Consider the following 41,822-nt stretch of genomic DNA (forward strand, 5'->3'; position numbering starts at 1 on the left):
TGAGGTACCTAGGGAGGTGGGGACGGTCACGGGGTCTCGACGACGGCTCGCTGGCGCTCGCCTGCTCGACCAGCGGTACGCCGGGTGCTGCGGGTCGAGCAGGGAGGCGCGCCAGCGCCGACCGCTTCAGGAGGCGGTGAAGCGCGGGGCGCGCTTCTCGGCGAAGGCGCGCGGGCCCTCCTTGGCGTCGTTCGAGGCGAAGACGGCGGCACCCACGCGGGCGTCGTCCTTCCAGGCCTCGTCCTCGTGCTTGCCCTCGGACTCGCGCATCGTGCGGAGGATGGCCTGGACGGCGACCGGGCCGTTGGCGGCGATGAGGTCGGCGATCTCGTGGGCCTTGGCGAGGGCCTGGCCGTCGGGGACGACGTGCCCGATCAGGCCGATCTCCTTCGCCTCGGCCGCCTTCACGTGGCGGCCCGTCAGCAGCAGGTCGGCCGCGACGGTGTAGGGGATCTGGCGGACCAGGCGGACGGCCGAGCCGCCCATCGGGTAGAGGCTCCAGCGCGCCTCGGAGATGCCGAACTTCGCGGACTCGCCGGCCACCCGGATGTCGGTGCCCTGCAGGATCTCGGTGCCGCCGGCGATGGCGGGGCCCTCGACCGCGGCGATGAGCGGCTTGGTCAGCCGGAAGCCCTTGAGCAGGCCCTTGATGACGGTCGGGTCGTACTCGCCGGACTCGAAGGACTCCGACGGGGGCCGCTTCGACATCGACTTCAGGTCGGCCCCGGCGCAGAAGTAGCCGCCCGCGCCGGTGAGGATGCAGACCCGGATCTCGGGGTCGGAATTCACCCGGTCCCAGGCCTCCTCCATGATCGCGAGCATCTCGCCGGAGAGCGCGTTGCGCGACTCCGGCCGGTTCATCGTGACGACCAGCTTGTGGCCCTCCTGCTCGACGAGGCAGTGCGGCTCGGAGGGCGCGTCGGAGGGGCTGTTGGAGGGGGCCTGGGAGGCGTCCGTGCTGGTCATGCGGGGATGCTAGCCAAGAACGAGAACGTGTTCTAGTGTCGCGGCGTGGCTCACAACATCGCTGACCTCTTCGAGCACGCGGTCGACGCCGCGCCCGACAACCTCGCCGTCAAGGTGGGTGATCGGGTCGCCACCTACGCCGACCTCGAGGCCGAGTCGAACAAGCTCGCGCACTACCTGCAGGCGCAGGGAGTGGGCCCCGGCGACCACGTCGGGATCTACGCCAAGAACAGCATCGAGCACGTCGTGGCGGTGCTGGCGGTGACCAAGATCCGCGCGGTCAACATCAACGTCAACTACCGGTACGTCGAGGGAGAGCTGAACTACCTCTTCGACAACGCCGACGTGGTCGCGCTGGTCCACGAGCGGCCCTACGCGGACCTCGTCGCCGCGTGCTTCCCCCGCCACGAGAAGCTCCGGGTGGCCGTGGTGATGCCGGACGCCATCGAGCCCGACGACACCAGCGACGTGTCGTCGTACGGCGGCGTCCTGTGGGACGACGCGCTGGCCGGCCAGTCCGCCGAGCGCGACTTCGGCGAGCGCAGCGCCGATGACCTGCACATCATCTACACCGGCGGCACGACCGGCTTCCCGAAGGGCGTCATGTGGCGCCACGAGGACTTCTGGCGGGTCCTCGGCGGCGGGATCGACTTCTACACCGGTGACCGGCTCGACGAGCGCGACCAGTCCAAGCAGGCCACCGACCCGCGGATGGTCACCTTCCCACTGAGCCCGCTCATGCACGGCGGCGCCCAGGCCGGTCTCCTCATGCACCTCTTCGCCGGGCGCCTCACGATCCTCGAGCCGAAGTTCGACCCCGTCCGGACCTGGGAGATCATCGACCGCGAGAAGGTCCAGCTGATCTTCATGACCGGCGACGCGATGGCGCGCCCGCTGATCGAGGCCTACGAGGCCGGGGACTTCGACGGGTCCAGCCTGTTCGCGATCTCCAGCAGCGCGGCGATCTTCAGCCCGCCGGTGAAGAAGCGGTGGATGGACGCCTTCCCGAACGCCGTCTTCACCGATTCCATCGGGGCCTCCGAGACCGGCTTCCAGGGCATGGGCATGCAGGAGAAGGACAACATCAGCGCCGACGGCCCCGTCGTCGCGCTCGGACCGGCCAGCGTCGTCATCGACGAGGACAACCGCCTGCTCGACGTGGCCACCGACGTCGGCCGGGTCGGCCGGCTCGGCCGCGGCGGCCACGTGCCGGTGGGCTACTACAAGGACGAGGTCAAGTCGGCCGCGACCTTCCTGACCATCGACGGCGAGCGCTACTCGGTCCCAGGGGACAACGCCCGGATCGAGGAGGGCGGCAAGGTCACGCTGCTCGGGCGCGGCTCGAACTGCGTCAACACGGGTGGCGAGAAGGTCTACCCCGAGGAGGTCGAGATGGCCATCAAAGGCCACCCCGCGGTGTACGACGTGCTCGTGGTCGGCGTGCCCGACGAGAAGTTCGGCCAGGCGGTCGCCGCCGTGGTCGAGCTGCGCGAGGGCCACACCCTCGAGCTCGAGGACCTGCGCAGCTACCTGCGCGCCCACCTCTCGGGCTACAAGCTGCCCCGCGCCCTCACCCTCGTCGACCGCGTGCCCCGCAACGCCACGGGCAAGGCGCAGTACCCCAAGGCCAAGGAGATGGCGCTGGCCGTCACCGGCCGGCCCGCCGACCAGTCCACCGCACCCACGGGAGCCTGAGCACCAGATGCGTACCCCCCTCTGCGACGCCTTCGGCATCGAGTACCCGATCTTCGCCTTCACCCCCTCCGAGCACGTCGCGGCCGCGGTGTCGCGCGCCGGCGGGCTGGGCGTCCTCGGCTGCGTGCGGTTCAACGAGACCGAGGAGCTCGAGGAGACGCTCAGCTGGCTCGACGACAACACCGACGGCAAGCCGTACGGCGTGGACATCGTCATGCCGATGAAGATCCCGACCGAGGGCACCTCAATCGACCTCAAGGCGATGATCCCCGAGGAGCACATCTCCTTCGTCGACCGCACGCTGCAGAGGCTCGGCGTGCCGCCGCTCCCCGAGGGCGAGGGCCGCGACGGCGTCCTCGGCTGGTTGCACTCGGTGGCGCGCAGCCACCTCGACGTGGCGCTCCAGCACCGTCCGGTGCTCATCGCCAACGCCCTCGGCTCGCCGCCGAAGGACGTCATCGACACCTGCCACGAGCACGGCGTCAAGGTGGCGGCGCTGGCCGGTGCGGCCAAGCACGCGCTCAGCCACGTCGCCAACGGCGTCGACATCATCATCGCGCAGGGCTATGAGGCCGGTGGCCACACCGGCGAGGTGGCCAGCATGGTGCTGACCCCCGACATCGTCGACGCGGTCGGCCCGGACGTCCCGGTGCTGGGCGCCGGCGGCATCGGGTCCGGTCGGCAGGTCGCGGCCTCGCTGGCGCTCGGTGCGCAGGGCGTCTGGACGGGCTCGATCTGGCTCGGCACCGAGGAGTACCGCAACCTCTCCGCCAACCACTCCGCCTGGGAGACCGCGTTCACCCGCGCGACCTCGAGCGACACCGTCCGCACCCGGGTCTACACCGGCAAGCCCGCGCGCCTGCTGAAGACCAAGTGGGTCGAGGCGTGGGCCGAGGAGGAAGCGCCCCAGCCGCTGCCGATGCCGCTGCAGAACCTGCTGGTCTCCGAGGCGCACAACCGGATCGTGGCGTCCAACGACCCCGACGTGATCTCCATGCCGGTCGGCCAGATCGTCGGCCGGATGAACGAGGTCCGCCCGGTCGCCGACGTGGTCGCGGACCTGGTCGCGGAGTTCGACGAGACGGTCAAGCGGCTCGACGGCCTCAGCGTCTAGCGGTACGGCGTGGTCCGGGCGACCGCGAGCGCCCGCCGCAGGTCGAACGGCTTGGCCTGGCGGTCCAGCCAGGGCCGCCCGGCCCACAGGTAGCCGTCGACGTGCGCGGCCGCCAGGCGACGCACGTCGTCGGGCAGGCCCCAGCGCTCGTCGGCGACCTGCCAGGTCGGCGGGATGCCGAGCGTGACGCAGCGCCGCTGCTTGCGGCTGGTGCAGGTCGGGGCGTTGTCGAACCGGCCGCCGTGGTGCCGGCGGTTGTACTCGAAGGTGAAGCCGCGCCCGTTCTGCGCGGTGTCGACGGTGAAGTGCTTGCCGGCGATGCCGCGGGCGGCCAGCGCCTCGACCACCCGCGCGCCGAAGCGGACCTGGCGCGCGGTCGTCTCGTAGTGGGTCGTGTTCAGGTGGAAGCCGCGCACGTGGCGGACACCGGCGCGCACCAGCTGGGTCACCGCCAGCTGCGGGTCGAGGTGGTTCCACCCGGCCGAGCCGACCTCGATGTAGACCGAGGTGCGGGGGAGCGCCGCCAGCGCCCGCGTGGCGTAGGCCACCAGCCGGGAGAGCTGGGTCGACCCCCGCGGCGCGCAGAGCGCGAACGGCCCGTCGGGCTGCAGGACCACCGCGGCCCGCGTGTCGCCGAGCGCGCCGGCGAAGCTGCGGACCCATCGCTTGTACGACGCCTTCTCGGCCTTCGTGGGCAGCCGGGTGCACGCCTCGTGCTCCCAGGGCACCATCCGGAAGACCGTCAGCTGGACGAGCGCGTCCGGGTCGCCGCCCTGGGCGTTGGCGACGTACTCCCGGACCCGCGCGGCGATGTCGCGGTCGGGGATCCAGTCGCCGAACCACTTCGCCTTCGGTGCGTTCGCGATCTGCCCGAGCAGCTCGCGCTGGCGACCGGTCGCCCGCTCGTACGGCGCCCAGGCCATCTCCGCGCCGCCCCGGTAGACGCCCCACGTGCCACCCGCGAGCGGGTTGTCGGAGCCGGTGCCGACTGCCGCCGGAGCGGCCGGGGGAGGAGCGGCGAGGGAGCCGGCGGCGGTGGCCGGTCCCAGGAGGAGCAGGAACGCCACCACGAGGGCAGGCAGCAGCGGCAGCCGGGGGGACATGCGCTCGACGCTAGAGCAGCGTCAAGCAGGCGCGCCGGGTGATCGACCAGGTGTGACCGATCGGACGAGGCGGCGTGGTCCGAGCAGGTCAGGCCGGCTCGGCCGCGAGGTGCCGGCCGATGAGCAGGGCCTGCTCGGTGGCTCCGCCGTGGAGGAACTCGAACCGCTTGGCGGTGGTGAAGTACCGGTGCGCCTCGCCGTCGAGGTCGATGCCGACACCGCCGTGGACGTGGATCGTGGTGTGGGCCAGCCGGTGGCCCGCGTCGGCGGCCCAGAGCTTCGCCACCGCCACCTCGCTCTCCGCGGGCAGGCCCTCGGCGAGCCGCCAGGCGGCGTGCCACAGCGTCAGCCGCTGGCCGAGGACGTCGATGTAGCCGTCGGCCAGCCGCTGGGAGACGGCCTGGAAGGTGCCGATCGGTCGCCCGAACTGCTCCCGCGTCCCCGCGTACGCCGCGGTCAGCGCGAGCGCGCCCTCGGTGACGCCGAGCTGCTCGGCGGCGGCGGCGAGCACCAGCAGCTGCCGCAGCCGGCGGTCCACCGAACCGTCGGCGGGCCCCACGAGGCGGTCCGCACCGAGCGCGGCCCCGTCCAGCTCGAGCCGGGCGACGCGATCACCGTCGGTGAAGTCCTGCGGGGTGAGGGTGACGCCGCTGTCGTCGGGGCGGACCAGGAAGACGCCGACCCCCTCGGGGGTGTCGGCCGGGACGAGCAGCAGGTCGGCGTACGCGCCGGCCGGGACGACGGCCTTGGCCCCGGTCAGCCGCCACCCGCCGGCGGCGTCGCCCGCGGCCACGGTGGTGGGCCGCTCGGGTGCGAAGGAGCGGTCCTCCGCGACGGCGGCGGTGAGGACGGCGGAGCCCGACGCGGCCCCCGGCAGCCAGGACGCCTGCTGCTCGGTCGAGCCGTGCTCGGCGAGCAGGAGGGCGGCCGGCCCGTGGAAGGCCAGCGGCACCGGCGCGACCCTGCGGCCCACCTCGACCAGGACACGGCAGAGCTCGACGAGCCCGAGGCCGGCCCCGCCGTGCGCCTCGGGGAGCGCGAGGCCGAGCAGGCCGGCGTCGCCGAGGTCGCGCCACAGCTCGCGGTCGAAGCGGTCGCCGGCCTGCTCGACCGCGCGCATCCGCTCGGGCGTCGCGCGGTCGGCGAGGATGCGCGCGGCCAGCTCGGCGGCCTCGTCCTGCTCGGGGGTGAAGGAGAAGTCCATGGGTCTGCCTACCTCTTCGCCGCGGGCAGCCCGAGGCCCACGTAGCCGATGATGTCGCGCTGGATCTCGTTGGTGCCGCCGCCGAAGGTCATGACGAGCGAGGACCGGTACATCCGCTCCAGGCGTCCGGCGAGCACGGCCCCGTCGGAGGAGGCGGGTAGCGCGGCGTTCGGGCCGACGACCTCCATCAGGGACCGGTAGACCTCGGTCGCCAGCTCCGAGCCGTAGATCTTGGTCGCCGACGCCTCAGCGGGTGAGAGGTCCACGCCGTGGTCGGCGTCGGAGGCGAGCTTCCAGTTCAGCTGGGTCAGCATCGTGATCCGGGCGTGGGCGCGGCCCAGCGCGATCTGCACCCACTCGGTGTCGATCACCCGGTCGCCGGCGGCGTTCTTGGTCTCCTGCGCCCAGGCGCGCACCAGCCGCAGCGACTGGGTCAGCGGCGCGGAGGAGGTGAGGGCGACGCGCTCGTGGTTGAGCTGGTTGGTCATCAGCGCCCAGCCGCCGTTGAGCTCACCGACCAGGTTCCCGACCGGGACGCGCACGTCCTCGTAGTACGTCGCGCTGGTGCCGACCCCGGCGACGGTGTGGACGGGCGTCCACGAGAAGCCGGGTGCGTCGGTGGGGACGAGGATCATCGACAGGCCCTTGTGGCGCGGCAGGTCGGGATCGGTGCGGCAGGCCAGCCAGACCCAGTCGGCGTACTGGATGAGCGAGGTCCACATCTTCTGCCCGTTGACCACCCACTCGTCGCCCTCGCGGACCGCCCGCGTGCGCAGGGACGCCAGGTCGGTGCCGGACCCGTGCTCGGAGTAGCCGATCGAGAAGTGCAAGTCGCCGGCGAGGATCCGGGGCAGGAAGTGGTCCTTCTGCTCGGGCGTGCCGTACCGCATGATCGTCGGCCCGACCGTGTTGAGCGTCAGGTAGGGGATGGGCACCCCGTGGTCGGCCGCGACGTCGGTGAAGATCAGCTGCTCCACCATCGAGCGGGCCTGGCCGCCGTACTCCTCGGGCCAGCCGATCCCCAGCCACCCGTCCCTGCCCAGCCGGCGGATGACGTCCTTGTAGACGCCCGCCTCGCCGACCTCGCCCGCCGAGGCCGCCAGGCCGGCCCGGACCTCGGGGGTGACCACCTCCGAGAAGTACTCGTGCAGCTCCTCGCGGAGCCGCAGCTCCGCATCCGTCAGTGCCAGGTGCATGCGGAACTCCTGCCGAGTGGTACCGGGCGGTGCGGGATGGTGGAAACACCGAGCAGAAAACTATAACCTGTTCTCGTTTTGGTCCACCGGCACGCGGTTCGGCCATCGAACGATCGGGAGGCACGCGATGAGCGACACCGGATCCAGCACCCGCTACCTGGACCAGGGCAAGCCGCCGGAGCGCTTCGCGCGCGGCTGGCACTGCCTCGGCCTGGAGTCGGCCTTCGCCGACGGCCGGCCGCACGGCATCGAGGCGTTCGGCACCAAGCTGGTCGTGTGGCGAGACAGCCAGGGCGGCACCAACGTCCTCGACGGCTACTGCCGCCACATGGGCGGGGACCTCACCCAGGGCAGCGTCAAGGGCGACGAGGTCGCCTGTCCCTTCCACGACTGGCGCTGGGGCGGCGACGGGAAGTGCAAGCAGATCCCCTACGCCCGCCGCGTCCCGCTGCGCGCCCGCACCCAGAAGTACCCCGTGGTCATCCGCAACGGCCAGGTGCTGGTCTGGCACGACGTCGAGGGCTCGGCCCCCGACCTGGACGTCCTCCCTCCCGAGCTGCCGGGGATCGGCACCGACGAGTGGACCGACTGGTTCTGGGAGGTCGTGCCGATCGAGGGCTCGAACTGCCGCGAGCTGATCGACAACGTCGTGGACATGGCGCACTTCTACTACGTGCACCTGTCCTTCCCGACGAGCTTCCGCAACGTCTTCGAGGGCACCCGCGCCACGCAGTACATGGGTTCCAAGGGCCGCCCCGACGTGAGCGGCGGGTACGGCGACGCCGAGATGTTCCTGAAGTCGGAGGCGACCTACTTCGGCCCGTCGTACATGGTCAACTGGCTCGAGGTCGACTACAAGGGCTTCGTCACCGAGGTCGTCCTCATCAACTGCCACCTGCCCACGGGGCCGGACTCGTTCACGCTGCAGTACGGCATCGCCGTCAAGAAGCCCGAGGGCCTCGACGAGGCGACCGCGCAGTACATCGCGAAGAAGTACGCCACGATGTTCGGCGAGGGTTTCCTCCAGGACGTGCACATCTGGAAGAACAAGGTGCCGGTGCAGAACCCGCTCCTGTGCGAGGAGGACGGCCCGGTCTACCAGCTGCGTCGCTGGTACGAGCAGTTCTACGTCGACGTCGCCGACATCGCCCCCGAGATGGTCGACCGCTTCGAGTTCGAGGTCGACACCACCAAGGCCAACGAGTTCTGGCAGGCCGAGGTCGCGGAGAACCTCGCGAGGAAGGCGGCCGAGGACTCCGCGCCGGCGGACGGCGTGGCCGACCCGGAGGCCGAGGGCAAGCCCCAGGTCATGACGGGGACCTGAGCGTGCCGTCGTTCGTCCCGCTGAGTCCCGAGACCGTCGAGGACCAGCGGCTCTACACCTCCGCCCGGCTGACCCAGGTCGCCTGCCTGGACTGCCTCGCGCAGGTCGGGGTCAAGAAGAACAGCGAGCACCACACCTCGATCCAGTGGACGACCGAGGCGCGGGCGCACTGCCCGGAGCTGACCCGGCGCGACGGCGTCCGCGAGAGCCACGTCGGCTGCCCGCGGATGCTCGCGAGCATCGAGACCGCTGTCCGGGAGGGACAGGTCCCGATCGGTGCCGAGGACGGATACTGAGGCGGCCCGGCCCCATCACCCCCCCGACCAGAGAGACCCCGTGGACACCGACTCCTTCGAGCTGAAGATCCTCGACGTCGTCGAGGAGACGCCCGACGCCCGTTCCATCAGCTTCGAGGTGCCTGCCGGCGCCGAGGAGCACTTCGCCTACAAGCCGGGGCAGTTCCTCACCGTCGCCGTGCCGAGCGACCAGACGGGCGTGGCGGCGCGGTGCTACTCGCTGTGCAGCAGCCCGGTCGGCGGCGGCCCGCTGACGATCACGGTCAAGCGGACCGACGGCGGGTACGCCTCGAACTGGATGTGCGACAACCTCGCGCCCGGCGACAGCCTGCGGGTGCTCCCGCCGAGCGGCATCTTCACCCCGGCCTCGCTCAGCGCGGACCTGCTGCTGTTCGCGGGCGGGAGCGGCATCACGCCGGTCATGTCGATCACCCGCACGGCGCTGGAGCAGGGGACCGGCCGGATCGTCCTGTTCTACGCCAACCGCGACGAGTCCTCGGTGATCTTCGCCGGCGAGCTGGCCCGCCTGGCCGCCGCGCACCCCGACCGGCTCGTCGTCGTCCACTGGCTGGAGTCGGTCCAGGGGCTGCCCACCCACGAGCAGGTCAAGGCGTTCGCCGCCGGCTACACGACGTACGACGCGTTCGTGTGCGGTCCGACGCCCTTCATGAAGATGACGGTGGCCGCCCTCAAGGAGCTCGAGTTCCCGCGCGAGCGCCGCCACCAGGAGAAGTTCGTCTCCCTCGGCGGCAACCCGTTCGGCGACCTGCACGACGTCGAGGTGGCCGAGCAGGAGATCGACGCCGCGGAGCACGACGAGGACGACGCCGCGCAGGAGCCCGCCAGCCACGGCGGCGGCCCGTCGGGGCCGGTCCGGCTCGAGGTCGAGCTCGACGGGGAGACGCACTCCTTCGACGACTGGGCGCCGGGCACCAAGATGCTCGACCACCTCGAGGCGAAGGGCGTCAAGGCGCCGTACTCCTGCCGCGACGGGGAGTGCTCGGCCTGTGCGGTCCGGCTCCTCGAGGGCGACGTGGACATGCTCCACAACGACGTGCTCGACGACGAGGACCTCGCCGACGGCATCCGGCTGGCCTGCCAGTCGGTGCCGACGACCGACACGGTGCGCGCGACGTACAACTGACGGCCGACCCGTCGTCGAGGCGGGCGGCTTCGCGGGCGCGCTGGGAATTACAGATCTGTAGTTGTTCCAGACGCGTTGCGTGGGGCTGGTGTGACTGGTGTGATGCCACCTGCGCCTGTCCACGGCGCCGTCCCGTGCACCCGTCCCGGAGGAGTTCCGTGCCAGCCCCCACCGCGGCCGTCCAGCTGGTCCGCCGCGCCCTGGCGACCGGGCTCACGGCCGTCCTCGTCCTGGGGCTGGCCCTCACCCTCGCGGGACCGCCGGCCGCGCCCGGCGGGCCGGTCGCCCCGGCGCTCGCGCCCGCAGCAGCGGCGCTGCCGAGCCCGTCGTACACCGGCTTCACGCTGAACGTCTGCCACTGCCTGCGACCGGAGAAGGCGATGGCCGACGTCCGCAGGGCGCTCACCCTCGGCGACGCCGGTGGCCTCCAGGAGTTCTCCGAGGCCGAGGACCGGCAGAACCTCGTCGCGCTCCTGCAGGCCAGGGACTGGGGCTGGTACATGCCCAACGGTGCGGGCGTCGCCATCCCGATCATCTGGAACCGCCAGCGGTTCCGGCTCATCGAGGGCCGCTCGGTGATGACCCACGGCGCGCAGAACGGCGTGACGCCGGCGCGGTTCATCAACAGCGTGCGGCTGCGCGAGGTCGCCACCGGCAAGGTGTTCGGCTTCGTCAACACCCACACGATCGCGCAGGCCTCGCGCGACGCGCAGCTGTCGAACATGAAGCGGATCCCGCGGCTGCGCAAGCACCTGGGGATGCTGCGCCAGGAGATCCGGCGGCTCGCCGGCACCACCGAGCACGTCTTCGCCGGCGGGGACCTGAACGTCAACTACCTGGCCGACAGGCGACGGCGCAACGCCGGGCTGCCGACCGACGCGCTCGGCGGGGTGGTCAGCTTCGACATGCCGCTGACCGGGTCCCGCGGTCCGGGCTCGCTGCTGGACTACGCGATGACGCTGCGCAAGGGCAGCGGCTTCAGCCGGACCAGCGCACGCGTCGTCGGCGGGTTCAACTCCGACCACGACGCCGTGGTCGTCACCTACCGCACCAACGACCTGTTCGCGACCGGGGCGCTGCACAACCGGCCGGTCGGCGGCACCGGCGAGGACCGCAAGCGGATCGGTGACCGGCAGGCCCGCGCCGTCATGGACGCCGAGCCGGGCGCGCTCGTCCGGCTGGCGACCCCCCGCCTGGACGACCCGACGCTCGCGGGTGCCCTCGTCGACGCGGCCGCCGAGGGCGTCGCCGTGCAGGTCGTCCTGGGTGCCGGGTCGTCGACCGCCGAGGAGCGGGCGCTCGCGGCCGCCGTCGGCACCGACCGTTCGGCCGGCTCGTGGGTGGCGCGGTGCTCCGGCAGCTGCCTCGGCGGGACCGGTCGCACCGACCTCGCCGTGCTGCTCGTCAGCCGAGCCGGCGGCACCACTGACCTGACGGTGGTCGGCGCGGGCGCGCCGGTGCAGGCGGCCCGCAACCGGTGGTCGAGCGCGTACCTCTCCTCCGACCCCGCGCTGTACGCCGGCTACGGCACGATCTTCGGTCGGCTCGCCGCCGACACCACCGACGCCACCAGGACCCGGGTGCTCACCTGGGGCTCCTACACCGCCCAGCTCTACCCGGTCCCCGACGTGGCCCGCCGCGACCCGGTGCTCCGGGGCCTGGCCGCCGTCGGCTGCAAGAACGCCGCCGGCCTGCGGACCAGCGACGGCCGCACCAACGTCCGGGCCGCGGTCCGGTCCTGGGCAGGAGCCCGGGGCAAGCGGATCGCGGAGCGGCTGGTCACGCTGCGTCAGCGCGGCTGCGACGTCGCAGCGGTGCTCGGCCCCCACGTCCTGCGCGGCATCCGCCGCACGCTGGAGCGCGGCGGGGTCCAGACCCGCGACGCCAAGGTCGGCGGCAACCTGCTGGTGGTCGACGGCCGCTACGGCAAGCGGAAGGGCGTGCAGAAGGCATGGGTCGGTGGGCCCGCCTGGTCCGACGGCGCCCTCGCCGGGGACGGCGTCAGCCTGGTCGTGAGCGAGCGGGAGACCGTGCGGCAGTACCTCGACGGGTTCAGCCGGGCGTGGACCCACGGCTGAGCCCGGCTCGGCGGCGTCGTCGGAGCGGTGCAGAACCCGTTCCGCCGTCGACCCAAACGGCGTGCCCACCCCAGGATCCGCTGGTCCGAAGTGACCACGACGGACCGACCGATCCGCCCTCACGATCCGGTCCCCGGGTCGGTCACCATCTGCTCCCAACACCCCTTGGGCGCACGGCCTCCCCCCACTCGATCGTCACTCGGACGACCGAGGGCCGTCCGTCCTGGAAGGAGGGGTCGTGATCGCCACCCTCGTCTGCCTCGTCGCCCTCGTCCTCGCCTGGCCCCTCGCCTGCGGTGCGGGACGCCCGGCCGGGCGCCCCTCCGCGGCCGAGCGCCGGCTCCGCCACGTGGCCGGCAACCCCCAGGCCGCGACCACTGCGGACGTCGAGCGCCTGCTGCGCGCCCACGAGCTGCCGCCCGAGGAGGTCGCGCTCGTCCTCGGTCGCGCCTGCGACGCCGGCATCCGGCCGTTCACCATGTGGTGCTGGGTCCAGCAGTACGGCGTGCACGCGCTCGCGATCGTCGTCGCCGCGGACCTGTCCCACGCCCAGCTGCTCCGGCACCTGGGCGACGGCACGCTCCCGGACCTGGAGGAGCTGGCGGTCTTCGCCGCCCTGAACGGCTTCCGCGGGGCGACCGCGGTCGAGCCGGCCCCCACCCGGTCGCCGGCGGTCGCGGCCCCGCGCCGGGAGCCGGGCAGCGGCCTGCGCATCGACGGTCCGGGGTCCTGGCCCTTCGCGGGCTGGTCGCCCGGCGACGAGGTCGTGGACGTGCTGCGCGAGGTCGTCCCGGACCCGGTCGAGCCGCGCGCGCCGTACCCCTCCCGCACCACGCAGGCGGCACCCCGCGAGGAGCGGCTCCGCCGCCCCGACGCGGCCTAGGCCCCCGGCGGCTACCAGCCGCGCTCGCGCCACTCCGGCAGGTGCGGCCGCTCGGCGCCGAGCGTGGAGTCGCCGCCGTGACCGGGGTAGAACCAGGTCTCGTCGGGCAGCCGGTCGAAGACCTTCGTGCCGACCTCGTCGACCAGCTGCCGGAAGGCGTCGGCGTCGCCGAACGTGTTCCCCACGCCGCCCGGGAAGAGGCTGTCGCCGGTCCACAGGTGCGGGTGGCCCTCCGGGTCGTCGTACAGCAGCGCCACCGAGCCGGGGGTGTGCCCGGCGAGGGCGATGACCTCGAGCGCGCAGCGGCCGACGGTCACGGTGTCGCCGTGGCGGAGCGGTCGCGTGACCTCGACACCGGTCTGCTCGGTGATCGCGGCCGCGTCCGGCTCGCCGGCGAGCACCTCGGCGCCGGTCGCCGCGACGACCTCGGCGAGCGCCCGGTGGTGGTCCCAGTGCTGGTGCGTCGTCACGACCGTCGACAGGCCGGCGCCGCCGACGAGGGGGAGCAGGGTGCTCGGCTCCGCAGCGGCGTCGACCAGCAGCTGCTCGCCGGACTCCCGGCAGGTCAGCAGGTAGCAGTTGTTCGACATCTGCTCGTCGACCGCGACCTTCGCGATGCGCAGCTGGGCGAGCTCCCGCACGTCGGCCGGGCCACCCGGCGACACCGCGCCCGTGTAGTCGTTCACAGCTCCTCGATCCTCGGCAGCACGCCGTCGTCGCTCGTGGGTCCGGTGCCGGCGCCCGGGACCGGGCGGCGGCCGCTGAGCCACCATCCCAGGTCCGCGGCGGTGCCCCGGACGGTGGTCGTGGCGCCCGGCGCCGACTCCCAGGTCCGGTCGAGGTCGGTGGCGTGCACCCGCAGCGGGGTCGTCGACGGGCCGCGGGCGACCATCGCGCCGACCAGCGCCGCGGCGAAGTCCGGGGGCCAGCCCTCTGGCGTCGCGCCGAGCCCGAGGTCGAGGTGGTGGAGCTCGACCTCGCGCCACCGCATGTCCGGCACGTCGACGAGCGGCCGCGGCCGCGCCCCGGGGGTGCGGTCGAACGTGCCCCGCCACCCCTCGTCCGACACCGCCGCCAGGGCGTCCGCGAACGCCGTCGTCGAGGCCAGCAGCCGGTCGCGGAGCTCCTGCGGCGTCGCCGCGGCCAGCGCCTCGATGTCGCCGTCGCGGCGTTCCTGGCTGGGGTACATCGCGGCCTGCTCACCCCGGGCGGCGGCGTCGAGCACGCCGGCGAGGGCCTCGGCGTTGAGCACGACGTGCGCGACGACGTGCGCCCGGCTCCACCCCGGGAGGAGGCTCGGGGCGCGCCACTCGTCGGGGGACATCGCGTCGACGGTGCGGACGAGCCGCCCGTCGGCGTCGGCCAGCGCGTGACGCGGATCGCGTGCCCCGGCGGGGAAGGTCTGTGGGTCCGGCATGGTTGTCATCAAAGCCGGTCACCGGCCCGCCTGCCAGCACCCGCGCCACACCCCGCCGAGACGGCGCCGACCGTGCACGGTCGGGGCACTGTCGGTGGCGTGTGGCAACGTCGGGCCCGGCCACCGGCGTCCGCTCCGACCAGGGGCGGTGACCGCGCGGCCGGTAGCATCGACGAACGCGTGTTCGAACGCCCGCACCACCGACGACGAGGGAACATCCGTGGCTGACCAGCTGATCATCCGGGGCGCCCGGGAGCACAACCTCAAGGACGTCTCGCTGGACCTCCCGCGCGACTCCCTGATCGTGTTCACCGGTCTCTCGGGCTCCGGCAAGTCCTCGCTGGCGTTCGACACCATCTTCGCCGAGGGCCAGCGCCGGTACGTCGAGTCGCTCTCGGCGTACGCCCGGCAGTTCCTCGGGCAGATGGACAAGCCCGACGTCGACTTCATCGAGGGCCTCTCGCCCGCGGTCTCCATCGACCAGAAGTCGACCTCGAAGAACCCGCGCTCGACCGTCGGCACGATCACCGAGGTCTACGACTACCTCCGGCTGCTCTACGCGCGGGCGGGACGGCCGCACTGCCCGACCTGCGGGGCCCCGATCGAGCGGCAGACCCCGCAGCAGATCGTCGACCGCGTGCTGGCCCTCGAGGAGGGCCGGCGGTTCCAGGTGCTCGCGCCGGTCATCCGTGCCCGCAAGGGCGAGTACGTCGAGCTCTTCCGCCAGCTGCAGACCCAGGGGTTCTCCCGCGCCCGGGTCGACGGCGAGACCCACGGCCTGGACGACGTCCCGAAGCTGGACAAGCAGAAGAAGCACACCATCGAGGTCGTCGTCGACCGGCTCGCGGTCAAGGAGTCCTCCAAGCGACGCCTGACCGACTCGGTCGAGACCGCGCTCAACCTGTCCGGCGGGCTGGTGCTCCTCGACTTCGTGGACCTCGACGCCAAGGACCCGGGCCGCGAGATGCGGTTCAGCGAGAAGATGGCGTGCCCCAACGACCACCCCATCGACGTCGACGAGCTCGAGCCGCGCTCGTTCTCGTTCAACTCGCCGTTCGGCGCGTGCCCCAAGTGCCACGGCATCGGCACCCGGATGGAGGTCGACCCCGAGCTGGTCGTCCCGGACGACACCGCCACCCTGGGCGAGGGCGCGATCCAGCCCTGGAGCCAGGCGCACGTCGCCGACTACTTCCTCCGGCTGATGGGTGCGCTCGGCAAGGAGGTCGGCTTCGACCTCAACACGCCGTGGCGCGACCTGACGCCCAAGGCGCAGAAGTCGCTGCTCGACGGGCACTCGACCAAGGTCCACGTCGTCACCCGCAACCGGTACGGCCGCGAGCGCGCCTACTACGCGGAGTTCGAGGGCGTGCGGACCTACGTCGAGCGGCGCCACCGCGAGGCCGAGACCGACACGAGCCGGGAGCGCTTCGAGGGCTTCATGCGCGAGGTGCCGTGCCCCGCGTGCGGCGGCAGCCGGCTCAAGCCGGTCTCCATGGCGGTCACGCTCGGGTCGCGCGACGGCGGCGGCAAGAACATCGCCGAGGTCTGCGCGCTGCCGATCAACGAGTCCGCGGAGTTCCTCCGCGACCTCGACCTGTCGACCCGCGAGCGGCAGATCGCCGAGCAGGTGCTCAAGGAGATCCAGGAGCGGCTGCGGTTCCTCCTCGACGTCGGGCTCGACTACCTCTCGCTGGACCGGCCCTCGGGCTCGCTGTCGGGCGGCGAGGCGCAGCGGATCCGGCTCGCCACCCAGATCGGTGCCGGGCTGGTCGGGGTGCTCTACGTCCTGGACGAGCCGTCGATCGGCCTGCACCAGCGCGACAACCAGCGCCTGATCGAGACCCTCATCCGGCTCAAGGACCTGGGCAACACCCTCATCGTCGTCGAGCACGACGAGGACACCATCAAGGTGGCCGACTGGGTCGTCGACATCGGCCCGGGGGCCGGCGAGCACGGCGGCCAGGTCGTCCACACCGGCACCGTCCAGGACCTCTACGACCACCCGGACTCGATGACCGGGCAGTACCTCTCCGGTCGGCGCGAGATCCCGGTCCCCGCCGTCCGCCGCCCGCGGACCGTGGGCCGCGAGCTCACCGTCGTCGGTGCCCGCGAGCACAACCTGCGCGACGTCGACGTGACGTTCCCGCTCGGCATGTTCGTGGCGGTCACCGGCGTCTCCGGGTCGGGCAAGTCGACGCTGGTCAACGACATCCTCTACACGTCGCTGGCCAAGCACCTGTACCGCGCCCGGACCGTCCCGGGCCGGCACCGCAAGATCACCGGGCTCGAGCACATCGACAAGGTGATCCACGTCGACCAGTCGCCGATCGGTCGCACGCCGCGGTCCAACCCGGCGACGTACACCGGCGTCTTCGACCACGTCCGCAAGCTGTTCGCGCAGACCCCCGAGGCGAAGATGCGCGGCTACCTGCAGGGCCGGTTCTCCTTCAACGTCAAGGGCGGCCGCTGCGAGGCGTGCGCCGGCGACGGCACGATCAAGATCGAGATGAACTTCCTCCCGGACGTCTACGTCCCGTGCGAGGTCTGCCACGGCGCCCGGTACAACCGCGAGACCCTCGAGGTGCACTACAAGGGCAAGACCATCGCCGAGGTCCTCGACATGCCGATCGAGGAGGCCGTCGACTTCTTCGCCGCGGTGCCGGCCATCAACCGGCACCTCAAGACGCTGGTCGAGGTCGGCCTGGGCTACGTCCGGCTCGGGCAGCCGGCGACGACGCTCTCCGGTGGCGAGGCGCAGCGCGTCAAGCTCGCGGCCGAGCTGCAGAAGCGCTCCGCCGGCCGCACGCTCTACGTGCTCGACGAGCCGACGACGGGTCTGCACTTCGAGGACATCCGCAAGCTCCTGCTGGTGCTGGGCCGCCTGGTCGACCAGGGCAACAGCGTGCTGGTCATCGAGCACAACCTCGACGTCATCAAGACCGCGGACTGGGTCGTCGACATGGGCCCCGAGGGTGGTTCCCGGGGCGGCACGGTCGTCGCGGAGGGCACGCCGGAGCAGGTCGCCGCCGTTCCCGAGAGCCACACCGGCCGCTACCTCGCGCCGCTCCTCGAGGGCAAGGAGGCCGAGCAGCCCCGGGGCAAGGCGCCGGCGTCGTCCGCGCCGCTGAGCCGGGCCGAGGCCGCCGCGAAGGCGAAGGCCGACGCGACGCTCGCGCGGGCGGAGGCGAAGAAGGCGGCCAGGAAGGCGGCGAAGGCGCCGGCGAAGAAGGCCGCTGCCGCGAAGGCGCCGGCGAAGGCCGCTGGGGGGAAGGCGGCTGCGGGCGGGGCCTGAGCCCCGAGGCCTGGTTCTCAGCGTCTCCACAGCCGGCGGGGGTGCCCGGGCAGGTGTCACCTCAGTAGTGTCAACTTCAACCAGCACCCCCCGGCCGCACCCTCGAAGGGACACCCCCACCGTGACCGAGAAGCGCTCGCTCGACCACCTCAGCCGCCGCCGAGCCCTCACCGGGGTCGCGGGGGTCGGCATCGCCCTCCCGGTCCTCGCTGCCTGCGGTGGCGAGGACGAGCCGACCGCGACCGACCCGGCGGGCGGCCCGACCAGCGGCGGCGAGGCCTCCGGCGGCAGCAGCGAGGGCGCCGGCGGTGCCGGCGGCGGGCTGGCGGCGACCACCGACATCGAGGTCGGTGGCGGGGCGATCTACCCCGACGAGAAGGTCGTGCTGACCCAGCCGAGCGAGGGGGAGTTCAAAGCCTTCTCGATCGAGTGCACCCACCAGGGGTGCGCGGTCTCGGAGGTGTCGGAGGACGGCATCGTGTGCCCCTGCCACAACAGCATCTTCTCGATCAGCGACGGCTCGCCGCAGAGCGGGCCGGCCACGGCCCCGCTCGAGGAGCGGACGATCAGCGTCGAGGGCGGTCAGATCACGCTCGCCTGAGCGGCGGCGCCCCGCCACCGCCGGTCGCGCTCCGCCGGCCGCCGGTCCAGCCGGCGGTCGAGGAGCGCCCGCGCCTCGTCGTACCGCCCGGCGCGGAGGAGGGCCGCGATCCGCGTCTCCTCGACGACCTCGCGCTGGGCGTCGGAGCCGCCGAGGCGCCACAGGGACGACTCGAGCGCGGCGAGGGCGTCGGCCGCCGCCGAGCAGCGACCGGCGTGCATGAGGCCGAGCGCGGCGGCGAGCGGGGCGACGACCTCGCGGTGCGTCGGGTGGTCGTGCCGCGACGACCGCACCTCCAGCCGGCGCAGCCCGTCGCCGTCGCCGGTCGCGAGCAGCACGACGGCCGCGTGCAGCGCCACGAACGGCGTCGCGGGCTCCTCGAGCGCCGGGCGCCCGACGACCTCGACCACGGGGTCGAGGGTGGGTACGTCCGCGGCCCCGGGGGTGAGCGCCCAGCGGTGGAGCAGGGAGCCGGTGTCCACCAGTGCGCGACAACCCGGCGCCGGCGCCGGCTGCAGCTGGGTGAGGTAGCGCGTCCGCACGGCGTCGAGGTCGCCCAGCGAGAGCTCGTGCAGGGCCGCGTGCCACACGAAGTGGCTGCGACCGTCGTTGCCGCGGCCTTCGCCGGCGAGCCACTGGTCCATCCAGCCGAGCCCGCCGGCGTGGTCGCCGGTCTCGTAGTGGGCGTGCGCGCGGGCGTGGGCGGCGTGCCCGGCCGACGGCTCGAGCGCGAGCGCCCGGCACGACAGGTCCATCGCCTCGTCGTAGCGGTGCTGCTCCTGGCGGACGAAGGCGAGCAGGCCGGTCGCCCACCAGTCCACGCCGTACGCCGGGGCCGCCCGCTCGACGATGCGCCAGGCGTCCTGGGGGACCTCGCTCACGCCCGCGAAGGCGATCGTCGGGACCGCGGTGGCCAGCAGCAGCGCGTCGGTCGGCCACTGCTCGAGGTGCCGGACCAGCGGGGCGCTGTCACCGGCCACGTGGCTGGTCACGGCGTGCACGTGGCTGCGCTCGCGCTCGGTGGCCCGGGCCGCGTGCAGCCGGGCGTCACGGACCCGTGCCGCGATGTCGACGTTGGCGCACTGCTCGTGGCCGAGGAGCGCCAGGGCGGCGTGGGCGAGCGCGAACGTCGGGTCGTGGGCGAGGGCCTCGGCGACGGCCGGGGCGGCGCCTGGCTGGAGGCGCAGCACCCGGCCGACGCCCCGGACGTAGGCGTCCGCGGCGCGGGGGGACGTGGTGAGCACGTGCCCGTGGGTGTCGCGAACCGGCATGAAAGCAGAGTAAGCCAGTGCAGTAACCATGCCTAGCGGCGACGCGCCGACCGCGGGCCTGTCGGTGCCGGAACGTAGGCTTGCCCGGTGCCTGCCGCTCCATCCCGACGCTCCGCCCGCGGGCCCCTGTCCTACCGTCCCGAGCCCGGCTCGATCCCCACCCAGCCGGGGGTCTACCGCTTCCGCGACGCCCGCGGGCGGGTGATCTACGTCGGCAAGGCGAAGAACCTGCGGGCCCGCCTGTCGTCGTACTTCCAGGACATCGGCAACCTCCACCAGCGCACCGCCACGATGGTCACCACCGCGGCCAGCGTGGAGTGGACGGTGGTCAACACCGAGGTCGAGGCGCTGCAGCTGGAGTACTCCTGGATCAAGGAGTACGACCCGCGGTTCAACGTCAAGTACCGCGACGACAAGTCCTACCCCTGGCTGGCCGTCACGGTCGGCGAGGAGTTCCCGCGAGTCATGGTCGGGCGCGGCGCGAAGCGCAAGGGGACCCGCTACTTCGGTCCCTACAGCCACGCGTGGGCGATCCGCGAGACCGTGGACGTGCTGCTCCGCGTGTTCCCGATGCGCTCGTGCAGCAACGGCGTCTTCAAGCGCTCCGCGCAGATCGGCCGGCCCTGCCTGCTGGGCTACATCGACAAGTGCTCGGCGCCCTGCGTCGGCAACGTCAGCGCCGAGGAGCACCGCGAGATCGTCGACGACTTCTGCGACTTCATGGGCGGCCAGACGCGGCCGTTCATGCGGCGCATCGAGAAGGAGATGTACGCCGCCTCCGACGCCATGGACTTCGAGAAGGCCGCCCGCCTGCGCGACGACCTCGGTGCGATGCAGCGGGCGCTGGAGAAGCAGGCGGTCGTGCTCGGCGACGGGGCCGACGCGGACGTGATCGCCCTGGCCGAGGACCCGCTCGAGGTCGCGGTGCAGATCTTCTACGTCCGCGGGGGCCGGATCCGCGGTCAGCGCGGCTGGGTGGCCGACCGCGTCGACGAGGGGGACACCCCCGAGCTCGTCTCGGACTTCCTGCTCCAGCTGTACGCCGGCACCGACCCCGACCACGGCCAGGAGTCGGTCCCGCGGGAGATCCTGGTCCCGGCGCTCCCGGCGGACGTCGGGGTCTTCGAGGAGCTGCTCAGCGAGCTGCGCGGCAGCAAGGTGGCGATCCGCGTCCCGCAGCGCGGCGACAAGAAGACGCTGCAGGAGACGGTCGCCCGCAACGCCTCGCAGGCCCTCGCGCTGCACAAGACCAAGCGCGCCAGCGACCTGACCACCCGCAACCGGGCGCTGGAGGAGATCCAGGAGGCGCTCGAGCTGGAGGAGGTGCCGCTGCGGATCGAGTGCTACGACGTCTCCAACCTGCAGGGCACCGAGGTCGTGGCGTCGATGGTCGTCTTCGAGGACGGCCTGGCCCGCAAGGGGGAGTACCGCCGCTTCGTCATCCGCGGGGTGGAGGGGCAGAACGACGTCGCCTCGATGCACGAGGTGATCACCCGGCGGTTCCGCCGGCTGCTCGACGAGCAGGCGCGCTCGCAGCTCAAGCCGGGGGACGACACCACCGGCCCGATGCTCGTCGACCCCGAGACCGGCCGTCCGCGGAAGTTCGCCTACGCGCCGGGCCTCGTCGTCGTGGACGGCGGCCCGCCGCAGGTCGCGGCCGCGCAGAAGGCGCTCGACGAGCTCGGCATCGACGACATCCCCGTCTGCGGGCTGGCCAAGCGGCTGGAGGAGGTCTGGCTGCCGGGGCAGGAGGACCCGGTCATCCTCGCCCGCTCCTCCGAGGGCCTCTACCTGCTGCAGCGGATCCGCGACGAGGCGCACCGGTTCGCGATCAACCACCACCGCTCGCGCCGGTCCAAGTCCATGGTCGAGAGCGCCCTGGACGACGTCCCCGGCCTCGGCGAGGTGCGCCGCAAGACCCTGATGAAGCACTTCGGCTCGCTCAAGAAGCTGCGCGAGGCGACGGTCGAGGAGATCGCCACCGTGCCGGGCATCGGCACCCGGACCGCGACGTCGATCAAGGACGCCGTGGCCGCGTCGTCGCCCGCCGGACGGACCGGAGGCGGCAGGATGACGGTCAACACCGCGACCGGCGAGATCATCGAGGAGGACGGATGAGCGAGCAGACGCCCCCGGGCGAGCTGGTCGTCGTCACCGGCATGACCGGTGCCGGGCGCAGCACGGCGGCCAAGGAGCTGGAGGACCTCGGCTTCTACGTCGTCGACAACCTGCCGCCGAGCTTGCTGCGGGACGTGGTGCGGCTCGTCGACGAGAGCTCCGGCCCGGGCCAGCCGATCGCGGTCGTGGTCGACGTCCGCTCCGGCTCCTTCTTCCAGACCCTCCAGGCCAACCTCGCCCAGGGCGCGACCGGACGCCGCGCGACGCTGCTGTTCCTCGACGCCACCGACGAGGTGCTCGTCCGGCGCCAGGAGGCGGTGCGCCGCCCCCACCCGCTGCAGGGCACGGGGCGTCTGCTCGACGGGCTGCAGCGGGAGCGCAAGGTCCTGGCCGAGCTGCGCAGCGGCGCGGACCTGGTCATCGACACCAGCGCGCTGAACGTCCACCAGCTCACCCGGGCCATCGCGGCGGCCTTCGGCAAGGCCGACCAGGTCCGGCTCAACGTCAACGTCATCAGCTTCGGGTTCAAGTACGGCATCCCGGTCGACGCCGACTTCGTCGCGGACATGCGCTTCCTGCCCAACCCGCACTGGATCCCCGAGCTGCGGCCGGGCACCGGTCGCGACGCCGAGGTGTCGGACTACGTGATGACCCGGGAGGGGGCCGAGGAGTTCCTCGACGGCTACGTCCCGGTGCTCGCCGGGGTCGCCGAGGGCTACCTGCGCGAGGGCAAGCGCTTCATGCGGGTCGCCATCGGGTGCACCGGCGGCAAGCACCGCAGCGTCGCGATGACCGAGGAGATCACCCGCCGACTCTGCGAGCTGGGGTACGACGCGCGCCCGGTGCACCGGGACCTGGGGCGGGAGTGAGCACCCCGGCCGGCGTGCCCGTCGACGCCAGCAGCGCCTCCCGGGCGCAGGCGGTCGTCGCCCTCGGTGGCGGGCACGGGCTCCACGCGTCGCTGAGCGCCCTGCGCCGGCTCGTCGACGACCTGACCGTCGACGAGCTGACCGCGGTGGTGACCGTCGCGGACAACGGCGGATCCTCCGGCCGGCTCCGCGGCGAGTTCGGCGTGCTCCCTCCCGGCGACCTGCGGATGGCGCTGGCGGCGCTGTGCGGCGACGACCAGTGGGGCGACACCTGGGCGCGGGTGCTGCAGCACCGGTTCGAGGGCAACGGCGACATGCGCGGGCACGTCGTCGGCAACCTGCTCATCGTCGGCCTCTGGGAGCTGCTCGGCGACCACGTCGACGCCCTCGACTGGGTCGGACGGCTGCTCGGCGCGAAGGGCCGGGTCCTGCCGATGGCGCTGTCCCCGATGGACATCACCGCGGAGGTCCGGGGGTTGCGCGCCGACGACCCCGACGCCCTGACGACCGTCCGCGGGCAGGTGGAGGTCGCGACCACCGGCGGGGTCATCGACTCCATCAGCCTCGACCCGGCCGACCCGCAGGCGTGCCCGGAGGCGATCACGGCGGTCGAGCGGGCCGACTGGGTGCTGCTGGGCCCGGGCTCGTGGTTCACCTCGGTGATCCCGCACCTCAAGGTGCCGGCGCTGTGCGACGCCCTCGTGCGCACCGACGCCCGGGTCGTGGTCAACCTGAACCTGGCCGAGCAGGCGGGGGAGACCGGCGGCTTCGGACCCGCCGACCACCTCGCCGTCCTCGCCGAGCACGCGCCGGACCTGATCGTGCACACCGTCCTGGCCGACCGGGAGAGCGTCGGCGACGGCCTCGAGGAGCTCGAGCACGTCGTCGCGGCGTACGGCGCGAAGCTGGTCGTCGACGACGTCGCGGTGGGGGACGGCACCCCGCGCCACGATCCCGCCAGGCTCGCCGCGGCGTACGAACGGATCATGGCTGCGGGCTAGGTCACGTGCCGGCACCTCGGGGTCGCCGTTGCGGTCCCGCGTCGTTGACTCCCGTGCGAGGATTCCCGGCATGGCGATGACGGCACAGGTGAAGGCTGAGCTGGCGAGCACCCAGATCACGAAGACCTGCTGCCGCAAGGCGGAGGTGGCCTCGATGCTGCGCTTCGCCGGCGGCCTGCACATCGTGAGCGGTCGGATCGTGGTGGAGGCCGAGCTCGACACCGGCGCCGCGGCGCGGCGGCTGCGCAAGGACATCGCCGAGGTCTACGGCCACCAGTCCGACGTCGTGATGGTCCAGGGCAACGGCATCCGCAAGGGCAGCCGCTACCTGGTGCGCATCGTCCGCGACGGCGAGGCGCTGGCGCGCCAGACCGGGCTGCTCGACCAGCGCGGCCGCCCGGTGCGCGGCCTGCCGCCGGCCGTCGTCTCCGGCGGTGGGTGCGACGCGGTCGCCGCCTGGCGCGGGGCGTTCCTGGCCCACGGCTCGCTGACCGAGCCGGGCCGCTCGTCCTCCCTCGAGGTCACCTGCCCCGGGCCCGAGGCCGCCCTGGCCCTGGTGGGCGTCGCCCGCCGGCTCGGGATCCAGGCCAAGGCCCGCGAGGTCCGCGGCGTCGACCGCGTGGTCATCCGCGACGGCGACGCGATCGGCCAGCTGCTCACCCGCCTCGGCGCCCACGAGTCGCTGATGGCCTGGGAGGAGCGCCGCATGCGCCGCGAGGTCCGGGCGACGGCCAACCGGCTCGCGAACTTCGACGACGCCAACCTGCGCCGCTCCGCGCGGGCCGCGGTCGCGGCCGGCGCGCGCGTCGAGCGGGCGATGGAGATCCTCGGCGAGGAGGTCCCCGACCACCTCAAGATGGCCGGCGAGCTCCGGCTCGAGCACAAGCAGGCCTCCCTCGAGGAGCTCGGCCAGCTCCACGAGCCGGTGCTGACCAAGGACGCCATCGCCGGCCGGATCCGCCGCCTGCTGGCGATGGCCGACAAGCGCGCCGAGGAGCTGGGCATCCCCGACACCGAGGCCTCGCTCACCCCGGAGATGCTCGCCGAGGAGGCCTGAGCCCCTCCGGCGGCTCGCGTCCGCGTCGTACGACGGACGCCGCCGCCGCTGCGTCGCCGCGCTTCGGTAGGGTCCGTGACACCGCACACCCGAGGGAAGCAGGAGCAACCGCAGTGACTGTTCGCGTAGGCATCAACGGGTTCGGCCGGATCGGCCGCAACTTCTTCCGCGCCGTCCGGGCGTCCGGTCTCGACATCGAGATCGTCGCCGTCAACGACCTGACCGACAACACGTCGCTCGCCCCGCTGCTGAAGTTCGACTCGATCCTGGGCCGCCTGGACGCCGACGTGACGGCGACCGCGGACGAGATCCGCGTCGGCGACCAGGTCATCAAGACCTTCGCCGAGCGGGACCCCGCGAACCTCAAGTGGGGCGACCTCGGTGTCGACGTCGTCGTGGAGTCGACCGGCTTCTTCACCGACGCCACCAAGGCCCGCGCGCACGTGGACAACGGCGGCGCCAAGAAGGTCATCATCTCCGCGCCGGCCTCCAACGAGGACGTCACCGTGGTCATGGGTGTCAACCACCAGACCTACGACCCCAGCGCCCACACCGTCATCTCGAACGCGTCGTGCACCACCAACTGCCTCGCGCCGATGGCCAAGGCGCTCAACGACGAGTTCGGCATCGTCAAGGGCCTGATGACGACGGTCCACGCCTACACCGCGGACCAGAACCTGCAGGACAACATCCACAAGGACCTGCGTCGCGCCCGCGCCGCGGCCCTCAACGTGGTCCCGACCTCGACCGGTGCGGCCAAGGCCATCGGCCTGGTCCTGCCCGAGCTCAAGGGCAAGCTCGACGGCTACGCGCTGCGTGTCCCGGTCCCGACCGGCTCCGCCACCGACCTCACCTTCGAGGCCGGTCGCGAGACCAGCGTCGAGGAGGTCAACGCCGCGGTCGAGAAGGCCGCCGACGGTCGCTTCCTGCGCTACTCGACCGACCCGCTGGTGTCGTCCGACATCGTCACCGACCCCGCGTCGTGCATCTTCGACGCGCCGCTGACCAAGGTCATCGGCAACCAGGTCAAGGTCGTCGGCTGGTACGACAACGAGTGGGGCTACTCCAACCGCCTCGCGGACCTGATCGACTACATCGGCGAGACCCTCTGACCGTGGGGGACCTCACCACCCTCGACGACCTGGTCGCCCAGGGAGTCGCGGGCAAGCGCGTCCTGGTCCGCTCGGACCTGAACGTCCCGCTCGACGGCGCCACCATCACCGACGACGGCCGGATCCGTGCCAGCGTCCCGACCATCCGCACGCTGGCCGAGGCCGGCGCGCGGGTGGTCGTGACCGCCCACCTCGGCCGGCCGAAGGGCGCGCCGGACCCGGCGTACTCCCTGCGCCCGGTGGCCGCGCGGCTCGGCGAGCTGCTCGGCCGTGAGGTCGCCTTCGCCGGCGACACCGTCGGCGAGTCGGCCCACGAGACCGTCGACCGGCTCGAGGACGGCGGCGTCGCCGTCCTCGAGAACGTCCGCTTCAACGCGGGCGAGACCAGCAAGGACGACGGTGAGCGCGGCGCGTTCGCGGACCGTCTCGCCGCGCTGGCCGACGCCTTCGTCTCCGACGGGTTCGGCGTCGTGCACCGCAAGCAGGCCTCGGTGTACGACGTGGCGCAGCGGCTGCCGCACGCCGTCGGGGGACTGGTGCAGGCCGAGATCGAGGTCCTGCGCCGGCTGACCGTCGAGCCGGAGCGGCCCTACGTGGTCGTGCTGGGCGGCTCGAAGGTCTCGGACAAGCTGGGCGTCATCGACAACCTGCTCGGCAAGGCCGACAAGCTGCTGATCGGCGGCGGCATGGTCTTCACCTTCCTCAAGGCCCAGGGCCACGAGGTCGGCAAGAGCCTGCTCGAGGAGGACCAGGTCGAGGTCTGCCGGGAGTACCTCCAGCGCGCGGTCGACAGCGGGGTGGAGCTGATCCTGCCGACCGACGTCGTGGTCGACACGACGTTCCCCTCCGGCGACAGCACCCCTGCCCCGCAGGTGGTGCCCGCCTCCGGGATCCCGGCCGACAGCCTCGGCCTGGACATCGGCCCGGACTCCGCGCGCGCCTTCGCCGGTGCGCTCGCCGGTGCGCGCACGGTCTTCTGGAACGGCCCGATGGGCGTCTTCGAGGTCGAGGCGTTCGCTGAGGGCACCCGCGCGGTCGCGCAGGCGCTCACCGAGGTGACCGCCGAGGGCGGGCTCTCGGTCGTCGGCGGCGGCGACTCCGCCGCAGCGGTGCGGACGCTCGGCTTCGCCGAGGACGCGTTCGGCCACATCTCCACCGGTGGTGGCGCCAGCCTCGAGTACCTCGAGGGCAAAGTGCTGCCCGGCATCCAGGTCCTGGAGGACAACTGATGGCAGCGACCCGCACCCCGCTCATGGCGGGCAACTGGAAGATGAACCTCAACCACCAGGAAGCGGTGGTGCTGGTCCAGAAGCTGGCCTGGACGCTGTCGGACAAGCGCCACGACTACGCCAAGGCCGAGGTCGTCGTCGTCCCTCCCTTCACCGACCTCCGGTCGGTGCAGACCCTGGTCGACGGTGACCGGCTGCAGGTGAGGTACGGCGCGCAGGACGTCTCGACCCACGAGTCCGGCGCCTACACCGGTGAGATCTCGGCCGGCATGCTGGCCAAGCTCGGGTGCTCCTACGTCGTCGTGGGGCACTCCGAGCGCCGCGAGCACCACGGCGAGATCGACGAGGTCGTCAACGCCAAGGCCCACCGCGCGCACGCCGCGGGGATGACCCCGATCGTCTGCGTGGGCGAGGGCCTCGAGACGCGCCAGGCCGCCGGCCACGTGGACTTCTGCGTGACGCAGGTGACGGGCTCGCTGGCCGGGTTCACGCCCGAGCAGGTGGCCGGCCTCGTGGTGGCCTACGAGCCCGTCTGGGCCATCGGCACCGGTGAGGTCGCCACGCCCGAGGACGCACAGGAGGTGTGCGCGGCGCTCCGCGCATGCATCCGCGAGTCCCACGGCGACGAGGCGGCCGACGGCGTGCGCGTGCTGTACGGCGGGTCGGTCAAGGCGGCGAACGTCGCCGGGATCATGGCGCAGACCGACGTCGACGGCTGCCTGGTCGGCGGCGCGAGCCTGCAGGCCGACGAGTTCAGCGGCATCTGCCGGTACTACGACATGCCGGTCCTGTGACCGGCCTGCGTTGACGTAGGATCCGAGCCGTGGAACTCCTCTTCACCGTCATCCTCATGATCACGAGCGCCTTCATGATCCTCCTCGTGCTGCTGCACAAGGGTCGCGGCGGCGGTCTGTCCGACATGTTCGGTGGTGGCGTCTCCAGCTCGCTGGGCGGATCCTCGGTCGCCGAGCGGAACCTCGACCGCCTCACGGTCGGCATCGGCGTCATCTGGTTCGCGACCGTCATCGCCCTGGGCCTCCTGCTGGCCTACCAGGGCTAGAAGCTCCGGAAAGGGAGTAAGCACGTGGCTGGTGGAGGAAACGCGATTCGCGGTAGTCGGGTCGGCGCTGGCCCGATGGGCGAGGCGGAGCGTGGCGAGGCCGCGCCGCGCCAGGCGATCACCTACTTCTGCTCCAACGAGCACCGCTCGGTGGTGACGTTCTCGGTCGAGGCGACCGTCCCGGAGTCCTGGGACTGCCCCAAGTGCGGCCTCCCGGCCAGCATGGACTCCGAGAACCCGCCGCCGGCGCCGAAGATCGAGCCCTACAAGACGCACCTGGCCTACGTGAAGGAGCGGCGCTCCGACAAGGAGGCCGCCGACATCCTCGACGAGGCGCTCCAGCTGCTGCGCTCCCGCCGGAAGTCCGGCGACCTGATCTTCTGAGGCCGACGGCTGGTCGGGCAGCGGGGCACAGCTCGACCAGCGGTCGACCTCCGCCGGCGTCCCCCCGGGTGGCAGGGCGGAGGCGTCGGTCAGAGACGCGAGGCCGATGCCCGGTCGAGGAACCAGATGGTCTCCTCCTGACCGGCCACGCCGACGGCGGGGACCTCGTGCACGTCGGCCACCTCGCCACCCTCACCGGTCCGCCCGGCCAGGGCGCGGGCGACGGCCTCGGCCTTGCCCTCGCCGCTGACCAGGAACCACAGCGCCCGGTTGCGGTTGAGCGCCTCGAAGGTCAGGCTCACCCGCTCCGGCGGCGGCTTGGGGGAGTCGTGCACCGCGACGGTCGTCGCGTCGCGGACGTCGAGCGCCGGGTGGCCGGGGAACAGGCTGGCGACGTGGGCGTCGGGCCCCAGGCCGAGCATGACCACCTCGAACCCGCCGGCTCCGCTGGCGCGCAGCGCCTCGGCGTACGCCGCGGCGGCGTCCTCGACGCTGCCGCAGTCGGCGGTCGTCGGGACCTCGTGGACGTTCTCGTCGGGGACGCCGACGACGGAGAGGAACGCCTCCCGCGCCTGACCGGCGTTGCGGTCGGACGACCCGGGGTCGACGTACCGCTCGTCGCCCCACCACACGACGACGCGGGTCCAGTCGACCTCCGAGGCCGGTGCCAAGCGGGCGATCTCACGGTGCACGACCTCGGCGATGGTGCCGCCGGTGAGCGCGACGTGGGGGACCCGACCGGCCTCCTGGGCGTCCGCGAGGCGGCTCAGCAGCTCGCCGGCGACGGCCGTGGCCAGCGCCTGGTCGTCGTCGTGGACCTCGATGCGGGGGGTGAGCGGAGTGGTCATCGGCGCCGGTTCTCCCGGTAGTAGGCGATCAGCGACCGCGTGGAGGGGTCCTGCTCACCCAGTGCGTCGGCGTCGCCGGCGATCGCCGGGCCCACCTGCTGGGCCAGCTGCTTGCCGAGCTCGACGCCCCACTGGTCGAAGCTGTCGATGCCCCACACGACGCCCTGGGTGAAGGTGATGTGCTCGTAGAGCGCGACGAGCTGCCCCAGCACGGCCGGCGTGAGGTCCGGCGCCATGATCGAGGCGGTCGGCCGGTTGCCGGTGAACACGCGCGCCGGCACCACGGACTCCTCGGTGCCCTCGGCGCGCACCTCGTCGGCTGTCTTGCCGAAGGCCAGCGCCCGGGTCTGGGCCAGGAAGTTGGCGAGGAAGAGCTCGTGGACGTCGTTCTCGCCGTCCTGGAGCGGGTACGCCGGATTGGCGAAGGCGATGAAGTCCGCCGGCACGAGCCGGGTCCCCTGGTGGATGAGCTGGTAGAAGGCGTGCTGCCCGTTGGTGCCCGGCTCGCCCCAGAACACCTCGCCGGTGTCGGTCGTGACCGGGGTGCCGTCCCAGCGGACGCCCTTGCCGTTGGACTCCATGGTCAGCTGCTGGAGGTACGCCGGGAACCGGTGCAGCAGCTGGGAGTAGGGGAGGACCGCGTGGGTCTGGGCGCCGAGGAGGTCGGTGTACCAGACGTTGAGCAGCCCCATCAGGACCGGCACGTTGCGTGCGGTCTCGGCGGTGCGGAAGTGCTCGTCCATCGCGTGGAAGCCGGCGAGCAGCTCGGCGAAGCGCTCGGGGCCGATCGCGACCACCAGGGAGGTCCCGATGGCGGAGTCGAGGGAGTAGCGGCCGCCGACCCAGTCCCAGAACCCGAAGGCGTTCTCGGGGTCGATGCCGAAGTCGGCGACCTTGTCCAGCGCGGTCGAGACCGCGACGAAGTGCCGCGCCACCGCGGCGTCCTCGTCGAGGCCGCCGTCGAGACCGCGCAGCCCGTCGAGCAGCCACTGCTTGCACAGCCGGGCGTTCGTGAGCGTCTCCAGCGTGCCGAAGGTCTTGCTGGAGACGACGAACAGCGTCGTGGCCGGGTCGAGCCCGGCCAGCGTGGTGGCGGCGTCGGTGGGGTCGATGTTGCTGATGAAGCGGCACGCGAGGCCCTCCTGGCGGTACGCCGCCAGCGCCTCGTACGCCATCACCGGACCCAGGTCGGAGCCGCCGATGCCGATGTTGACGACCGTGCGGACCCGCTCGCCGGTGGCGCCGGTCCACTCGCCGCTGCGCACCCGCTCGGCGAAGGCGTACACGCGGCCGAGGACCTCGTGGACGTCGGCCAGGACGTCCTGGCCGTCGACGCGGGGCCGGCGGTCGGCCGGGGCGTCGGCGGGCAGCCGCAGGGCGGTGTGCAGGACGGCGCGGTCCTCGGTGACGTTGATCCGCTCACCGGCGAACATCGCCTCCCGCCGCGCCGCCAGACCGACCTCGTCGGCCAGGTCCAGCAGCGCGGCGAGCACGTCGTCGTCGACGAGCGACTTCGACAGGTCGACCAGCAGGTCACCGGCGGTGAACGTCAGGCGCTCGGTCCGGCCGGGGTCCCGGTCGAACCACTCCCGCAGGTCGGGGGAGAATCCCTCCGCGAGCGACGCCAGCCGCGCCCAGGCCGACGTGCCGGTCGGATCCACCGGCGCGTCGGTCACGCGCCCGCCTTCTCCATCTGGCCGCGGACGGTCTCGACGAGCTCGGTCCACGACTTCTTGAACTTCTCGACACCCTCCTGCTCGAGGACCAGGAGGACGTCGTCGAAGTCGACCCCGACCTCGGTCAGCCGCTCGAGGATCGCGCGGCCCTCGCCGCCCTTGCCGGTGACGACGTCACCGCGCACCTCGCCGTGGTCGGCGAACGCCTCGAGGGTCTTCTCCGGCATCGTGTTGACGCTGTCGGGGACGACCAGGCCGCTGACGTACATCGTGTCGTCGTAGTCGGGGTTCTTGACGCCGGTCGAGGCCCACAGCGGACGCTGCATGTTCGCGCCCGCGTCGGCCAGCGCGCGCCAGCGGTCGGAGGCGACGACCTCCGCGAACGCGTCGTACGCCACGAGCGCGTTGGCCACCGCGGCCTTGCCGCGCAGCGCGAGCGCGACGTCACCGCCGACGGCCTCGAGCCGCTTGTCGACCTCGGAGTCGACGCGCGAGACGAAGAACGACGCCACCGACCGGATGGTCGACAGGTCGGTGCCGGCCTCGCGGGCCTGCTCGAGGCCGGTGAGGTAGGCGTCCATGACGGCGCGGTAGCGCTCCTCGCTGAAGATCAGCGTGACGTTGACGCTGATGCCCTCCGAGATCGCCGTGGTGATCGCGGGCAGGCCCTCGAGGGTCGCCGGGATCTTGATCAGCGCGTTCGGCCGGTCGACGGCCCGCCACAGCGCTCGCGCCGAGGCGATCGTGCCCTCGGTGTCGTTGGCCAGGTCGGGCTCGACCTCGATGGAGACGCGTCCGTCGTCGGCGGTGCGCTCGGCCACGGGGGCCAGCACGTCGCAGGCGTTCCGGACGTCCTCGGTGGTCAGCTCGAAGATCACCTCGTCGACCGGGCGACCGTCGGCGACGAGCTTGCGCACCTGCTCGTCGTACCGCTCGCCGTCGGCGATCGCGGAGGCAAAGATCGTGGGGTTGGTGGTCACGCCGACGACGGACCGGGTGGTGACGAGGTCGGCGAGGTTGCCGGTCTCGATGCGCTCGCGCGACAGGTCGTCGAGCCAGATCGACACCCCCGCGTCCGCCAGGGCCTTCAGACGATCACTCACAAGTTGTCCCTTCTGGAAGTCACTGCTCTCAGTACCCGGGGCGCCGTGGCGTCACTCGGTGGCGACGCGCAGGCTGTCCCGGGCGGCGTCCGCGACGGAGCGGGCGGTGATGCCGTACTCCTCGTAGATCCGTGCGTAGTCGGCCGACGCGCCGTAGCGGTCGATGGAGACCATCCGGCCGTGGTCGCCGACGTAGTCGCGCCAGCCCTGCTTGACGCCCGCCTCGACCGAGACCCGCGCCTTCACGGTCGGCGGGAGGACGGTCTCGCGGTAGGCGGTGGACTGCTCCTCGAACCACTCCAGGCAGGGGAAGGAGACGACGCGGGCGGCGATGCCGTCCGCGGCGAGGAGCTCGCGCGCCTCGACCGCCAGCTGCACCTCCGAGCCGGTGCCCATGAGGATCACGTCGGGGTCGCCGCTCTCGGCGTCGACGAGGACGTAGCCGCCCTTGGCGACGTCGTCGGTGGTGGCGAAGCCGTCGGTGCCGCGCGGGAAGACCGGGACGTTCTGGCGGGTGAGTGCCAGGGCGGCCGGACGGTCGACGTGGCGCAGGATCTCGAGCCAGGCGGCGGCGGTCTCGTTCGCGTCGGCCGGGCGGACGACGTCGAGGCCCGGCATCGCGCGGAGGGCCGCGAGGTGCTCGATCGGCTGGTGGGTCGGGCCGTCCTCGCCGAGGCCGATGGAGTCGTGGGTCCAGACGTAGGTCACGGGGAGCTGGCTGAGCGCCGCCACCCGGACCGAGCCCCGCATGTAGTCGGAGAAGGTGAGGAAGGTGCCGCCGAAGACGCGGGTCAGCTTGTCGGCTGCGATGCCGTTCATGATCGCGCCCATGCCGTGCTCTCGGATGCCGAAGTGCAGCACGCGGCCCTGGTAGGGGTCGCCGGTCCAGTCGCGGGTGCTGCGGCTCTCGGGGATGAACGACGGTGCCGACTCGATGGTCGTGTTGTTGGAGCCGGCGAGGTCGGCCGAGCCGCCCCACAGCTCGGGCAGCACCGGCGCCAGGGCGTTGATGACCTTGCCCGACGCCGACCGGGTCGCGACGCCCTTGGCGTCCGCCTCGAAGGTCGGCACCACGTCGGCCAGGCCCTCGGGCAGCTCGCGGGCACGCAGCCGGTGCAGCAGCTTCTCGCCCTCGGGGTTGGCCGCCGCCCACGCGGCGTACCGCTCGTCCCACTCCCGGCCCCAGCCGGAGCCTCGGGTCCGCAGGGCGCGGGTGTGCTCGAGCACCTCCGGCGGGACCTGGAAGCGCTGCTCGGGGTCCCAGCCCAGGATCTCCTTGGTGGCCGCGACCTCCTCGTCGCCCAACGCGCTGCCGTGGGCCTTCTCGGTGCCCTGGGCGTTCGGCGCCGGCCAGGCGATGACCGTGTCGAGCACGATCAGCGACGGGCGGTCGGTGACCTCGCCGGCCTCGACGATCGCCTGGTGCAGGGCGGGGACGTCCTCGCGGTACTCCTCGCCGCCGTTGGTCCAGTCGACGGTCTGCACGTGCCAGCCGTACGCCTCGTAGCGCTTGGCGACGTCCTCGGTGAACGCGACGTCGGTGTCGCCCTCGATGGAGATCCGGTTGCGGTCGTAGACCACGGTGAGGTTGCCGAGCTGCTGGGTGCCCGCGATCGAGGACGCCTCGCCGCTGACGCCCTCCTGCAGGTCGCCGTCGGAGCACAGCGCGTAGACGTGGTGGTCGAAGAGGCTCTCGCCGGGGGCCGCGTCGGGGTCGAGCAGGCCGTGCACGCGGCGGGCGGACATCGCCATGCCGACGGCGTTCGCGACGCCCTGGCCCAGCGGGCCGGTGGTCACCTCGACGCCGGCGGTGTGGCCGAGCTCGGGGTGGCCGGGGGTCTTCGAGCCCCAGGTGCGCAGCGCCTTGATGTCCTCGAGCTCCAGGCCGAAGCCGCCGAGGAAGAGCTGGGTGTAGAGGGTGATGCTGGAGTGCCCGCACGAGAGCACGAACCGGTCCCGCGAGATCCACGTCGGGTCCGCCGGGTCGTGCCGCATGACCTTCTGGAACAGCAGGTAGGCGACGGGCGCCAGGCTCATCGCGGTCCCGGGGTGGCCGTTGCCGACCCGCTGGACGGCGTCCATCGCGAGCACCCGGGCGGTGTCCACCGCCTTGTCGTCGAGGTCGCTCCACTCGAGGTCGGGCACAGTCGTCACGAGGAACCTTTCAAAGGATGGGGAGAGACCGCTCACACCAGGGAAGCGATCGGGCTCGGGCGTTTCCGAGCCTACTGATGTCGGGGGCTAGACTCACACCCGCTCCAACGGGTACCCCGGCCCCGGCCGGATACCCGCTCGGCAACGCTCCCGATCACCCCGAGGACCCCGTGACCTACGTCGGCCAGTCGGCCACCGCCTCCGAGCGGCACGAGTCCGGCGAGCCGACCCCGAAGGCGTCGGTGCGCGACGTCGTCGCGGCGTACGTCGGGCTCACCAAGCCCCGCGTCATCGAGCTGCTCCTGCTCACGACCGTGCCGGTGATGTTCTTCGCCGACCGGGGCATCCCCGAGCTCGGCCTGGTCCTCGCCACGGTCGTCGGCGGGACCTTCTCCGCGGGCTCGGCGTCGGTCTTCAACTGCGTCTACGACCGCGACATCGACGAGCAGATGCGTCGTACCCGCCGTCGCGCGCTGCCCCGGCACATCGTGTCGCCCGCGGCCGCCCTGGTCTTCGGCGCGGTGCTCGCGGTGCTCTCGACCGTGATCCTCGCCGTCTGGGTCAACCCGCTCTCGGCGGCGCTCTCGCTGGGCGCCAACGCCTTCTACGTCTTCGTCTACACCATGCTGCTCAAGCGGCGCACGACCCAGAACATCGTCTGGGGCGGCCTCGCCGGCTGCTTCCCGGCGCTCATCGGCTGGACCGCGGTCACCGGCGAGCTGTCGTGGGTGCCGGTCGTGCTGTTCATGGTCGTCTTCTTCTGGACGCCGCCGCACACCTGGGCGCTCGCGCTGCGCTACCGCGAGGACTACGCGAACGTCGACGTGCCGATGCTGCCGGTCGTCAAGCCGGCCCACGAGGTCGCCAGGCAGATCGTGGTCTACAGCTGGGTCATGGTGGCCACCTCGCTGCTGCTGTGGCCGGTGGCCGGGACCGGCGCGGCGTACCCCGTCGCCGCGGGCGTCCTCGGTGCGGTCTTCCTCCTCGAGGCCCACCGGATGCTCGTCCGCACCCGCGGCACCGAGGACCTCACCGCGATCCAGCCGATGCGGCTGTTCCACTCCTCGAACCTCTACCTCTCGCTGCTCTTCGTCGCGGTCGCGCTCGACCCGCTGCTCTCGCGCTGAGCGCCGGTTCTCGGCGGGGCCGCTGCAGGAGTCCCCGGTCCACCGGGGACTCCCTCGCTTCCCGGGGTAGATCTGCCCCGGTGAGCAACGGACTGCCCCGGGAAGCGACAGACTGCCCCGGCAAGCGCCGGACGTGCTCCAGGACGGGCTCAGCGGCCGGACGCCCACTCCTCGCGCAGCACCGAGTAGACGTACAGGTCGTGGTGGGCGCCCTCGCGCCACTGCGCGCCCCGCGCGACGCCCTCCTGGCGGAAGCCGGCCTTCTCGAGGGACCGCTGCTCGGCGAGGTTCTCCCGGTCGGTGTGGGCCTCGACGCGGTTGACCGTCGTGTGCAGGAAGAACAGGTCGGCGAGCTGCCGCTGCGCCTCGGTGCCGATGCCCCGGCCCCGGGCCGACGCAGCGAGCCAGATGCCGATCATCGGGCTGCGGGACGCCTCGTTCGGGCCCCAGCGCAGCTGCGCCCAGCTGAGGCTGCCGACGACGTCCTCGCCCTCGACCACGGCGAGGCCGCCGAGGTCGGCCGTCAGCGAGGGGTCGTACGGCGCGGTGCGCGGGTTGCGGGGCCCGAAGTCCTCGTACGGCGCGTCGCTCCCGGTCAGGTGGGGCAGGTCCGCCTCGGTGACGGGGCGCAGGCGCACGGGCATGGCGACAACCTAGCGACGCCGGGCGGGCGCGCCGGGTGCAGGAGTCACCGGTTCACCGGGGACCCCTGCACGGGACGAGGCTCGTCCACCTCCGGCGCGTCCACCCCCGGCACGTCAGGCCGGGAATCGGCCTCGAGCGGCGCCACGAGCACGCGCTGGCTGGTGGCGCGCGGGTGGCGGACGGTGAGCAGGGCCCAGGTGAGGGCGGCGGAGGTCAGGGCGGCGCCGAGGAGGTGGAAGCCGACGAGGACGACCGGGAGGTCGGTGAAGTACTGGACGAAGCCGATGGTGCCCTGGCCCAGCTCGACGGCGAGCAGGATCCACGCGGCCCGCACCGCCTGGGCGGGGGCGCCGGTGGCCCGCAGGGCGAGCAGCAGGCCGACGGTGAGGCCCAGGAGGAGGAAGACCGCGTCGGCGTGCAGCTGGCTGACCTGGAGCGGGTCCAGGCCGGTGCGCTTGGAGTCCGCGTCGCCGGCGTGCGGACCGGAGCCGGTGACGATCGTGCCGATGTAGAGCACGGCCCAGCCGGCGAGGAACGTCGCCCAGGCGAGACCGACCAGCCCGCCGCGGACCGGCGCGCCGACCGGGGCGTCGGCGACCTGCAGGAACCGCACGGACAGGCCGATGATCGCCAGCGAGCAGACCAGGTGGAGGGACACGATCCACGGGTTGAGGTCGGTCAGCACCGTGATGCCGCCGATGACGGCCTGGGCGGGGATGCCCAGCGCCAGCAACGTGGCCAGCCGGAGCAGGTCGCTGCGGCGGCTGCGCCAGGCGGCGAGGAACGTCGCGATCGCGATGGCGACGAGGACGAAGGTCAGCATCCGGTTGCCGAACTCGATCGCCGAGTGCAGGTTCAGCGCGCCGTGCGGGGTGTAGGACTCGTCGGTGCAGCGCGGCCAGGTGGGGCAGCCCAGCCCGGAGCCGGTCAGCCGGACGGCGCCGCCGGTGACGACGAGGACGATGTTGGCGACCAGGGTCGCCCAGCCCATCGGACGCACCCATCGGGTCGCGGCCTCGGTGGTCGGTCGCACTGCTCTCACTCCCACTTGAACGTACGGGCGGTCAGCACCGTGCCGACCACCGCCCACCCGGCGAGGGTGAGGAGCGCCACGGGGGCGACGACGCCGTCGATCAGCGCGTCGCGCATGGCCCCGCCCAGGGCTCCGGAGGGCAGCCACCGGACGACGTCGCCGAACGCGCCGTACGCCGAGGCGGGCAGCACCACGGCGCCGCCGGCCATGAGCAGCAGGTAGACCAGGTTGGCGGCGGCCAGCGTCGCCTCGGCCCGCAGCGAGCCCGCGAGGAAGAGCCCCAGAGCGGCGAACGCGGCCGTGGCGAGCAGCACGGCCAGCACCGCGCCGACGACCGCAGCCGGGCCGCCGGCCGGCTCCCAGCCCATGACCAGGGCGACCGCCGAGATCACGGCCACCTGCAGCGCCTCGACGGCCACCAGCGCACCGACCTTGCCGGCGAGGAGGCCGGAGCGGGGCAGCGGCGACGTGCCGAGCCGCTTGATCACGCCGTACCGGCGCTCGAAGCCCGTGGCGATCGCCAGCGACGTGAACGCCGTCGACATCACCGCCAGCGCCAGCACCCCCGGGGTGAAGACGTCGATCGCGCGGCCCGTGAGGTCGAGGTCGATCCGGTCGGCGCCCTGGACGGCTCCGACCAGGACGATGACCGGGATGACGACGGCGAGCAGCAGCTGCTCGCCGTTGCGCAGCATCAGGCGGGCCTCCATCGAGGCCTGCGCGCGCACCTGCTGCAGCCAGGGCGCGCCGCCGGGCCGGGGGGTCCAGTCCGCGGTGGCGCCGGCGCGCGGGGTGGTCGGCTCGGTCGTCACGGCTGGAGCTCCCGTCCGGTCAGCTCGAGGAAGACGTCCTCGAGGGTGCGCTGGCCCAGCGTCAGCGACTCCGGGAGCACGCCCTGCTGCTCGCACCAGCCCGACACCCTGGCCAGGGTGCTGGCGTCGGCCGGGCCGGTGACCAGGAGGCTGACCTCGTCGAGCAGCGTCACCTCGATCTGGTCCCCGAGGGCGACGCGCAGCGAGTCGGGGGCACCCGGCGGGAACGGCCGGCTCACCACGAGCCGGATCGTCGCCGCGGTGCCGCCCCGGGTCAGCTGCACCGGCGAGCCCGAGGCGATCAGCCGGCCGTGGTCGATGATGTGGATCCGGTCGGCGAGCTTCTCGGCCTCGTCCATGTAGTGCGTGGTCAGCACGACGGTCACCCCGGCGGCGCGCAGCTCGGTGAGCAGCTCCCAGGTGGTGCGGCGCGACTGCGGGTCCATGCCGGCCGTCGGCTCGTCGACGAAGACGAGCTCGGGACGCCCGACGAGCGCCATCGCCAGCCCGAGGCGCTGCTGCTGGCCCCCGGAGAGCCGGCGGTACGGCGTGCGCCCGCAGTCCCCGAGCCCCAGCCGCTCGGCCAGCAGGTCGACGTCCATCGGGTGCGCGTGCAGCCGGGAGACGTGGCGCAGCATCTCCATCGCGCGCACGCCGCTCCACGCGCCGCTGCCCTGCAGCATCACGCCGATGCGGGGGAGCAGCTCGGCGCGCTGGCGGACCGGGTCGAGCCCCAGCACCCGCACCGTGCCCTGCTGGGGCCGCCGGTAGCCCTCGCAGGTCTCGAGGGTGGTGGTCTTGCCGGCCCCGTTGGGGCCGAGGACCGCGGTGATGGAGCCGCGTTCGACGGTCAGGGAGAGCTCGTCCACGGCGACCTTGTCGCCGTACCGCATCACCAGGCCGTCGACGGCGACTGCTGGAGCGGCGTCGGACACCAGGCCAGTCTAGGAAACGTCCGCCGGAGGGGGCCGGGCGGGCAGGACCTAGGGTCAGGGGCGTGAACGCGGTGGTCCTGGGGGCGGTGGTCGTCCTGTCCGTGGTGGCGATGGCAGCGGTCGTGGTGCACCTGGTGCGCGACGAGACGGCGGGTGACCCGACCTTCCTCGTGCTCGCCCTGGTCGAGCTCGCCCTCGTCGTCCAGGCGGTGGTCGGCTGCGTGGCCCTCGCGGGCACCGACCGCGACGTGCCCGCGGCGACGTTCCTGAGCTACCTGCTCTCGCTGCCCCTGGTGCTGCCCATCGGCGCCTTCTGGTCGCTGGCCGAGCGCACCCGCGCCGGGACGGCGGTGCTGCTGGTCGCCCTGCTGACCGTGGTGGCCCTCGAGGTCCGGCTGCACTCCATCTGGACCGCCGGTGGCTGAGCTCTCCAGCGGCTGGGGCCGCATCCTCGTCGCGGTGTACGCCGTCTTCGCCGTCGCCGCCACCGGTCGCTCGCTCGTGCAGCTCGGCACGCAGGCCGACCGGGCGCCGCTGGCGTACTCCCTGTCCCTGCTCGCCGCCCTCGTCTACCTCGCCGCGACCACGTGCCTGCTCGTCGGCGGGCGGCGCGGCTGGTGGGCAGCCGTCGTGGCCGTCGGCATCGAGGCGGTCGGCGTGCTGGTCGTCGGTACGCTGTCCTACGTCGCCACCGACCTCTTCCCCGACCGCACGGTCTGGTCGCACTTCGGGCAGGGCTACGGCTTCCTGCCGCTGGTGCTGCCGCTCGCCGGGATCCTCTGGCTGAGACGCACGTCACCGCTCGCTGCGAGGTAAGGGGAGCCTTCCTTGAAGGGCCCCGACCAATAACGCCACACTGGTGTTGTGGAATTCGAGGAAGCCCGTCCGGGCGGTGACCAGCCGACGCGCCAGCGCGTCGCGCGGTCGATCCTCGTCGACGGTCCCTCGACCGCCGCCGCGCTCGCCGAGCGCCTCGCGCTGACGCCCGCCGCGGTCCGCCGCCACCTCGACCAGCTGGTCGAGGAGGGTGCGGTCGAGGCCCGTGAGCCACGCACCCTCGCCACCCGCGGGCGGGGTCGCCCCGCGAAGGTGTTCGCGCTGACCGAGGTCGGCCGCGACAGCTTCGACCAGCAGTACGACGACCTGGCCGTCCAGGCCCTGCGCTTCCTGCGGGAGACCGGCGGCGAGCAGGCCGTCCGGGAATTCGCGAGCCGGCGCGTGGCGTTCATCCAGGAGCGGTTCGGCGAGGTCGTCGAGCAGCACCCCGAGCTCAGCCCGGCGGAGGCCGTCGCCCGAGTCCTCACCGACGAGGGCTACGCCGCCGGCGTGCGCGACGTACCAGTGGGGGAGCAGCTGTGCCAGCAGCACTGCCCCGTCAGCCACGTGGCCCACGAGTTCCCGCAGCTGTGCGAGGCCGAGACCGAGGCGATCGCCGCGGTGCTCGGCAGCCACGTGCAGCGGCTGGCCACCATCGCCCACGGCGACGGGGTGTGCACGACCTGCATCCCGAGCACCACCGCAAGCAGCACCAGCACCACCCCGAGCACGTCCATCAAGGAGAAGGAGCAGGTCACCCCATGACCTCCATCGAGGAGCTGAACCCCGAGCTCAAGGGCATCGGCCGCTACGAGTTCGGCTGGGCCGACCCGGACACCGCCGGTGCGACCGCCAAGCGCGGTCTCAACGAGGACGTCGTCCGCGACATCTCCGCGAAGAAGAGCGAGCCGCAGTGGATGCTCGACCTGCGCCTGAAGGGCCTGAAGCTCTTCGACCGCAAGCCGATGCCGACCTGGGGCTCCGACCTCGGCGCGATCGACTTCGACAACATCAAGTACTTCGTCCGGTCCAGCGAGAAGCAGGCCGCGACCTGGGACGACCTCCCCGAGGACATCAAGAACACCTACGACAAGCTCGGCATCCCCGAGGCGGAGAAGCAGCGCCTGGTCTCCGGTGTCGCCGCGCAGTACGAGTCCGAGGTCGTCTACCACTCGATCCGCGAGGACCTCGAGGCGCAGGGCGTGCTCTTCCTCGACACCGACACCGCGCTCAAGGAGCAGCCCGAGCTGTTCAAGGAGTACTTCGGCACCGTCATCCCCGTCGGTGACAACAAGTTCTCCGCGCTGAACACCGCGGTGTGGTCCGGCGGCTCGTTCATCTACGTGCCCAAGGGCGTCCACGTCGACATCCCGCTGCAGGCCTACTTCCGGATCAACACCGAGAACATGGGCCAGTTCGAGCGGACGCTGATCATCGCCGACGAGGACTCCTACGTGCACTACGTCGAGGGCTGCACGGCGCCGATCTACAGCTCGGACTCGCTGCACTCCGCGGTCGTCGAGATCGTCGTGAAGAAGGGCGCCCGCGTCCGCTACACGACCATCCAGAACTGGTCGAACAACGTCTACAACCTCGTCACCAAGCGCGCGACCTGCGAGGCCGGCGCGACCATGGAGTGGGTCGACGGCAACATCGGCTCCAAGGTGACGATGAAGTACCCGGCCGTCTACCTCATGGGCGAGCACGCCAAGGGCGAGACCCTGTCGATCGCGTTCGCCGGCGAGGGCCAGCACCAGGACGCCGGCGCCAAGATGGTCCACGCCGCGCCGAACACCTCCAGCTCGATCCTCTCCAAGTCGGTCGCGCGCGGCGGCGGCCGCACGTCGTACCGCGGCCTGATCCAGGTCAACGAGGGCGCGCACGGCTCGAAGTCCAACGTCCTGTGCGACGCGCTGCTGGTCGACCAGATCAGCCGCTCGGACACCTATCCCTACGTCGACATCCGCGAGGACGACGTGTCCATGGGCCACGAGGCGAGCGTCTCGAAGGTCTCCGACGACCAGCTCTTCTACCTCATGTCGCGAGGCATGGAGGAGGACGAGGCGATGGCGATGATCGTCCGCGGCTTCGTGGAGCCGATCGCCAAGGAGCTGCCGATGGAGTACGCCCTCGAGCTCAACCGCCTGATCGAGCTCCAGATGGAGGGCGCGGTCGGCTGACGCCGGCCACCGTCCCTCCCGCCGACCCAGAAAGACAGACGTAGTGACCGTGACTGACACCGCCCGCGACAGCGTCGCG

The 41,822-nt window shown here is 72.5% G+C and carries 38 protein-coding genes; 23 read left to right on the plus strand and 15 right to left on the minus strand.

Going from position 1 to position 41,822, the window contains the following annotated elements; all coding sequences use genetic code 11:
• Positions 1 to 126: 126 nt before the first annotated feature.
• On the minus strand, positions 127 to 966 hold the full coding sequence (locus AB0N29_RS05960; protein WP_364864901.1) for a crotonase/enoyl-CoA hydratase family protein: 840 nt from the start codon (positions 964 to 966) through the stop codon (positions 127 to 129).
• A 45-nt stretch (positions 967 to 1,011) separates the two neighbouring features.
• Between AB0N29_RS05960 and AB0N29_RS05965 the strand changes: the two genes are divergently transcribed.
• Positions 1,012 to 2,661 carry an acyl-CoA synthetase gene (locus tag AB0N29_RS05965; RefSeq protein ID WP_364864903.1) on the plus strand — a complete coding sequence of 550 codons (1,650 nt, stop codon included), beginning with the start codon at positions 1,012 to 1,014 and terminating at the stop codon, positions 2,659 to 2,661.
• A gap of 7 nt (positions 2,662 to 2,668) precedes the next feature.
• Positions 2,669 to 3,775, plus strand: a complete 1,107-nt coding sequence (locus AB0N29_RS05970) for a nitronate monooxygenase family protein (protein WP_364864905.1) — start codon at positions 2,669 to 2,671, stop codon at positions 3,773 to 3,775.
• Here AB0N29_RS05970 and AB0N29_RS05975 read toward each other — a convergent pair.
• The 3 genes from AB0N29_RS05975 to AB0N29_RS05985 all read right to left on the minus strand — a co-directional run bounded on the left by AB0N29_RS05975 (position 3,772) and on the right by AB0N29_RS05985 (position 7,278).
• A complete protein-coding gene (locus tag AB0N29_RS05975) occupies positions 3,772 to 4,878 on the minus strand; it encodes a glycoside hydrolase family 6 protein (RefSeq protein ID WP_364864907.1) in 1,107 nt (368 codons plus the stop codon). The genes AB0N29_RS05970 and AB0N29_RS05975 overlap by 4 nt on opposite strands.
• Before the next feature lie 88 nt (positions 4,879 to 4,966).
• On the minus strand, positions 4,967 to 6,082 hold the full coding sequence (locus AB0N29_RS05980; protein ID WP_364864909.1) for an acyl-CoA dehydrogenase family protein: 1,116 nt from the start codon (positions 6,080 to 6,082) through the stop codon (positions 4,967 to 4,969).
• Between the two features lie 8 nt (positions 6,083 to 6,090).
• A complete protein-coding gene (locus AB0N29_RS05985) occupies positions 6,091 to 7,278 on the minus strand; it encodes an acyl-CoA dehydrogenase family protein (protein WP_364864911.1) in 1,188 nt (395 codons plus the stop codon).
• Positions 7,279 to 7,405: 127 nt separating this feature from the next.
• On the opposite strand from AB0N29_RS05985, the gene AB0N29_RS05990 reads away from it, so the two are divergent.
• The 5 genes from AB0N29_RS05990 (at position 7,406) to AB0N29_RS06010 (ending at position 13,003) form a co-directional block, all read left to right on the plus strand.
• Complete coding sequence (locus AB0N29_RS05990; protein ID WP_364864913.1) at positions 7,406 to 8,602, plus strand: Rieske 2Fe-2S domain-containing protein; 1,197 nt, start codon at positions 7,406 to 7,408, stop codon at positions 8,600 to 8,602.
• A gap of 2 nt (positions 8,603 to 8,604) precedes the next feature.
• Positions 8,605 to 8,898 (plus strand): hypothetical protein, encoded by a 294-nt coding sequence (locus AB0N29_RS05995; protein ID WP_302271188.1) that lies wholly within the window; start codon positions 8,605 to 8,607, stop codon positions 8,896 to 8,898.
• Positions 8,899 to 8,938: 40 nt separating this feature from the next.
• Positions 8,939 to 10,042: a ferredoxin--NADP reductase gene (locus AB0N29_RS06000; RefSeq protein WP_364864916.1), complete on the plus strand. Its 1,104-nt coding sequence runs from the start codon at positions 8,939 to 8,941 to the stop codon at positions 10,040 to 10,042.
• A gap of 158 nt (positions 10,043 to 10,200) precedes the next feature.
• A complete protein-coding gene (locus AB0N29_RS06005) occupies positions 10,201 to 12,120 on the plus strand; it encodes a hypothetical protein (RefSeq protein WP_364864918.1) in 1,920 nt (639 codons plus the stop codon).
• 238 nt (positions 12,121 to 12,358) lie between these two features.
• A complete protein-coding gene (locus AB0N29_RS06010) occupies positions 12,359 to 13,003 on the plus strand; it encodes a hypothetical protein (protein WP_364864920.1) in 645 nt (214 codons plus the stop codon).
• A gap of 11 nt (positions 13,004 to 13,014) precedes the next feature.
• Here the strand turns inward: AB0N29_RS06010 and AB0N29_RS06015 are convergent, their stop codons facing one another.
• Positions 13,015 to 13,689, minus strand: coding sequence for an MBL fold metallo-hydrolase (locus AB0N29_RS06015; protein WP_364864922.1), 675 nt, complete (start codon positions 13,687 to 13,689; stop codon positions 13,015 to 13,017).
• Positions 13,686 to 14,420 (minus strand): maleylpyruvate isomerase family mycothiol-dependent enzyme, encoded by a 735-nt coding sequence (locus AB0N29_RS06020; protein WP_364864924.1) that lies wholly within the window; start codon positions 14,418 to 14,420, stop codon positions 13,686 to 13,688. Before AB0N29_RS06020 ends, AB0N29_RS06015 begins: the two co-directional genes overlap by 4 nt.
• Positions 14,421 to 14,640: 220 nt before the next feature.
• Between AB0N29_RS06020 and uvrA the strand changes: the two genes are divergently transcribed.
• Together uvrA and AB0N29_RS06030 are read left to right on the plus strand one after the other, a co-directional pair.
• Positions 14,641 to 17,712 (plus strand): excinuclease ABC subunit UvrA, encoded by a 3,072-nt coding sequence (uvrA, locus tag AB0N29_RS06025; protein ID WP_302271213.1) that lies wholly within the window; start codon positions 14,641 to 14,643, stop codon positions 17,710 to 17,712.
• Positions 17,713 to 17,833: 121 nt separating this feature from the next.
• Positions 17,834 to 18,313, plus strand: a complete 480-nt coding sequence (locus tag AB0N29_RS06030) for a Rieske (2Fe-2S) protein (protein WP_364864927.1) — start codon at positions 17,834 to 17,836, stop codon at positions 18,311 to 18,313.
• Here AB0N29_RS06030 and AB0N29_RS06035 read toward each other — a convergent pair.
• Positions 18,295 to 19,584 (minus strand): pyridine nucleotide-disulfide oxidoreductase, encoded by a 1,290-nt coding sequence (locus tag AB0N29_RS06035; RefSeq protein ID WP_364864929.1) that lies wholly within the window; start codon positions 19,582 to 19,584, stop codon positions 18,295 to 18,297. The two genes, AB0N29_RS06030 and AB0N29_RS06035, sit on opposite strands and share 19 nt — an antisense overlap.
• Positions 19,585 to 19,671: 87 nt before the next feature.
• Here AB0N29_RS06035 and uvrC point away from each other — a divergent pair, with 87 nt between their 5' ends.
• From uvrC to AB0N29_RS06080, 9 genes are all read left to right on the plus strand, one after another.
• Entirely contained in the window at positions 19,672 to 21,702 is a 2,031-nt protein-coding gene (gene uvrC, locus AB0N29_RS06040) for an excinuclease ABC subunit UvrC (protein ID WP_364864931.1), read from the plus strand.
• Positions 21,699 to 22,571, plus strand: a complete 873-nt coding sequence (gene rapZ, locus AB0N29_RS06045; RefSeq protein WP_302271219.1) for an RNase adapter RapZ — start codon at positions 21,699 to 21,701, stop codon at positions 22,569 to 22,571. Before uvrC ends, rapZ begins: the two co-directional genes overlap by 4 nt.
• The gene (yvcK, locus tag AB0N29_RS06050; protein WP_364864934.1) at positions 22,568 to 23,572 is read left to right on the plus strand and encodes a uridine diphosphate-N-acetylglucosamine-binding protein YvcK; all 1,005 of its coding nucleotides are present in this window, start codon (positions 22,568 to 22,570) and stop codon (positions 23,570 to 23,572) included. The genes rapZ and yvcK overlap by 4 nt, the downstream gene beginning before the upstream one ends.
• A 70-nt stretch (positions 23,573 to 23,642) precedes the next feature.
• The gene (whiA, locus tag AB0N29_RS06055; protein ID WP_302271221.1) at positions 23,643 to 24,629 is read left to right on the plus strand and encodes a DNA-binding protein WhiA; all 987 of its coding nucleotides are present in this window, start codon (positions 23,643 to 23,645) and stop codon (positions 24,627 to 24,629) included.
• Between the two features lie 113 nt (positions 24,630 to 24,742).
• Positions 24,743 to 25,741 carry a type I glyceraldehyde-3-phosphate dehydrogenase gene (gene gap / locus AB0N29_RS06060; RefSeq protein ID WP_302271222.1) on the plus strand — a complete coding sequence of 333 codons (999 nt, stop codon included), beginning with the start codon at positions 24,743 to 24,745 and terminating at the stop codon, positions 25,739 to 25,741.
• A gap of 2 nt (positions 25,742 to 25,743) precedes the next feature.
• Positions 25,744 to 26,970: a phosphoglycerate kinase gene (locus AB0N29_RS06065; protein WP_364864938.1), complete on the plus strand. Its 1,227-nt coding sequence runs from the start codon at positions 25,744 to 25,746 to the stop codon at positions 26,968 to 26,970.
• On the plus strand, positions 26,970 to 27,764 hold the full coding sequence (gene tpiA / locus AB0N29_RS06070) for a triose-phosphate isomerase (protein WP_364864940.1): 795 nt from the start codon (positions 26,970 to 26,972) through the stop codon (positions 27,762 to 27,764). The genes AB0N29_RS06065 and tpiA overlap by 1 nt, the downstream gene beginning before the upstream one ends.
• A gap of 29 nt (positions 27,765 to 27,793) precedes the next feature.
• Positions 27,794 to 28,030, plus strand: a complete 237-nt coding sequence (gene secG / locus AB0N29_RS06075; RefSeq protein WP_302271230.1) for a preprotein translocase subunit SecG — start codon at positions 27,794 to 27,796, stop codon at positions 28,028 to 28,030.
• 24 nt (positions 28,031 to 28,054) lie between these two features.
• Entirely contained in the window at positions 28,055 to 28,414 is a 360-nt protein-coding gene (locus AB0N29_RS06080; protein WP_302271232.1) for an RNA polymerase-binding protein RbpA, read from the plus strand.
• An 89-nt stretch (positions 28,415 to 28,503) separates the two neighbouring features.
• Here the strand turns inward: AB0N29_RS06080 and pgl are convergent, their stop codons facing one another.
• From pgl to tkt, 4 genes are read right to left on the minus strand one after another with little or no spacing between them, the layout of a single operon-like run.
• Entirely contained in the window at positions 28,504 to 29,262 is a 759-nt protein-coding gene (gene pgl / locus AB0N29_RS06085) for a 6-phosphogluconolactonase (protein ID WP_364864945.1), read from the minus strand.
• A complete protein-coding gene (gene pgi, locus AB0N29_RS06090; RefSeq protein ID WP_364864947.1) occupies positions 29,259 to 30,938 on the minus strand; it encodes a glucose-6-phosphate isomerase in 1,680 nt (559 codons plus the stop codon). The genes pgl and pgi overlap by 4 nt, the downstream gene beginning before the upstream one ends.
• Entirely contained in the window at positions 30,935 to 32,041 is a 1,107-nt protein-coding gene (tal, locus tag AB0N29_RS06095; protein ID WP_302271235.1) for a transaldolase, read from the minus strand. Before tal ends, pgi begins: the two co-directional genes overlap by 4 nt.
• Positions 32,042 to 32,092: 51 nt before the next feature.
• On the minus strand, positions 32,093 to 34,195 hold the full coding sequence (gene tkt, locus AB0N29_RS06100) for a transketolase (RefSeq protein WP_364864951.1): 2,103 nt from the start codon (positions 34,193 to 34,195) through the stop codon (positions 32,093 to 32,095).
• A gap of 170 nt (positions 34,196 to 34,365) precedes the next feature.
• On the opposite strand from tkt, the gene AB0N29_RS06105 reads away from it, so the two are divergent.
• Positions 34,366 to 35,322 carry a heme o synthase gene (locus tag AB0N29_RS06105; RefSeq protein WP_302271241.1) on the plus strand — a complete coding sequence of 319 codons (957 nt, stop codon included), beginning with the start codon at positions 34,366 to 34,368 and terminating at the stop codon, positions 35,320 to 35,322.
• A gap of 149 nt (positions 35,323 to 35,471) precedes the next feature.
• Here the strand turns inward: AB0N29_RS06105 and AB0N29_RS06110 are convergent, their stop codons facing one another.
• From AB0N29_RS06110 to AB0N29_RS06125, 4 genes are read right to left on the minus strand one after another with little or no spacing between them, the layout of a single operon-like run.
• The gene (locus AB0N29_RS06110; RefSeq protein WP_364864953.1) at positions 35,472 to 35,966 is read right to left on the minus strand and encodes a GNAT family protein; all 495 of its coding nucleotides are present in this window, start codon (positions 35,964 to 35,966) and stop codon (positions 35,472 to 35,474) included.
• A gap of 44 nt (positions 35,967 to 36,010) precedes the next feature.
• On the minus strand, positions 36,011 to 37,000 hold the full coding sequence (locus tag AB0N29_RS06115) for a COX15/CtaA family protein (RefSeq protein WP_364864956.1): 990 nt from the start codon (positions 36,998 to 37,000) through the stop codon (positions 36,011 to 36,013).
• 5 nt (positions 37,001 to 37,005) lie between these two features.
• Positions 37,006 to 37,812: an ABC transporter permease gene (locus AB0N29_RS06120; RefSeq protein ID WP_364864958.1), complete on the minus strand. Its 807-nt coding sequence runs from the start codon at positions 37,810 to 37,812 to the stop codon at positions 37,006 to 37,008.
• Positions 37,809 to 38,747: an ABC transporter ATP-binding protein gene (locus tag AB0N29_RS06125; RefSeq protein WP_364864960.1), complete on the minus strand. Its 939-nt coding sequence runs from the start codon at positions 38,745 to 38,747 to the stop codon at positions 37,809 to 37,811. The genes AB0N29_RS06120 and AB0N29_RS06125 overlap by 4 nt, the downstream gene beginning before the upstream one ends.
• Before the next feature lie 62 nt (positions 38,748 to 38,809).
• On the opposite strand from AB0N29_RS06125, the gene AB0N29_RS06130 reads away from it, so the two are divergent.
• Genes AB0N29_RS06130 through sufB form a run of 4 tightly spaced genes read left to right on the plus strand, consistent with a single transcriptional unit; the run spans position 38,810 to position 41,743 of the window.
• Entirely contained in the window at positions 38,810 to 39,172 is a 363-nt protein-coding gene (locus AB0N29_RS06130; RefSeq protein ID WP_302271250.1) for a hypothetical protein, read from the plus strand.
• Complete coding sequence (locus AB0N29_RS06135) at positions 39,165 to 39,563, plus strand: hypothetical protein (protein ID WP_302271252.1); 399 nt, start codon at positions 39,165 to 39,167, stop codon at positions 39,561 to 39,563. Before AB0N29_RS06130 ends, AB0N29_RS06135 begins: the two co-directional genes overlap by 8 nt.
• Positions 39,564 to 39,611: 48 nt before the next feature.
• Entirely contained in the window at positions 39,612 to 40,328 is a 717-nt protein-coding gene (locus AB0N29_RS06140; RefSeq protein ID WP_364864963.1) for a helix-turn-helix domain-containing protein, read from the plus strand.
• Positions 40,325 to 41,743: a Fe-S cluster assembly protein SufB gene (sufB, locus tag AB0N29_RS06145; protein ID WP_364864966.1), complete on the plus strand. Its 1,419-nt coding sequence runs from the start codon at positions 40,325 to 40,327 to the stop codon at positions 41,741 to 41,743. The genes AB0N29_RS06140 and sufB overlap by 4 nt, the downstream gene beginning before the upstream one ends.
• Positions 41,744 to 41,822: the final 79 nt, after the last annotated feature.

The sequence above is a fragment of the Nocardioides sp. NPDC092400 genome (assembly GCF_040684155.1).
In the GTDB taxonomy this organism is placed as follows: Bacteria; Actinomycetota; Actinomycetes; order Propionibacteriales; family Nocardioidaceae; genus Nocardioides.

Coding starts and splice junctions, on each gene's coding strand:
- rapZ (WP_302271219.1), top strand. CDS start 21,699: ATGAGCGAGCAGACGCCCCCGGGCGAGCTGGTCGTCGTCACCGGCATG.
- AB0N29_RS05985 (WP_364864911.1), bottom strand. CDS start 7,278: ATGCACCTGGCACTGACGGATGCGGAGCTGCGGCTCCGCGAGGAGCTG.
- AB0N29_RS06020 (WP_364864924.1), bottom strand. CDS start 14,420: ATGCCGGACCCACAGACCTTCCCCGCCGGGGCACGCGATCCGCGTCAC.
- AB0N29_RS06035 (WP_364864929.1), bottom strand. CDS start 19,584: ATGCCGGTTCGCGACACCCACGGGCACGTGCTCACCACGTCCCCCCGC.
- AB0N29_RS05970 (WP_364864905.1), top strand. CDS start 2,669: ATGCGTACCCCCCTCTGCGACGCCTTCGGCATCGAGTACCCGATCTTC.
- AB0N29_RS05975 (WP_364864907.1), bottom strand. CDS start 4,878: ATGTCCCCCCGGCTGCCGCTGCTGCCTGCCCTCGTGGTGGCGTTCCTG.
- AB0N29_RS05960 (WP_364864901.1), bottom strand. CDS start 966: ATGACCAGCACGGACGCCTCCCAGGCCCCCTCCAACAGCCCCTCCGAC.
- pgl (WP_364864945.1), bottom strand. CDS start 29,262: ATGACCACTCCGCTCACCCCCCGCATCGAGGTCCACGACGACGACCAG.
- tpiA (WP_364864940.1), top strand. CDS start 26,970: ATGGCAGCGACCCGCACCCCGCTCATGGCGGGCAACTGGAAGATGAAC.
- whiA (WP_302271221.1), top strand. CDS start 23,643: ATGGCGATGACGGCACAGGTGAAGGCTGAGCTGGCGAGCACCCAGATC.
- AB0N29_RS06110 (WP_364864953.1), bottom strand. CDS start 35,966: ATGCCCGTGCGCCTGCGCCCCGTCACCGAGGCGGACCTGCCCCACCTG.
- AB0N29_RS05980 (WP_364864909.1), bottom strand. CDS start 6,082: ATGGACTTCTCCTTCACCCCCGAGCAGGACGAGGCCGCCGAGCTGGCC.
- sufB (WP_364864966.1), top strand. CDS start 40,325: ATGACCTCCATCGAGGAGCTGAACCCCGAGCTCAAGGGCATCGGCCGC.
- AB0N29_RS05990 (WP_364864913.1), top strand. CDS start 7,406: ATGAGCGACACCGGATCCAGCACCCGCTACCTGGACCAGGGCAAGCCG.